This window comes from Bariatricus sp. SGI.154 (assembly GCF_050313795.1).
In the GTDB taxonomy this organism is placed as follows: domain Bacteria; phylum Bacillota; class Clostridia; order Lachnospirales; family Lachnospiraceae; genus CAMBRQ01.
Map to the genome: position 1 here is coordinate 1 of NZ_JBNPMC010000014.1, position 57,671 is coordinate 57,671.

Consider the following 57,671-nt stretch of genomic DNA (forward strand, 5'->3'; position numbering starts at 1 on the left):
CTAATATTCTCCCCATCACTTACCGCTATTATCGTCCCCATCTCATCCGTCCGATACACCTGCACATCATCATTCCTAAGTTTTTCCAGAACCTCCAGGTGGGGATGCCCATACTGATTATCCTGTCCGCAACTGATCAATGCCCAGGTAGGGTTCGTGGCTTTAAGGAATTCGTCACAGGTTGCCGTACTGCTTCCGTGATGACCGCATTTTAACACATCACATTCCAGATCGCTGCCAAAACGTTTCACCATAGCCAGTTCAGACTTCTCTTCGGCATCTCCGCACATCACGAAAGAATTCTTGCCATGCACCAGTTTGATTCCGACAGAAGAACCATTCAGATCACTTTGGTCGACCAACTCCTCTTCCGGACAGAGAATGGTAAACTCGGCATCACCCAAAGTAAAGATATCTCCTACATTGGGATATACGACTTCCACCTGATACCGATCAATATCTTCAATTACTTCTTTATAAGTCATCGTATCATTCGCAACATCCGGCATAATCACTGTCTCTACGTCAATATTCTCCAGGACATTATCTGCGCCCCCAATATGGTCAGCATCCGGATGCGTAAGAATCAGATAATCCAGATCCGTAATTCCATTCTCCTTTAGATAGTTGACAACATAATCCCCCTGATCGTTATTGCCGGTATCAATCACCATATTACGCCCCTCCGTCCGGATGATCGTACAATCTCCCTGACCAACATCCAAAAACGTTGTCCGCATATCGCCTGTTGCAACCGTCTCTGCGATCCCTTGTGTCGGACTCTCACCCAGTTCAAGAATATCAATAATATCATCGTAATTCACATAACCGGCTGCCGCCAGCACTGCTGCTATGACAAGTGCTGCCACATTCTTTCCCTTTTTCCCGCTTTTCATTATTATGTACACCCCTTTATTCTATGTCTTTTAAGTAGTTACAGTATGCTCCCTCTTTGCATATTCATTTATTATAGGTTTGCTCTTATAAAAAATCAACCATTTTAGGCGCCATTTCGAACCTTTTCTTGCCATTTGTACCCTGGTGTGGTATATTATTTAATTGGATATCATGGGTGTATTATACCCAAAATATAATACATAAAATGGAGGTACTTATGGTATATACATGGGACATTACAATTCCGGAATTGACAGATACAGAAACCCGAAGAGCCTATGTCTACCTTCCGGAATCTTATGACTATGATCCGAGTAAACGTTATCCTGTTCTTTACATGTTTGACGGACACAACGTGTTCTTTGATTCACATGCTACCTATGGCAAGAGTTGGGGCATGAAAGAATATATGGATTACACCGAAACTCCGCTGATTATTGCCGCTGTAGAATGCAACCACAGCCCGAACAATGGGCGCCTGGAGGAATATTCTCCCTATAGTTTCAGGGATTCCCGATTTGGCAAGGTGATCGGACGCGGCAGGACAACGATGGAATGGCTAGTCCATACATTCAAAAAGGAGATTGATAAGCGTTTTCTTACATTGCCAGACCGCGAACACACTTATATCGCTGGCAGTTCTATGGGAGGCCTTATGAGTCTTTACGCTGTACTGGAGTATAATCACATCTTCTCACGGGCGGCTGCTCTGTCACCTTCCCTATGGGTAGACACAATTAAAATCACACGTCTGATCCAGCATGCAAAGATCCGCCCGGACACAGTTGTCTATATGGACTACGGTTCCCGCGAAATGAATTTCCATTCAAATATGCGGCAGCAGTTTGAGAAGGTGGCATCTCTTCTTCTGAGGCGGCGCGTAATGCTTGATTGCCGGATTGTGCCAGGCGGCGATCACAGCGAAGCCAGCTGGGAGAAACAGATTTCATTTTTCATGCACACGCTGCTCTACCAATACTAATGGAGGAAGTCTATGAAAATACAATATTACAAACAATACAGCCCGGCACTTAACAGAGATATGGAATGGAAAGTCTATGGCCATGCAGGCCGTCCGGTACTCTATATCCCTTGCCAGAATGGACGCTTCTTTGATTTTGAGAATTTCAACATGACAGACACTTGGGCTCCCTGGATCGATTCAGGAGAGGTGATGGTATTTTCCATTGATACGATCGATCAGGAGACCTGGTCTAACAAAGAAGGAGATCCCAGATGGCGCATCTGCCGCTATGAAGACTGGATTCGTTATATTACGGACGAGATGGTACCATTCATGCAGCAGATGGCGAATGAGTGTAATGGCTGGGACGGCTATCCTGGCATTCTTGTTTTCGGCTGCAGTCTTGGGGCAACGCATGCAGCGAACTTGTATTTCCGCCGTCCGGATCTTTTTGACCGGCTGCTGGCATTAAGCGGCATCTATACTGCAGAATATGGATTTGATTCCTATATGGATGATCTGGTTTACAACAATTCACCAGTCCATTATCTTGCAAATATGCCGACAGACCATCCTTATATAGAGATGTATAACCAGTGCAAAGCCGCTATCTGTGTAGGTCTTGGAGCCTGGGAACTTCCGGATTCTACCAGACACTTACAATCAATCTTACAGAACAAGGGAATCAATGCATGGGTAGACTATTGGGGAATGGATTGTTACCATGATTGGATCTGGTGGTACAAACAGGTCACCTATTTTGTTCCTTATCTGCTAAGTTAGGATCTACTTGATCCTATCATTAATTATTACAGTTATCAAATAAGCAAAAGAGAAAGAGAGTATGCACAGATTATGAAGAATTTTATTTTTATTTCCCCGAATTTTCCAACGAACTATTGGCAATTTTGCAGTGAACTGAAGAAGAACGGACTGAATGTCCTGGGAATTGGCGACCAGCCTTATGATGAACTGAGCCAGGAACTCCGCGACAGCCTGAATGAATACTATAAGGTAAATAGTCTGGAAAACTACGATGAAGTATATCGTGCCGTTGCATTCCTTACATACAAGCATGGCCGCATCGACTGGCTGGAATCTAATAATGAATATTGGTTAGAGCGTGATGCCAGTCTCCGTACTGATTTTCACATCACTACTGGTTTCCAGATCTCAGATATGCCACGCATTAAGTACAAATCAAAAATGAAAGAATATTATACCCAGGCTGGAATTCCGGTGGCCCGCTATCATCTGGTAGATACTCCGGACAACTGCAAGAGTTTTATCAAAACCGTGAATTATCCTGTCATTGTAAAACCCGATAACGGTGTTGGAGCCTCCCATACATACAAACTTGAAAACGATGAGCAGCTTGCACAGTTCTTTGAAGAAAAGACGGAAGGCACACAGTACATTATGGAAGAATTCATTGATGCAGAAGTGAATTCTTACGATGCTATTATTGACTCCAATGGCGAGCCTATGTTTGAGACCGGTAATGTTACACCGAATTCAATTATGGATATCGTAAATAATGAAGACAATTCTATCTACCATATTGTAAAGAACCTGCCGGCAGATGTGCGCAAGGCCGGACGTGCTACCGTGAAGAGTTTCGGTGTTAAGAGCCGTTTCGTCCACTTCGAGTTCTTCCGCCTGCTGAAAGACCATGAAGGTATGGGCAAGAAAGGTGATGTAGTGGCTTTGGAAGTTAATATGCGTCCTTGTGGCGGATTCTCACCAGATATGATGAATTACGCTAACAGCACCAATGTCTATAAAATCTGGGCTGATATGATCGCTTACGACCACTCTACTCTTCCGGAAGGCAAACATGCTTACTGTGCATATGCAGGACGTCGGGATGGCAAGAACTTCGTCTTAAGCCATGAACAAATCGTGGAAAAATACAGTGAGGGCATGAAGATGATGGGACGTATTCCGGATGTTCTTTCCGGTGCAATGGGCAACCAGATGTACATCGCAATCTTCGATACCAAAAGAGAGATGGACTCCTTCTATAAGAATGTGTTAAAGTGCAATAAATAAATGATGCTAAAAAAGAATGTACAAAGCGGATCTGCTCATTACGAGTGATCCGCTTTTGATATCCTACGCTTCATGCTCTATGCGCGTTCTGATATAATATTCCACCATATCTATGGTCTTATCAATTCCCAGCCTGCTGCTATTGATTGAAAGATCGTAATTCCGGGAATCTCCCCATTTTCCCTTACAGTGGGAGTTGTGATAAGATTTGCGCTTTAAGTCCTCCTTTTCCATCATGCGTCTGGCTTCATCTTCTGTAATGCCATATTTCTCCATGATACGCGCTCTCTTTGCCATCTTATCCCCCAATACAAAGATTGAGATCAGCCCGGCATTTCCTTTCAATACCGTCTCAGCACAGCGTCCTACGATTACAAAAGATTTACCGGCATCTGCCTCTCTTTTCAGAAAATCAAACTGCATATTCGCAACATGCTCGTGAGGAGAATTAGAATGACCGCGCACGGTTCTGTAGAACAGTTTCACTTTGGGTTTCTCGTCATACTTTTGCAGACCTTCATGCGCAACATTCTTCTCCAAAGCGACATTCTCCAACAGATTACTGTCATACAGCGGAAGTTCAAACCTTCTGGCAAGTTCCTCCGCAATGACGTGTCCGCCACTGCCAAACTCACGCCCAACAGAAATAATTAATTGCCTCTCCATATTATTCCCTCCTCGTATTTAAAAATATCTGACATAGATGCTGACCATCGATATCAATACCACAAGTATGGTTGCCGGCGCTGCGTATTTACAATATTTTCCCCAGCCAATCATATGTCCGTCCCTTGCTGCTACGGAGATTCCTACTACATTAGCAGATGCGCCAATCGGAGTCGCACTTCCACCTATGTCCGTTCCCATCGCCAGCGTCCATGCAAGCACCGATAAATCCAGCCCCTGCGCCTGTGCCAATGTCCTGATTACAGGAATCATCGTAGCCGCAAATGGAATGTTGTCCACAAATGCACTGGCAACCGCAGACACCCATAGTACAATCGCAATCATTAACATCGTATTATCTCCACTTGCTTTCGAGATAGCACCCGCAATCAATTCCAGGATTCTTGTCTCTTCCAGACCACCCACTACCACAAAAAGACCGATAAAAAACAGAATTGTCTTGTAATCCACCTTCTTAATGATTGTCATTGCCGCGCTTCCTGCCGTGAGTAATGTAACAACCCCGATAAATAATCCAATGGTCGCCACAGTAAGCCCTGTCTGCGCGTGTGTAACCAGCATGATAATTGCACATGCAAATATCAGACAACTGATGACAAAATCCTTCTTACTCTCAATCGCGTCTTTCGGATTCGGATAATATAGTTCTCCGCCATCCTGTGTCTTTTTCCTGAGATCATTGCGAAAGCAAAAGTAAAAATATACGATAACAATGATAAGGGAAACTCCTGCTATCACTCCTGTATTCGTAATAAAATCACCAAAAGAATATCCTAAGGATGTTCCAATAATAATATTCGGCGGGTCTCCGCACATTGTCGCCGATCCTCCCAAATTCGCGCAGAATATCTCCGCAATGATCATTGGCACCGGATCGAACTTCAGAAGTCTTGATAATTCCACTGTCACAGCGGCCAGAAAAAGAATAACTGTAATACTGTCAATAAACATTGCCAACACGGATGACATCACCATGAAAGTGATAAAAATCGGTATGGTCTGATATCTTACTGCTTTCGCAATGCCAAGGCAAAGCCAGCGGAAGAATCCCGCACGTCCCATTCCTTCTACCATCAACATCATACCTGCTATGAAAATAATCGTTGCCCAATTAATTCCAGTCGATGATTCCGCTGATTCATTTACCTGATACCAAAAGTTAGTCGTCATGAAACTCTTCAGACTTAATGTTTCCATAATTGCATCCGGACTGTGCATACAGATTCCAAAAACCAACACGATCATCAATCCCCCGCACATCAATGATACGATATGCCGTTCAATCTTCTCAGATACAATTAAGACAAACATTATAACAAATATTACTCCTGCTAATATTTGTGCCATCATATCCTATTCCTCCTCAATCACTACTTTTAGGCACAACTTTTTTGCACCCATAGTAGTTATTATATAAAATATCTTTTATAAAAGGAATAGAAAAAATGAATTTTTTAGCAATTTCTGTACCCTGCAATCCCGAATGCCCCAGAACCACTGTGAGTAGAAATCACGCCTCCCGTCCCGATCCACATAACTTTTTTTGCACCCAGATTATGTACCATATCTTCAAGGCTATGGCGCAGTTCATTCGAAAGACCTTCAGAATAGATCAGGTATATCTCTTCTGTGCTTAATTCGCCTTTTCCCAAAGAGTCTGTCACTAATTTCTTACTAACCTTTTCCATGGGGCCTCTGTATTTTTTACCTGCAACCAGATATCCATTATCTATCTTAATCAGCGGCTTAATCGATAACAATGTTGCTCCCAGATAAGCGGCATTGGATACTCTGCCTCCCGCTCTCAGATACTCCAGATCTCCCGGGAAGAAATACATCCGTATATCCTTAATCCATTCCTCCAGTTTCTGACAGATCTCGTCAATCCCTGTCTGGGGATGCTCTTCCAAATACTTTGCCGTACGCAGGATAATCGCCGTCTGTCCAGCCGATACGGATTTGGTATCTATATGTCTGACATAATCCATATCCTCACTTGCAATAAGTGCATTCTGCCACGTACACGTAGTAACTGCTGAATAACACAGATGCAGGATAACTGCCTGTGGATTCTCCTCATGGATCTTCCGGAATATTTCCATATATGCTTCAGGGCTTACAGCACTTGTAGACGGCAGTTTCCGGGTTTCCTTATGATATCGGAATATCTTCTCTACCGGAAATGATCCATCTTCCAGCGATTCTCCTTCAAAATTCACATACATTGGAAGAATATGAAGACCATATCTCTCAACGTACTCTTTCGGTATATCACTTCCACTTTCTGCTACAATTATTATCTTTTTCATCTATTCATCCTCCGGGATTTCCTTTTCTTCTATCATACCCGAAGTATCTCAAGCCACTTTCAAGTGAACCTCAATTTTTCCTCAACTTTCCATGCATCTCCTATGATCTATGCATCTGGCAAAACCACGGTAAAGCAACTGCCCTTCCCGGGACTGCTCTCCACATCAATACTTCCTTTGCTTAATTCCAGTATTCCTTTCACCAGAGCCAGCCCCAATCCATTGCCTTCTGTCCCATGTGACGCATCTGCCTGATAGAACTTGTCATAGATATGCTTCTTAACCTCTTCATCCATACCTATTCCGTTATCAATTACCTGCACTGCAATTCCTTCCCTGACATAACGGCAGGTAATCTTAAGTTCTCCGCCCTCTCGCGAGAACTTGATCGCATTCTGGATCAGATTACTCCAAAGATGCGGCAGCAATTCCTTATAGCCATAACAGGTTACTTCTTCCAGTTCCAGATTCACTTCCAGTTCTTTTTCTTCCCACGCACTTTCAAACTCTACCATCACATTGCAGATTTGCTCATCCAGCCGGAACTTCTCCTTCTGTCCCATTATCTCCTGATTCTGAAGCCTGGAAAGCATCAAGATGCTTCCGGTCAGAGAAGAAAGACGCCTTGTGTTGTACAGGATAGACTGGATATACTCTGCCTTCTCCTCCTCTGTAATCTGCCCCTGCATCAAAGTTGCGTATCCTTCTATCGCAGTAAGCGGCGTCTTGAATTCATGAGATACGTTAGCAATAAAGTCTTCTCTAAGCATCTCTGTATTCCCAAGTTCCCTCACCATCATATTAAAACTATGGGTGATCTCACTGATCTCCGCAATCCCGCTGGTCTCCGGAAGCTGTGTCTTATAATCCCCTTCCGTCACCGCCTTCGTCGCATTCTTAATACTCATTACAGGCTTCAGTATCTTTTTACCAAGTCTGGCACTCAAAAAAATACCGATTATGGTAATAATAAGAAATATGAACGAAGTTGCAGACAGATACAAAGCGTCAAAATTAATATCAAACAAACTGATAATATAGTAAAGCGCAAAAACAACCAAAGTCACCAGCAGTTCCGCAATCGTTCCAAATATAATAAAGATATGTAACATCTTGACCTTGCGTTCTGTTCTATTCTTCTCTTGTCTCAACTTTATACCCCAATCCACGAATTGTTATAATCTTAAAATCCTGATTCTCCTTAAACCGTTCTCTCAACTTCGCAATATGTACCTCTAATGTATGCGGATTGCTCTCAGAGTTAATTCCCCATATCTCATCCATCAGTTGAAATCTTGTAAAAATATGATTCGGATATGACATCAACTTATAGAACAGGTAAAATTCTTTCTGAGGAAGAATATGCTCCACATCCCCTACCATCACTTTCAACTGTTCATACTCCAGTACCGTGCTGCCTGTAATAATCTTTTTCTCACTGATATTCTGCGATCTTCGAAGCAATGCTTTTACCCTCAGGATCATCTCATTGACATCAATCGGCTTGACAAGATAATCGTCAATACCAATTCCGAATCCTTTTTCCTTATATTGATAATCCCCCAGCACCGTTACCATCATAATCGGAATCATTTTGTTAAATTCTCTTACACTCTTTGCCAGTTCATATCCATCGATCTCCGGCATCATGGCGTCGCAGATCAGCATGTCTATATGTTCTTCCTCCAGAACCAGAAGCGCCTGCCTGCCATTATCTGCTTCAGCAACATTGTAGCCGTGCTTTACCAAGACTGATCGATAGAGTCTGCGCAATTCCCTGTCATCTTCTGCTAACAGAATGTGAAACATGTCTCCCACCTACCTACAATTAAAATAGGAGTGGTTTACATTTGCATGTAATCAACCACTCCCACTTACTTCTAAAAGTTGAAATACGCTATATATTAGAACTTGCCAGCCTTTGCTGCTTCCTCTACGGAAACTGCAACTGCAACAGTCATACCAACCATCGGGTTGTTACCTGCACCGATCAGACCCATCATCTCAACGTGAGCCGGTACAGAAGAAGAACCTGCAAACTGAGCATCAGAGTGCATACGTCCTAATGTATCTGTCATACCATAAGAAGCTGGACCTGCAGCCATGTTGTCTGGGTGAAGTGTACGTCCTGTACCACCGCCTGATGCCACTGAGAAGTACTTCTTGCCCTGCTCAACACACTCTTTCTTGTATGTACCTGCAACTGGGTGCTGGAAACGTGTCGGGTTTGTAGAGTTACCTGTGATAGATACGTCTACGCCTTCTTTGTGCATGATAGCAACACCTTCACGTACATCATTAGCACCATAGCAGTTAACTTTAGAACGAAGTCCATCAGAGTAAGCGATTCTCTGAACTTCTTTTAACTCGCCTGTGAAGTAATCATATTCTGTCTGTACATATGTGAAACCATTAATTCTGGAAATGATCTTTGCAGCATCTTTTCCAAGTCCGTTCAGGATAACACGAAGTGGTTTCTTACGAACTTTGTTAGCCTTCTCTGCGATACCGATCGCACCTTCTGCCGCTGCGAATGACTCATGACCTGCAAGGAATGCGAAGCAGTCTGTATCTTCTTCCAGAAGCATCTTTCCTAAGTTACCATGTCCAAGACCTACTTTACGCTGATCTGCTACAGAACCTGGGATACAGAAAGCCTGAAGCCCTTCACCGATTGCTGCTGCAGCTTCAGCTGCTGTCTTACAGCCTTTCTTGATTGCAATTGCTGCACCTACTGTGTATGCCCAGCATGCATTCTCAAAACAGATTGGCTGAATTCCTTTTACCTGATTGTATACATCAAGTCCGGCATCCTTTGTAATCTTCTCTGCTTCTTCGATAGAAGCAATGCCGTAACTTCCTAATACTTCATTGATTTTATCAATTCTTCTTTCATATGATTCAAATAAAGCCATTTACTTGTCCTCCTGATTTATTTACCTAAACTATGTATCATATTCACTTGCGGACACGACATGAACTTCGTTCACGTCGGCGCGTTGCGCCTTCACTGTCTGTTACAGCCTGCCGATCTCCATGCAAGCATGAATCGTCCGCCTGCAACATCCATCTCAGTCCGCTTATTCCGGCTATTCTTTTCTTGGATCGATAATCTTTGCTGCGTCTGCAACGCGTCCGTACTGTCCTTTTGCTTTCTCCCAAGCATCGTTTGGTGTATCACCTGCTTTGATGAAGTCAGTGAATTTTCCAAGGCTTACGAACTGATATCCGATAATCTCGCCATTATCATCCAGAGCAATACCGGTTACATAACCTTCAGCCATCTCAAGGTAACGAGGACCCTTTGCTAATGTTCCGTACATTGTACCAACCTGAGAACGAAGTCCCTTTCCAAGGTCTTCCAGACCGGCACCGATTGCAAGTCCGTCTTCAGAGAATGCACTCTGTGTTCTACCATATACAATCTGTAAGAACAGTTCTCTCATTGCTGTGTTGATTGCATCACAGACAAGGTCTGTATTCAATGCTTCTAAGATAGTTTTTCCTGGAAGAATCTCAGATGCCATAGCAGCAGAATGAGTCATTCCTGAGCATCCGATTGTCTCAACTAATGCTTCCTGGATAATTCCGTCTTTTACATTCAGAGTCAGCTTACATGCACCCTGCTGTGGAGCACACCAGCCAATACCATGTGTAAAACCAGAAATATCCTTTACTTCTTTAGCCTGTACCCATTTTGCTTCTTCCGGAATCGGAGCTGGTCCGTGGTTTGCACCCTGAGCTACCGGACACATCATTTCTACTTCGTGTGAATAAATCATTTTAAAACTCCTTTCAACTATACATGATTTTTCTATCGTAGGTCTTGTTATAAGTTTAACACCATACTTGTAATTATTTTCGCATATTATTCGACATTCGTCAATGATTTTTCATAAGGGAAACTTGTCTGTTTTAAATTCTTCTATCTCATTATAACTGAATGGTGCTGTCACCCACACATATCCAAGATCATGATTATCATCTTCCGGATAGTTAAGATCATATCCAATCTCAATCCCATCTGCATCTAAAAAGAAATTCACAACATAGACTCCATCCAGGCTGTCGCCTTCCAGCGTCTTCTTCATCTCTTCTTTTGTCAGTTCTTCCAGGAATGCATCGTTACCGACTTCTCCCTGCATCGTATCCAGCCATTCATCTATGAATTCATCATTCAGCTCTACGATATCCTTTACTTCATAGATTTTCCCGTCCTTCAGGCTGATATTACAGGTTCTAAGATGCTGTGCAAAGTAATTCCGGCCTCCCTGATAACCGTAGTCTTCATAGACAACACTGAGCAAATCTTCCGACGCATAGCACACCTTATATTCCACATCATCGACAAGTACCGGCTGATCTTCTCTTAGAACTCTTTCTTTGATCTCATCCGAAGGATTCTGATAGATCTCATCCACTGTCTTCATGGCATATTCCTTCAGTGTCTCATTCACCTGTTTTTCAGTCTTTTCATCTGCCAAACCGGTAATCTTTGGGTACATGACATGGAATTCAATCACAGCCGACTTTTTCTCCTTATCCGAGAATGAATATGTCTCTTCCTCAATCTCATAAGACAGATCCTCTGCAATGCTTTCCGGGATTGCCTGAATTCCACTTAACTCTTCTTTATTATCATCCGAATCCCAATCGCCATCATCTCCCGAGCCATCTCTATGCTCCTCAAATGGTTCCATATATTCCTGCCGCTGCCGAATACTCTGCCTGACATTCTTCGCCAGCAATATCCCGCCAGCCAGCAAGGCAATCATCAGGATCACACCAATGACAATTGCAATAATCACCGGGGTCTTTGACTTCTGCTGTACCGGAGTCACCAGTCCCTGGGTCACGTACATTTCCATAGGAACATAACGTATGCCATTCTTCTCCTGTTCCTCCGAAATAGGACGCATTCCCATATGTATATAATGATTTACCGCTCCCGGTGCCGAATTAACGGTCAATTTATTCACCCGAAGCCGCAATGCACAATCGTTATATGCTGCCTGGAACAGCATTCGCCCGATGCCTCTGCCCTGATATTGCTTTTTTACAAAGAACAGCAGTATGTGGCCATCTGGCCCGAAAGCCAGCGTACCACACAATTCTGTATCATCATACGCACCAAAGAAGATGATGTCTCCTCTCTGCCACATCTGATGAATATTCTCGTATTTAATGAACTTCTGAAACTCAGCCACACCTTCAGGCGTATAGCCTGGCGCAACCTCTGTGACAAATACATCCCATACCAGATGGAGGGCAGGCAATACCTCATGTTGCTGCAACAATCTTACTTCCATACCTAAGCCTCCCGCTTCTTATTAATCCCTATACTTATCCCTGATACTTTAACAGTTCCTCCCGCAAAAGCGTCAATGCTCTTGCGACTGCATACTCACGGTTCTTATCTCTATTGCCTGTAAAATGGAACTCTTCCACACGGACACATCCCTTCACATAGCATCCCACATACACAAGCCCCACCGGCTTCTCCTTCGTTCCGCCTCCAGGTCCTGCAATTCCCGTAACACCCACAGCCGCATCTGCCCCTGCTGCTTTCGCTGCGCCTTCTGCCATCTCATAAGCAGTCTGCGGACTAACCGCACCATACTGCTTAAGCGTCTCATGTTTCACATGAAGGAGATGTTCTTTTGCCTCGTTGGAATACGTAATATAGCCTTCCTGATATACGCCAGATGCCCCCGGAACATTCATAATCCTTCCTGCCAGCAATCCTCCTGTACAGGATTCTGCTGTGGTCACCGTCAATTTCTTCTCCTCCAGAAGATGCACGATTGCCTCCTCCAAAGTCACATTCTCCTCTGTTGTATAGATCTTATCGCCAAATCGCCTGAAAAGTTCCTCCATCACCGGTTCAATCAGGCGTTCTGCCACTTCTTCATTCTCTGCCTTCGCAGTTACGCGTAAGTGTACCTCGCCCGTCTTCGCATACGGCGCAATCGTCGGATTCGTCTGCGCGTCCATCAGATCCGCGATCATAGTCTCCGCCTTACTCTCTCCGATGGAACAGATCTTCGCCATCTTGGAATAGATGCCCTCCGGCTGCAGCCGATTCAGATACGGTGCAATATCCCGCTCGAACATCGGCTTGATCTCATTGGGCGGTCCGGGAAGCAAGATTGCAATCTTCCCATTCTCCTCCAAGATCAATCCAGGTGCCGTTCCATTATGATTATCAATCACCTTCGCACCTTCCGGAACCAATGCCTGTTTCCAGTTATTCGCAGTTACCTGGTTGCTGTGAACCCGGCGGAAATACTCCTGAATCCGCTCTTTCGTATGTGCATCCTCATACAATTCTCTGCCGAATACTTTCGCCGTAACTTCTTTCGTCAGATCATCCTTCGTGGGTCCAAGCCCTCCGCTTAAGATTACAATATCCGACCTTGAAAGTGCCAGACGGATCGCGTCCTCCATCCGCTCCTCATTATCCCCCACTACGCTCTGATGAAAACAAGACAATCCAAGCAGAGCACATTTCTCAGATAAATACGCAGCATTGGTATTCACGATATTGCCCAACAGAATCTCCGTTCCTACAGATATGAATTCTACCGTCATCTATTACATGCCTCCCTGTGTTAATACCTGCACGTTCTTTGCCACATAATCAATCAAAGATACGACAGTCAATATTAAGGATACCCAGATTAAGACTGTTCCAATCATATCAAATACGCCGCCGAAATCAGCAATCAGCACAATAATCATAGCCATCTGGGATACAGTCTTGAACTTGCCCCAGTAACTTGCTGCAATGACGATTCCGTTATCAGAAGCCACCAGACGAAATCCACTGATAATAAATTCTCTCGCAATAATTACGATAACGAACCATGCTTTCAGTTTTCCGGAAGGAATCATACAGATCATAGCAGAACATACCAGCAGTTTATCCGCCAGCGGATCCATAAACTTTCCGAAATTCGTCACCAAATTCCTTGCACGCGCAATCTTTCCATCGAGCATATCAGTAAGGCTTGCCACACAGAAGATCACCAGCGCAATCCATTTATTTGCAGCACCACCCACATCTGTCAACATAAAAAATACAAAAAACGGCACCATAATCACTCTTAATACTGTTAACTTATTTGGTAAATTCATTACATCAACTCTCCTATCAAATCATATTCTAATGCTCCGGTCACTTTCACTTTCGCGAAATCCCCTGACATCAGTTCTTCTTCTGTATTAATGAAAATCAGACCATCCACATTCGGCGCATCCTTATAGGTTCTGCCTACATATGCATTCTCATCAGCAACTTTTCCTTCAATCATCACCAGCACTTCCCTGCCAATCATAGACTCTGCCTGATCAAATACAATTTCCTGCTGTAATTCCATCAGTTCTGCCTGACGGTCTTCTTTTACTTCCTCCGGTATCTGCTCCGGCATCGCGGCAGCCGGCGTATCTTCTTCCGGTGAATAAGTAAATACTCCTAGCCGGTCGAATTCCATCTCATCAACGAATTCCATCAGTTCCTCATGCTGCTCCTTTGTCTCTCCCGGGAAACCTGTGATCAATGTTGTACGAAGTGTAATATCCGGTATCTCCTCACGAAGCCGTCCAATAATCTCTATCAACTGTTGTTTTGATGTCCGTCTTCCCATCCGCTTCAAAATCTCATCATTCGCATGCTGAATCGGAAGATCCAGATAATTGCAGATCTTTGACTCCTCTTTCATCACTTGAATCAAGGAATCATCAATCTCCTCAGGGTAACAGTAGAGAATTCGAATCCAGCGGATTCCGCTAATCTTGCATAACTCCCTTAACAGTTTATGAAGAGATTTCTCGCCGTAGAGATCCTTTCCATACAGTGTTGTCTCCTGTGCAACCAGAATCAATTCCTTAACACCTTGCTCCGCCAGTTCTTCCGCTTCTTTCACCAGTCGTCCCATAGGCACGCTTCGATAATTGCCTCGTATCTTAGGAATAATGCAATACGTACAATGCTTGTCGCATCCTTCTGCAATCTTCAGATACGCATAATGCCCGCCAGTCGTGACTAACCGCTTCGAATCCACAAGCGGAAGTTCATCGATATCTGCCAGTTCTACATGTCCATTTCCCGCCAAAGCCTCTTCTACAGCCTGAACAATCTTATCATAAGATGTCGTTCCCAGGACAGCGTCCACTTCCGGAATCTCATCCAATATCTCCTGCTGATATCTCTGGGCGAGGCAGCCGGTTACGATCAACGCTTTCAATCTTCCGTCCGTCTTATACTCTGCCATCTCCAGTATGGTCTGAATGCTCTCCTCCTTCGCATCATGGATGAAGCAGCAGGTATTCACTACAATTACATCTGCCATCGTCTCATCATCCACGATCTGATAGCCTTTTGCATCTAATAGCCCCAGCATGACTTCCGAATCTACCAGATTCTTATCACATCCAAGGGATATAAATAATATATTCATTCGTTCCTCCTTCTGTTGCATTTCTCCGAATTACTATGACCTGAATACTGTGAAGAAAGGCAGATACCTCACGGCATCTGCCTTATATCCCATAATATTCTGCTATTCTTCCTCACCGACAACTTTAATCTTCGCCTGGTTCAGTTCATCAATGGCAACAGACAATGGCTTCTCGCCATCCTTTACTGCCACCAGCGGCATAGATCCGTCAATGATCTCTCTTGCTCTCTTAGCGGTAGCCATAACGATAGAATAACGGCTGTTAACAACCTTTGTTGCACCTTCTTCTACGTCTTTGTTCACTACCTTCATTAAATCTGTGTAAGATGGATGTAACATACACTATTCTCCTTTCAATTCTGCTTTCATATGCTCTATAAATTCTGTATTACGGTAACTTCTTCTGTGCTCTCCCTGAATAATCCGATGCATCTCCTCCACACAATCCTGGAGCACATCATTGATAATCAGATAATCATACTTATCCATGCCTTCGGCTTCTTCCTTGGCACGATTCATGCGGAAATCGATCACTTCCATGGTCTCTGTTCCGCGTCCCACCAGACGATCTCTTAATTCTTTCGCACTCGGCGGAGTTACGAACAGAAGCAATGTCTCCGGGAACTTCTCTTTTACCTTCAATGCACCCTGGATCTCAATCTCCAGGATTACATCTTTCCCGGCTTCAAGCTGCTCCTCTACATATGCACGCGGCGTTCCATAGTAATTATCCACGTATCTAGCATACTCTATCAATTCGTCTTTCGCAATCATTTTTTCAAATTCTTCTACAGTTTTAAAGAAATATTCCCTACCATCTTCTTCTCCCGGACGGGGTCCTCGGGTCGTTGCAGAGATGGATAATGCATAATTATCATACTGGCTCATGATTTCTTTCATGATCGTCCCCTTGCCGGCTCCCGAGAATCCGGATACAACGATAAGAATTCCTCTTTCCTTCATGGACTTGTCCTCTCTATCCTTACAATATTCACTCACTATTATCAGATCATCCTCTGTCATTCTACTCAATATTCTGAATCTGCTCTCTAACCTTCTCAATCTCCGTCTTCAGATCGATTCCGATATTCGATATCTCCAGATCATTGGCTTTTGAAAGAATCGTGTTCGCCTCACGGTTCATCTCCTGAGCGATAAAGTCAAGTTTGCGTCCAATACCGCTTTCTTCTGACTGAAGCGTCTCCTTCATATGTACGATGTGGCTGCGCAGCCTTACTACTTCTTCATCCGTACAGATCTTATCAGCAAATATCACTACCTCTGCTGCGATTCTTCCTTCTTCAATCTTGGTATCTTCCAGAAGTTCCCGAACCTTCGCCTCCAGTTTTTCCCTGTATTCCGCAATAATCTTCGGAGAACGTTCTTCGATATAGCCCACCAGCGTCAGCATACCATCCAACTTGTTGATGATATCCTTCTTCAGATTCTCTCCCTCCAGGGTTCTGGTCTCAACAAACTGTCTGATAGCGCCGTCCAAAGCCTTCTTAAGACCATGCCACAATTCCTCTTCATCGACTACCTGTTCTTCCATTGTCAGTACTTCAGGATAACGCGACAATGCAGATACCCGAATATCATTTTCCAAAGCAAAGGTGTCTGACATCTGTTTAAAATAAGTCAGATATTCGCCTGCCAGCTTCTCATTATATTTCAACGACACCTGGCTCTCTGACATATCTTCATAGGTAATGAAGATATCAACCTTTCCTCTCTGAACACTCTGTTTTAACAAATTACGAATTGCACTCTCGAAAAAATTCAGTTTCTTCGGCATACGGATATTCGCATCCAGGTAACGATGATTCACACCTTTCATCTCAACTGTGAATTTCCGTTCCCCATCAGATACTTCGCAGCGTCCAAATCCTGTCATACTTTTTATCATGATATGAACCTCTTTTTATAATGTATTTTGTGTAAATGGCGTTGATTGCCACTGTTTATTATAAGACATTTGGCAAATTGCGTCAACCATGTTATACTGGTTAGCAATATGAAAGGAAGGGATTTTAGTTATGGCTTTTGATGGAATTACTGTGGCAGCTATGGTGGCGGAATTGAAGGAGAATCTGGCAGGAGGAAGAATCGCTAAGATTGCGCAGCCAGAGGCAGATGAGTTGTTACTAACGGTCAAGACGCCGCAGGGACAGAAGAGGCTTTATATATCGGCGAGTGCTTCGCTTCCATTGGTTTATCTGACAGATGAGAATAAACCAAGCCCTATGACGGCGCCGAATTTTTGCATGCTGCTTCGGAAGCATATCGGAAACGGAAGGATTACAGGTATCTCGCAGCCAGGGCTTGAGAGGATCATTCATCTGGAGATTGAGCATCTGGACGAACTGGGTGATCTATGCAAGAAGCAATTGATCATTGAGATTATGGGAAAGCACAGCAATATTATCTTCTGTGATGATAAGGGGATGATCATTGACAGTATCAAGCATGTATCGGCGCAAATGAGTTCTGTGCGGGAAGTATTGCCCGGACGGGAATATTTTATACCGGATACAATGTCGAAACTTAATCCACTGACCGTGGAAGTCGAAGAATTCTCCCAGGTATTGCTAAGTAAGCCTATGGCCGTCGGAAAAGCCATTTATACCAGTTTTACCGGAATCAGCCCTGTTGTCTCGGAAGAGATCTGCTACCGGGCTGGGATTGAATCTGGTATGCCCGCGGGGGATTTGTCTTTGGACATACTAACACATTTATATCGGCAATTTACTTATTATATGGACGACGTAAAATCTGATGCCTACCGACCTGTTATCTATTATGACGGCAATGCTCCAAAAGAATTCAGCGCTCTTTTACTGTCGCATTATAGCCAGTATGCTCCGAAGGAATTCGATTCTATTTCTCAGGTGCTTGACACTTATTATTCGACCAAGAATATGCTGACAAGAATCCGTCAAAAAAGCGCGGATCTGCGCCATGTGGTGCAGACTTCACTGGAACGGAACCGTAAGAAATACGACTTACAGTCCAAACAGTTAAAAGATACAGAAAATCGAGAAAAATATAAGGTATATGGTGAATTGATCAATGCCTATGGATATAATCTGCCATCCGGATCTAAAGAATTGACCGCCCTGAATTATTATACGAATCAGGAGATCACGATTCCGTTAGATCCGACTATGACACCACAAGAAAACTCACAGAAGTACTTTAGCAAGTACAATAAGCAGAAACGTACCTACGAAGCACTGACCGAGTTGATCCAGGAAACCGCAGATGATATTCAGTATCTGGAATCTATTAGCAATGCGCTGGATATTGCCATGAGCGAAGCTGACCTGGCACAGATCAAGGAAGAACTGATGCAGAGCGGCTACATCCGCAGGAAATTTACGAAGAAAAAAGCGAAGATTACCAGCAAGCCGATGCATTATATCTCCAGTGACGGATACCATATATATGTCGGCAAGAATAACCTTCAGAATGATGAACTGACTTTTTCTTTTGCTGCCGGAAATGACTGGTGGTTTCATGCAAAAGGCGCTCCGGGTTCGCATGTAATTGTCAAGACCAATGGAGATGAATTGCCTGACCGTACTTTCGAAGAAGCAGGCAAACTAGCTGCGTACTATTCTAAAAATCGCGGAAGCGATAAGGTTGAGATTGATTATGTGGAGAAGAAGCATGTGAAGAAGCCGAATGGAGCGAAGCCGGGATTCGTCGTGTATTATACGAATTATTCGCTTATGATTGATTCTGATATCTCTAATATAGAAGCCGTGCAGGATTAACCCGCACGGCTTATGATTTAATCATTGTTTTCTTATTATTTTCTTTTCTTCTTCATGACTACCAGCCCAGTCACATCTGCCAGCAGCCACCCAATCGGTATCGCCCACCAGATTCCCCATACGCCGATCTTCGGCATCGGAGCCAGCACATAAGCCAGAAGCACTCTGGTCCCAAGCGATATCACCGTAAGCACTACAGACATCTCCGGCCAGCCAATCCCACGGTAATACCCATATAACAGAAACAGGATTCCAATTCCGCAGTAGAAACTGCCTTCTACCCGCAGATATCCCACGCCAACGCGTATGATCTCGGTTTCCCCCGGATTCACGAATATCATCATCAGATACGGTGCTGCCAAGAATACGAACACCGATACAATCACGCAGAACTCAACCGAAATCTTAACTGCCGCCCTTACTCCCTCACCCACACGCTCGCGCTTTCCTGCACCATGATTCTGAGAGATGAAGATAGAAAATGAATTTCCGAACTCCTGTGCCGGCATATAGGCAAATGAATCAATTTTCACTGCTGCTGCATATGCTGCCATGACCGCTGTTCCAAAACTATTGACCAATCCCTGAATCATCAGTATTCCAAAATTCATTACTGACTGCTGGATGCTTGCCGCCAGAGAGAATCTTACAATCTCCTTCATCTGTCCCATAGCCTGCCTTGCTCTTCCAAAATCTGGCCGAAGTCCCGGCTCTTTCCACCAGGTATAGATTCCGATTCCAACCCCAGAGACAATCTGGGCAATGACCGTAGCGATTGCCGCTCCGCCAATCCCCCAGTGCAGCCCCATAACAAACCACAGATCCAAGATAATATTCAACACGGATGCTATCCCCAGGAACCAAAGAGGTGTCACAGAATCTCCTACAGCCCGCAGAAGGAATGCGTAATAATTATACAAAAACACGAAGAATATTTCCCAAAATATAAGCCATACATATTCCCGCATCAGTCCCTCCAGCGAGGCAGGCGTCTGAAGCAGCCGCAATATCCCGTCCAAGCCTGCAAAAACCAGGATATTCATAAGAATCGAGATGCCTCCAATGAACAGGAAAGACGCCAGAATCCCGTCCTTCATTCTTAGATTATCTCGTCTTCCATAATAATAGGAGAAAACAGATCCGCTTCCCATGCAAAGCCCTATTAATATAGAAGTCAAAAAAGTCATCAAAGTATAAGCAGATCCCACTGCCGCCAAAGCCTCGGCACCTAAGACCTGCCCTACAATTAGTGTGTCAGCAATATTATAACACTGCTGTAACAGATTCCCCAATATCATCGGTCCCGCGAACTTAATCATTGTCCGCGAGACATTTCCACTCGTTAATTCCTTACTCATAACTCTGTTTTCTTAATCTTAACCTCTTACCTTATACCTAATACACCGTCCCCGCCAAATAGTCAATAAACTGCTGTGCCGTTCTTCCCGACAATCCGCCATGACTCAGTTCCCATTTATTCGCCTCCAGAAGCAGTTCATCCTCCGGCATCTCAATTCCATTCTTAGCCGCAAGCTGCCGCACGATCTCCTGGAATTCTTTCTTATCCGGCTTACCGAAATAAATCGTGACTCCGAATCTTGCCACCAGTGACAGTTTCTCCTGTACCGTATCATTCGTATGCAGTTCCTCATCCCGGTCTTCCTTATCCCGGAATGTCTCCCGGATCAGATGTCTCCTATTAGAAGTTGCATAGATCAGCACATTCTCCGGCTTTCTTTCAAGCCCGCCTTCAATCACTGCTTTCAGATATTTATACTCAATCTCGAATTCCTCGAATGACAGATCATCCATATAGATAATGAACTTATAATTTCGATTCTTAATCTGCGCAATAATGTCGTTCAGATCCTGGAATTGATGCTTGTACACCTCAATCATCCGAAGCCCCTGGTCATAATACTGGTTCAATATCGCCTTAATAGAAGAAGACTTACCCGTCCCGGCATCTCCGAATAACAGACAGTTATTCGCCCTCCTGCCTTCCACGAATGCCTTCGTATTATCAATCAGTTTCTTCTTCGCAATCTCGTATCCGACCAGATCATCCAGATGCACATGTGCAATATTGGTGATTGGAACAATCTTAGCCCCTTCTTCCCGATGCTCAACGCGGAATGCCTTATGAAGCCCTAATTTGCCCACGCCAAATTCTTTATAGAACTGTGTCAGGGTCGCCTTGAACTCTTCTGCATCCTTCGTAGCCGCAAGGTTTTCGCTCAGATCACAGATTCTGTCGCGGATTCTCCGGTTGAATACCTTTCCATATCCGCTTGCCCCCTGATATTCCATCAGAATAGACAGGCATCCGGCATCTAATGCATCCTCCAGTTCTTTGAAATTATAATCAAACAACTCCTTAAATATAGTGAAATCATGCAATGCCACATCATTGATACTGCCCTGTACTTCTCCCACGATCTCGCAAGAAGTACTGTATGCATTCTCATGGCTTGCCAGCAAGTATGTCAGATAATTATGCCAGAGATTCCCCTCGAAGCCGTGACTTACTGCCATCTCCAGGATCTCATTCACCGTTTCAAACAGAAGTCCCTTCAGATCTTCCTGGTTATAATAATCATTGTCATAATTCTCCATAAGAAACGTCATATCCTGAAGAATCTGACCCTCTTCCATATGTTTATACAACATTAACTCATTGGTTCTCATTCTTTACACCCCTGATCATTGATATTCTTTATACACTGTCATAACCGTATTTAATAATTTCCTAATATCCTGAGGCTGCGGCTCTCTTCCCGCAATCCACGTATCGCATTCTTCACGGCCGGATCAGCAAGATTCCCCTCAAAATCAACGAAGAAACGATACTCCCAGTTCCGCCCCTCAATCGGTCTTGATTCAATCTTGCTCATATTCAAGTCATTATAGATAAAATGCGACAGCAGATGATACAGCGAGCCACTTTCATGAGGCACTTCAAAACAGATACTGATCTTCTTCGCATCCTTCAGGAATATCTTCTGGTTCGTAACCACAATGAATCTTGTCGAGTTATTTGGATCATCGTTGATGTTATCTTCCAACACTTCCAAACCATGAACTTTCGCCGCATAAGCGCTGCAGACTGCCGCCTGAGTCTTATCCTGTTCCTCAATAATCTTCTTCGCAGCAATGGCAGTATTCGCCACACTGATTTGCTGCCAATCGCTATGTTCATTCAGGAATCGTGATGCCTGCATAAGAGCCACTCCCTTGGAATATACCCGCTCAATATCATCCATCTTCGTTCCCGGCAGTCCCGACAGCGTATGCGTGATCGGGATAATCGTCTCTCCCACGATAAAGTTCTCGAACTCCACCAGAAGATCGTACATCTCATCCACAGCCCCTGCCGTGGAATTCTCAATCGGAAGTACGGCATAGTCTGCAGCCCCTTCCTCAATCGCCTCCATAGCATCGCGGAATGTGCGCACATAGAAACTATTACAGTTTTCTCCAAAATAATATTCCATAGCAGCCTGACTATAAGCGCCTTCCGTTCCCGGGAATACAATTCTGGCATGCTCTGCATCCAGAGAAGGAACTTCAATAAAAGGAAGCCTTCCTAATGCCCCCGCCTTCACCAGCTGTTGATACTGCATCTTCCGGCTCATGGACATCAACTGTTCAAAGAGTTCTTGAACCCCTTTCTTATTAAAATCCGTAGAGACCTGACTTGCCATTTCCTGCAATTTATTATGTTCTCTCTGCCGGTCGAATACTTTGATTCCATTACTGATCTTGCACTCTCCCAGTTTCTCACTGCAATTCATTCTCTGCTCATATAATCTAACAATCTGATTGTCAATCTTATCCAATTCTGCTCTTAATTCCTCTAGTGTTGACATGCATCTATCTCCTTCTACCCAAACTAATGTGTATTATAATACATTTTCTGCATAAAATCCACCTTCCTTTGCCATACTTATTAGCATGAAGCATAATTTTTTAACCTGCGGAACTACCGGATGGTGTATGGAGATTCTGTTCACCGGTCTCCACTCTCTTCACGATGAAGACCCCAGGCTCACTGGCAATACTTCTATCTGGATGTTTCCCATCTATGGCATGGCAAGTTTCCTGTCACCCTTGTGCAGACTTCTGAAAGGAAAGAGCCTCTTACTGCGGGGAGGTGTCTATACGTGCTGTATTTTTATCGGAGAATATGTAACCGGCTCTTTTTTGCGAAAGTATGAAGCATGCCCCTGGGACTACAGCGAAGCCCCTCTCAATATCAATGGATTGATCCGTCTGGACTATGCCCCTCTATGGTTCGGAGCCGGACTGTTGTTTGAAAAAATTCTAATCAAACATTGAAAATCTTTCATATTTAGTATATGATATATGAAAGATTTTCACATGGGAGGATAACGACATGAAGACCAACGAATGCATCACAACCAGAAGAAGTATCCGTAAGTTTAAGCCAGACTCTATTGACCATTCTCTATTAGAGTCTCTGATTTCCATTACTTCGTATTCCCCTTCTTGGAAAAACAGTCAGATCACTCGTTACATAGCTATTGAAGATTCTTCCATTCTCGACAAGATCATTCATGATTATACCCCAGAATTCAATTCCAATATTATCAAACAGGCACCAATGCTTATTGCCCTCACTTTTGTGAAAGGACGATGTGGTTTTGAACGCGACGGTTCATTTACTACCAAAAAAGGGGATCGCTGGCAGATGTTTGATGCCGGAATTGCATGCCAGACCTTCTGTCTTGCTGCTCACGAAGCCGGGCTTGGTACTGTCATTATGGGGATCTGGGATGAGGATGGCATTACAGAACTTCTGAACATTCCTGAAGATCAGGAACTTGCTGCATTAATAGCAATCGGCTATCCGGACATTGATCCGGCTGCACCGAAACGCAAATCTGTTGAAGAATTACTAACATTTATTTCATGAAATGATAAGAGGAGGTTTTTTATGAGACACTTAATGAGTCCACTTGATTTTACAGTAGAAGAATTAGACAAACTGATGGACCTGGCTGTTGACATTGAAGCCAACCCATCCAAATATGCGCATGCCTGCGAGGGGAAGAAACTGGCAACACTCTTCTACGAACCAAGTACCAGAACAAGATTAAGCCATGAGGCGGCCATGTTTAACTTAGGCGGCAATGTCATGGGATTCTCTTCCGCGGATTCCAGTTCTGCTGCAAAAGGCGAGAGTGTATCAGATACGATCCGTATGATCTCATGCTATGCGGACATCTGTGCAATGCGCCATCCAAAAGAAGGCGCACCTATGGTAGCATGCCAACATTCTTCTATTCCGGTCATTAATGCCGGAGATGGCGGACATCAGCATCCAACTCAGACTTTAACAGACCTTTTAACGATCCGTTCATTAAAAGGACATTTAGACAATATGACTATCGGTTTATGTGGTGATCTGAAATTCGGACGTACCGTCCACTCTCTAATCCATGCATTGGTCAGATATCCGGGAATCAAGTTCATACTCATTTCCCCGGAAGAATTAAGACTTCCAAGTTATATCCGTTCCGATGTTCTAGATAGCGGCAATATCCCGTATGAAGAGGTAGTCCGCTTAGAAGAGGCACTTCCACATCTGGATCTGCTCTACATGACCCGCGTTCAGAAAGAACGTTTCTTCAACGAGGAAGATTATGTACGTATGAAAGATTTCTATATCTTAGATGCCAAGAAGATGGAACTGGCATCAAAGGATATGTATGTACTGCATCCATTGCCAAGAGTAAATGAGATATCTGTCGAAGTAGACAAAGACCCAAGAGCCGCTTATTTCAAACAGTCGCAATATGGCGTCTACATCCGTATGGCACTCATCCTGACACTATTGGAAATCGAAGTATAGGAGGGAACGAATTATGGTAAAAAACACATTGAATGTCGGACGTATCGAAGAAGGCTTCGTATTAGACCACATCCAGGCAGGACGCAGCATGGATATCTACAAATATCTGCACTTAGACAAATTAGACTGCTGCGTTGCCATCATTAAGAATGCCAAAAGCAGCAAGATGGGCAAAAAAGACATCATGAAGATCGAATGCCCGATTGATTTCATTGACCTGGACATCCTCGGCTTCATCGACCACAACATCACCATCAACATCATCAAAGATGCAGAGATCGTAGAAAAGAAATGCCTGCACCTCCCAAAGAAGATTACCAACGTAATCAAATGCAAAAACCCAAGATGCATCACATCCATCGAACAGGAACTGGACCACGTATTCGTCCTGACCAACCCGGAAAAAGAGATCTATCGCTGCCAGTACTGCGAAGAAAAATACGACGGACGGCGCAAATAAATCGCAAGAACCATGAAGGAAGTAAGAAAATTGCTCCCTTCACTAATACAACTTCAATACCCGCGCCTCCCCTTAGAAAAATATTATGTTTATGTGAGCATCAGGCACCGAGTGTGCGCAGGGGCTTTTGGGGTTTTCTTAGTTCAAGTTTTAGAAGCCGTTGCTGTAAAAATAGCCAGAATTTAGTATTCATATTTTGCCACCAGCAAAATATGAAAGAGCATCTGAAGTGAGAAATCATCAAGATTTCTCGCTGAATATGCTCGGTTACTAAATTCTGGCTATTTTTACAGTTACGGATTCAAAACGAGGAACTCCGAAGCCCAAAAAGCCCCTGCACACACTCGGTGCCGTCCCTCACACAAAACATTTTTCTAAAAAGCAAGCAAAACGATAAGCCGGGTTATGTCATTGAGTAATCATCTATCTACACCCACCGTCGCCAGTGGGTTCCAGCGACCTACCTAAGACGTGACGGGCCGCCACATTGTCTTTATCCGGTCTTGCTTCGGATGGGGTTTACATATGCCCCCGCTGTTACCAGCAAGGCGGTAGTCTCTTACACTGCCCTTCCACCCTTACCTGCCCAATGCAACATCCGTTGCACTTAGCGCAGGCGGTTCATTTCTGTTGCACTTTCCTTGGAGTCGCCTCCACCGGACGTTATCCGGCATCCTGCCCTGTGAAGCCCGGACTTTCCTCACCTGCTGCCTTTCGGCACTCGCAGCTGCGATTACTTGTCTTACTTGCCTTGGTTACTATAGCACAGATCGCCTAAAAAAACAATGAAACTTTTGCCAATTTATGAATATCTATTTCCCGCAATCCCTGCCCAAGTCTTCTCTTAATTTGCCACACCTTCATCTACAATCAGATCATTACCATCTGCCGCTGTAGTTGCCAATGTGTCACATCTTTCATTCTGAGGATGTCCATCGTGGCCTTTCACCCAATGAAAAGTTACTTGATGAGGCTCTTTTGCCTTCAAAAGACGTTTCCAGAGATCCACGTTCTTCACTTGCTCATTCTTGCCTCTTTTCCATCCTTTTTTTATCCATCCCTCAATCCAGTGCTGATTAAACGCATTGACCAGATACTGAGAATCCGAGTATAATTCCACTTCACACGGACGATTCAGCGCTTCCAATCCAACAATAGCTGCCATCAGTTCCATGCGATTATTCGTTGTCCTCTTATATCCCTGGGATATCTCCTTCGTATGCAGTTCTCCCTTTGTGTCTATGTATTCCAGCACCGTCCCATATCCGCCGGGACCATCTGGATTCCCTCTTGCAGAACCATCTGTATATATTTTTACTTGCATATATCTGCTCCTTTCTGAAGAACTTCACATTTCTTATATACTTATACCTCAAATGTCTGTCCCGGTTTTGTAACCTTCATCACTCTATCCTTATACTCCACTGCATCTGACTCTTTCATTAACTTTTCATAGACATCGTACTCTCCACACATATGCATAGGGAATACGCATCTTGTATCCGTATGTTTCACGAAGTAATCCATGCCCCAATAATACTGCTCCCCAAGTCTAGGGTCCAATGGCACAAATGCCACGTCAATTCTCTCGCCTTCTATCTTCCCGATCTCATGCTGATACACACGGCGCATCATCTTATTATAGATCTCCCCTTCTTCTTCCCAATGCCACCAATTCAGATCCCCCGCATGATAGATCAACTTCCCATTCAGGCGTACAAAAAACGCCACACCCTCATCCGTCGAGCGAAGCGTTCTTATCTTAAGTTCATCCACCTGTATTGCCTGGCGCGCACCTATATAGAATATCTTTCCTTCTGGTCCTCGCGCCTTAATATCATCGGATAATATATACTGTAATCTTGGATATCTATCCGCCCACTCAAATATGCATTGATCAAAATGATCATAATGTGCATGGCTTGCGAATACATAGATCCTTTTCTCTTTTGGCATATCCGGAAGCCTGCCCTTGTAATAATCGAAGATTAATATAATATCTTCCTCTTCCAAAAAATAACCACTATGCTCCAGATACGTTATTCTCATTCTCTATGCCTCTCCTTGAATCACTTTCACTGCATGCATAATCTCAGGCAGCAGATATCTCAGGCTTTCCTTTACTGCCTGTGCCTTGCCTGGAAGATTGACGATCAATACATCTTTACGGATTCCTGCCGCACTCCTATTCAGCATGGAACGCTTGGTAAGCTGCATGGTGTGAGCACGCATCGCTTCCGGAATTCCAAGAACAGGACGCTCTACCACATCCATCGTTGCCTCCGGTGTGCAATCCTGTGGTCCGCATCCCGCACCTCCGGTAGTCAGCACCAGATCTGTCAGATGATTGTCTGCCAGCCTCTCCATGACTGTTGATAACACTTCTCTATCCAACGGAAGGGCTCTCATGAAAACGATCTCGAGTCCTGCTTCTTCCACGATTTTCTGAATCACTTCGCCACTGGCATTCTCTTCGTTACCTCTATATATATCCGTATTAGCTGTGATAATTGCTACTCTCATAATTGTACCTCCATGATCTCTTGTCATCTGTAACCATATATTATCTATTATACCTTTTTACAAAAATAATGCAATGATAACCGTGCAGATTCCTGCAACTCCCATAGCAACTCCACTGACAGCACCTTCTACTTCGCCCATCTCCAGTGCCTTAGAAGTACCGATTGCATGACTGGCCGTTCCAAATGCCACTCCAATCGCTACAGGATCCTTTAGTCTCAGCAATTTTATAATCAGCGGATGGATAATCGCACCACCCGTCCCACAGATAATCACCGCCATCATCGTAATCGACCGAAGTCCTCCCAACTGTTCTGATACATCCAGCGCAATTGCTGTTGTCACAGACTTCGGAAGCAGGGAATACAAGATATCACTATGTAAAGCCAGCATCCTACACAACACCACCGTACTTCCCATAGACAGAAGACTTCCCGCCAGACATCCTATCACAATCGGAAAGAACTGTTCCTTCAATATTCTTCTCTGCCGATAGATTGACAATCCAAGCACAGCTGTTACCGGAACCAGGAACATCGATATAAATTGTGCCCCTTCCATATAATCTTCATACGAAATATTCAGCCCCTTAAGTACCAGCACACAGAGTATCATAGCAATCAGCAACGGATTCGCCAATGGCGATTTTACCCGTTTTGCAATCTGCGTTCCTATATAAAACGACAGAACTGTCAGCAACACGCCAAACAATGGATTTGACCATAGCGCACTCCACATACTACTCATGCTGCTCTCCTCCTTTTAAAGCCAGATTCTTCATACACTTCTGCACAATCCGCACAGTAGCGTATGTTCCAAGGAATGTCAGGATCAATGAGATTGCCACCACAATCAAGAATCCCGCAACCTGTCCCTTCAAAAGTCCCAGGTCTTCCACCATCCCAATCGACAGCGGAACAAAGACCAGCGCCATATTCGACAGCATAAAATCCGCCGTCTCCTTAATCTGCTCCTCTTTTAATATCTTTGTTCCCAAAAGCAGCGCCAGAATCAATATTGCCATCACGCTGCTTGGAAAAGTAACCGGAAGCAGCCCCACAACAAACTCTGCCACCAGACAAAGTACCAGAATCACACTCAATTGCTTCAATATCTTCTTATCCATAACTTCAAGTATCTCCTATCACTCTTCACGTTTTTTCATTATAGCAAAAAAAGGCGCTAGGTTCTACCCCTAACGCCATTTCCTTTTCATTTTAAAATCTACATCGCTTTATGATACAGCATCTCGATATCTTTTAATGTGGACTGTCTTGGATTCGCCGCAATATTACCGCTCTTCATGGCATCTGCTGCCATCTGTGGAATCTTATCTTCCGTCACGCCGACTTCAGACAGCGTTTTCGGGATTCCCAGATCTGCATTCAGTTTCTTAATCTCTCTTACCAGCATCTCCGGCTTAAAATCTTTCACTGGCTCTTTATCTTCGCTGATATAGTTATAGATTTTCTCATAACGTCCGTGGTCTGCAAGTGCATTATATTCTACAATTACCGGCAATAATATAGAATTTGCCACACCATGCTGTACACCGAAGAACGCACTGACCGGATGGGACATAGCATGCACATTACCAAGTCTTGCCCATGCAAATGCAATTCCCGCGAACATGCTTCCCGACATCATCGCACAGGCCGCCTCTTCATCCTTACGATTTGCTACAAAACGGCGGATATTTCCTCCAATCAGTTCCATCGCCTTCTCTGCCATAGCATCGGAAAATGGAGATGCACCCAGAGAAGTATATGCTTCCCATGCGTGAATCAACGCATCAATACCGCAAGATGCTGCAATTGAAGGCGGCACAGACATGATCATCTCCGGATCAAGTACCGCATACTTCGGCAGTAATTCATAACTGAAAACTGTTAATTTATAGTTTCTGGATGTGTCTGTGATTACGGAGAATGCCGTAACCTCGCTTCCGGTTCCAGCTGTTGTCGGAATCGCGATAATTGGCTCAATCGGTCCCGGTACCAGGTGTGCGCCTTCATATTCTACGATAGATCCGCCGTATCTTGCCAGTACGCCGACTGCTTTCGCCACATCCATAGGGCTTCCGCCACCCAGGGCTACGATGCTTGTCGCTCCGGATTCTTTGTACATCTTCGTTGCGGCATCTACCATATCCACCGTTGGGTTCGGCAAAATGTCAAGGAATGTACAAGTGTCAATTCCTGCTGCCTCTACCACATCCTGAATCTTCTTAACCACGCCCAGTTTCTCCAATCCGTGGTCAGAGACAATCATCATCTTCTTAGATCCACATTTCTCCAGTAATTCCGGCAATTTTTTCAAAGAACCCATTCCAAATACAATCTCCTGAGGTACTTTAAACATATAATCCTTCATCTTACAATCTCTCCTTTTTATTCCAGACTAATCTGACTGCATCCGAATTGTAATATTATCAGCCTGAAAGACCGGCTACTGGAAGTTCCCTTAGGATGTTCTGACAATCCACAACGCCTGTCACCGATAGTTTCTTTCGGATACATGTAACGAAAAAGGGAGTCACACCTATCTTGTGTGACTCCCTTGTCATTGACTATTATACTACTTTTTATTCTAGATTCAAGCCCTTTTTCCACAGATGCATTCAAAAGTTTTCCGACATGCATTCTTACACCTGCTGCCAATCCCATGCTTCATCACCCTGAAGATTCCCCACATACCGGATTCCACATCCCACTTCAGACTTCCGGAACGGTACAGGTAATCTCCCGGACATGAGGCACCTTCCTTCAGTTCCATATTGAAGACATTGCCAATGCTAATTGCCCCTTGCATCGGCGTGATCTTAGAGCATAGATCTCCAGGCTGTTCTCTCCACTCATGGCCATGGATACAGAATCCTACATTTCTCGGCTTATCTGCCGGCATCATGGTACGGAATATCACCCGGTCTCCGGCATATGCCTTGAATAAAGGCGTCGATGGATCGCCGTGTACTCTGCTGCTGAAGATTTTGGAGATTCTTGAATCCCTTTTAAGCCGATTGGCGAATCTTTCCGAACGATAATTATAGCCCTTCTCTCCCGTATCCTCTGCATCTACCGGTTCGCCATCATCTCCTGATGCGGTCTGGATCAGCATATCCTCACGATCCAGCATACGGATACCATTCTGAATCATGACAACACACTCCCGGAACCTTTCTCTTCCTGGGGACACAATCACTGCCTGCTCATCGAACACGGTTCTTGCCAGAGAAGTAGTTCGATACCAGACTGCCCCCGGCGGCTCGATCAGAACCGCTCCGAACAATCCATGATACCTATGATTCCTCATATCGCCAAATGACTGAATGATACACGCACCATATTCTTGATCCGCATACCAGAGATATTTCTTGCTCTCCCCGACTCCTACCGTCTGCTCCCGGTTATTATATCCCACATTGATTCCGGAATCGCACACAGGATCATACTGTAAAAACTGCGGATTCAACGATACACGCATAGAAGGCTTATGCCTATAGTCTAACGGAACTATAGGATAATCATAATATGGCACCGGATTTGCCGGGTCAAACAGATTGTGAAGCGTTACCTCAATCCAGTCTCCTGCATTGGCTCTTAGAATCAACGGCTTTGGTTTTCGTTTTCCACATAATACCAGTTCCAGATCTTCCATTGGTACGAACAAGAGTCCATCCGGGTCATGATCCCCGTAGCCATTATATATGATATCTTTCTGAATCGCCGCCACTTCATACCGTCGTATTACCGCATCTTTTCCCGGACACGGTGGCAGCGGAAGGATTCGGTCCTTTCCTTTACACAGAGGTTTCAGACAATCTTTTACATGGTCATAAGCCCGGATAATCCCCCATAATCCCAGCCATGCATCATCAATACCACCCGAATAGTACAGATAGTCACCTGGTCCATATGGTTTCGTAATTCGGATATTGAATGCCTCTGATATTCCGATAGACTGTGACGCCACATCCGGCGACAACACATCTTCAATCTCTTTCTTCCAGGACATTCCGGTAATATTCAGCACATGCTGCTCTTCATGCGCCCCATCAAGGAGACGAATCAGCATCTCATCACCCGGATAGGTCTCAAGGATCGGAGTTGCCGGATCACCATGGACATGAGAACTGAATATATAGGCCGGATCTGCTACAGAACCTTCCTCTGGAAGTTCCCTCCGGATGCTTTGGCAACTAGGATCTCTAAGCCGCTCTCTCATGGGTTCTGAACGATAATTAATTCCCATGACTCCGGGATCATCATGAGACCCCGGAACCTCAGGAGGATTCAGCGGATTCCCATCCCGGTCAAAGAGCAAGGCAAAATCATGCAGGAATAAGGCAAACTCACGAAATGACGTCCCGTCACGCCTCTTTATGACCGCTTTCGTCCCATAACGCAGTTCTTTTCCTGTCCTGATATCGTGGAAGGTAGCACCCGCTTCCTCAATAATGAGTGCACCAAACACACCATGCTGCTGATGGGAATTCGCAAACAGATGGTCATGGAAGAAGACCGTCTTTAGTTCTGTATTGGCATAGAAGCGTTCGATCAATGTCTCATACTTCCTTGCACCTGCAATGTTATTCCAGCCATTGGCTGCCCCATCTGATACGATGGTGTCGAATTTGACCAGGTGTATATGATATCCTACAATATCCGTTATGGTTTCCATCTGAAATGGGCTCTCCTCAAGAAATTCCGGAAGCAGGTTCGTCGTTCTCACTTCAATACAATCCCCTGCATTGGCACGAATAACAAGAGGTTCTGCCTGTATCTTCCCACACTCAATCTTTCGTATATATGCTTCTAACCCCCCATGCTTTTCCAGTTCTTCTTTCATAACGAAGAATCTTCCCTGGGGATCATTCCAGCCATACCGATTATAGATTACCTTTGCCTGAACCAGCGCAACCTCGAAAACTTTCACATTCTCTTCTGCTTTTTCACAGCAGCATTCCTCATCCGCGTCATCTTTTCTGGCATCTGTATGACAAGGACATGTATCCGTATACAACGCTCCCGGCTCATAATCCTCTACGAAATTCGCCCGCTCCAGATCTGTCGGCTCTATCAGGTTCTCTCCATCTGCATCCAGTATTCCAAGCGGCGGCTGTAACGGACGTTCGCCATATTCTCCATTAATAAAATTCGGATAACCGGGATGCTTCTTATCTTTCTTTGGCGGTCTCTTTCTGTCTTTTAGCGGTATCAGCGGAGGAATGATTGTTCCATCAGGCAGCCTTCCGGTACCATCCTCCAGTTTGTCGTAGACTCTCCACAAGGTCCACATCCCTTCATGAAAATGCGGATACAGATGACAGTGAAAGATCGCATCTCCAATCATCCCGTTCAAACTTCCCGCACCATGAAGAATCTCCAGCGTGTAGCATTCCTGAGGACTGATTGAAATAGAATCAATAATCGTAGAATTCGAATTCTCTCCCTCTAACTTCCACTGGTGATTGTGCAGATGGAATACATGCGTCTCTTTTACTCCGCCATGAACCAGGCGGATCTTCGCCGGGTCTCCCACGTACGCCTTCAGTATAGGCGGAGCAGGATCTCCGTATACCCAGGAACTCATAGAGATATCTTCTCCCGAGTCCGCATGATTGTTCGTCAGTGGTTCCCTGTTTCTCATCGGCTCTGAGCGATAACTGATTGCCGTCGTAGAGTCAGGTAGTCCTGTATGCGGATTGATCGGCTGTTCTCCGTTCTTATCCTTCATCTCCAGTTCATCGTGGAAGAATACGGCATATTCTCGGAAAGCAGGTCTGTGCGGATGATAGATATCTGCGAATAACCCACTCTCTAATTCTTCTCCTGTCTCTGGATCCAGCCATCTGGACTCTGCTGCTTCCACGATAATCGCACCAAATAATCCGTGTACATTCGTTCCCTCTTCACTGCTTCTCATATCTCCCATATCGTGAAACAGATAGACACCTTCGCGCTCAGCGTACCACGTATAGGTAATCTGATGATTCGTTGTAGTATCTCTGTTAAAGCCTACACTGGAACCATCGGAAGTCTGTACATCATAAGCAAGCCCCTGCACATGGATTGAAAGTGTACGATTCAGGGAATGAGTGAATCTTATCATCACTTTATCTCCAAGATTCGCCCGGATTACCAGTGGTCTTACTTCTTCATATGGCTGTGGTATCTCTTTTTCATAGTTTCTTATTGCCTCTTCACGTATTCGGTCTGCATCCTTTTTTAATACATATAAGAGACCATTTGGGTCATGATCTCCATATTTGTTATATACAATTGGGATCTCAATTGCTTCTATCTCATAGTATCGAGCCTTCTCTAGTACCGGATATTCACATAATTCCCGCATTAGCGTTTATGCTCCCCGCATTCTAAGATCCTGATATAATGGTTCGCTTCCCGCAGTACATGATCCGCAAGCAATGGCAATATGAGGGATGCAATCTCACATTCCAGAATTCCTTCTGCTCCTGCCGCTTTAAACTCCCGGTATCTTAATGTCTCATCCAGAGATTTTCTCGTCACTTCGTCCATGGTCTTGCAATCCTGCTCCCTTGCCATCCCAAGTAATTTATCGTATTCCATTGCGAAATTATCCGCAGTTTCTATCAATTCTACCTCCGTAGGATCAAGAAGTCCACGAATAAATAAAGCATGCTCCATCATAATCTGATTCCAGAATTGTTCCTGAGACCTTAGTTTCTCGTATGATATCTTCTTATTCTTCAGTAATTCTGCAATGATGGAACGATACAATCTCGCCTCCCGAAGAATATGCTCAATTAACAATGGATAATTCGCCGTAAAAAGACGGCAACGATCCACTTCTCTTAAAATATTTTCCTTGAATCTGATAAGTTCATCCAGCATCCGGATCGCTCTTTGGTTCAACTGATTGATCCTGCGAACCGTCGTCGTATTCACATTCTTAACGCATCCTGACCGTAAGTTTTCTTCTGCCGCTGCAATTCTGCTGTTAATTGGAATCCCTGTCAACTGGCTGGTTCTCTTCTCAGCCGGGATTGTAAATTCCGTCACCAGTTCCTGGGACTTTAGAATCTCTTTACCAATCATGCTGTCACTGATTCTGACCGTCTGCAGGAGTAATTCTTCGAATTCCTGCCGAAGCCTATCAGCTCTCTGAATCCACGGTTTATCCTTACATGTGAAACCTGCCTCCAGGAACAATGCATGTTCTTTCATGATTCTGGCAAAAAACAGATGTGTTTCTATTGACAGTGTTACATAATTCTCCATAGTCTTGAGTGTCCTTATATTCTTTATTTCTCTATAGTATATGCGAAACAATGCAGATTCGTCAGATAATAATGCATACCAATCCGCCGTTACTGTCATTTACAATCTTCTGCATGGTATCCTGTAGTTTCTCCTGGCTTTCATCATTAATCATTGCCATCTTATTCTGCATACCATCCATCACCAGATCTTCAATGGATTTCCCGAAGATATTAGTTCCCCAGATGCCTTCTTCGCTTTCCTTTGCATCCTTGATGTAACGAATCAGATCCTCTGCCTGCTGCTCATTGCCTACGATTGGCGCAATCTCCGTCTCAATATTTGCCCGGATCAGATGGATGGATGGTGCCTGCGAATGAATCTTAACTCCATATTTATTTCCCTGCTTAATGATCTCTGGCTCTTCCAACGTAATCTCATCCTTCGTCGGACTGACAACGCCATACCCTTTCATTCTTACAGCCGCAAATGCATCCCTTACTCCTTCATACTCTTCTTTGAGTTCAGATAGCTTCTTCATAGCGGCAACCAGTTCATACTGGCCGGCAATATGAGTTCCCGTAAGTTCACTCAGCATCTCATAGTAGAACTTATCCGCAACACCGATCCTTACTTTCACACATCCTGTATCCATCTCGATATGATCTACCTTCATTTCCTCAATATACTGGCTATCCGGCATCTCGATCCCCGCTGCGGCATCCTTAATCTCTCCAAAACGATTCAGAACATCTTTAATATGTACCAGCATATCCTGCTTGATCTTGTGATCCCGTGACAGCATCTCCACCCATTTCGGAATAAAGAACTGTACCTCTGACACTGGGAATTCATAGAGAACAGCCTCCATAATCCGAGTAATATCTTCTTCTTTTAACTGCTCGCAATTCACTGGCATTGCCTGCACACCATACTGCTGTTCACACTCTTTGGCCATCTGTCTTGCCTCCTCGGAAAATGGCTTCTTGGAATTCACCAATACTACAAAAGGCTTGCCAATACTCTGAAGTTCCCGGATGGTTTTCTCTGTCCCCTCACGGTAATTCTCTTTTGGAATATCCGTAATACTTCCGTCCGTTGTAATAACCACCCCTATAGTTGCATGATCGTGAATCACCTTCCTGGTTCCGATACTTGCTGCCTTCGTAAATGGAATCTCATGATCGAACCAAGGTGTCTTCACCTGCCGTTCTTCATTCCCCTCCACATGTCCGGAAGCGCCGTCTACCATGTACCCCACACAATCGATCAGCCTTACCTTCACCGCCACATCATCCGATAATTTGATCTCGGCGGCTTCTTTTGGCACGAATTTGGGTTCCGTAGTCATAATCGTGCGCCCGGACGCAGACTGAGGGAGTTCGTCTTTCGTTCTTGATTTGCCATGTTCATCCTCCATATGCGGCAGCACCAGCACATCCATGAAACGTTTGATGAAGGTTGATTTGCCTGTTCTTACCGGTCCCACGACTCCTATGTATATCTCACCGTTGGTTCTTGCCTGTATATCTCTGTATAAATGATAATTGTCCATGCCCTATAGCCCCTTTTCGTTTATGCTGTTAGAATATATGCAGAGTGGGAAATATTTAGAATCTATATGAGGGAATATATTTCAAATTCGTTTTGCTATCATTCTTTATAGTTTTGTCTGTGGATTGCACAATTTAATAGATTTTGTTTGTGGTTCATGTTAAAATGTGTTCAAACAAATGACGAAAGGGGGAATACTATGAATCTTTATCATTTAAGATACTTCGTAACATTGGCTCATTTAGAGCACTACACAAAAGCTGCTGAGATACTTGCCATCACCCAGCCCAGTCTAAGTCACGCCATTGCTTCCCTCGAAAAAGAACTGGGCATCAAACTCTTCGAGAAAGATGGCCGCAATGTCGTCCTAACCAAATGTGGACAGGCATTTTTAAAGGATGTAGAACAATCGCTTGATATGTTGGACTCCAGCATTAACAGAATACGGATGACCGCAAGCGGCGAAGGCCGTATAGATATCGCAATGCTTCGTACTCTCGACGTTGTTGTTCCGAATTTTGTAAAAAATTTTCTAAATTCCAAACCACATAAGAACATTAACTTTTATTTTCACACTTCAACCGAACTGACTCCCGATATTATCCAAGGGCTGAAAGACCGCAAATATGATGTCGCCTTCTGCTCCAAGATGGAGAACGAACCACTCATCGACTTCGTTCCCATCACCCGCCAGGAACTAGTACTCATCGTTCCCAAAGGACATCCTCTGGAAAACAGAGATTCTATTGACTTAAAAGAGACACTGTCTTATCCTCAGATCGTTTTCTCGAAACAAAGCGGATTAAGACCGATCATTGACAAACTCTTTGAAAAATGCGGCGGACAGCCTAAGATTGAATATTCTTTAGAAGAAGACCAAGCTGTTGCCGGACTCGTAAGCGCAGGCTTTGGAATCGCTGTGATTCCAAAGATGCAGGTCTTGAACTACATGCCAGTGAAAATCATCAAGATTGAGAAGCCTACTTGGGAGAGAATCTTCTATATGGCAAGTTTAAAGAATGTATATCAAGCGCCAGTGATCAATGAGTTTAAGAATTTTGTGATTGAGAATGTGGATGTATAGGAAATACGTTGCATCAAAATAATCGCTCATTTTGATGCAACGTATTCTTTCCAAAGGACTTCGATTGCAGACCACCCAAGGCTCACCCTCGTGCCGTCCACTCCACCAACAAATTACTCAAAAAAATTCTACTCCTTCCAAGGCAATGCCGTATGCTCCGCCTTACTATCCCTCAGCATCAGTTCATTCACTGCCTCTCTCGGATCTTTTCCTTCGAACAGCACCTCATTCACCTTTCCAATAATCGGTAATGACACTCCGTACTTCTCGCCTAATTTTACCGCAGCCTTGGTAGAGTATACGCCTTCTACCACCATCTTAACCTCATCCATGGCTTCCTGCATACTCTTTCCCTGACCCATGAGATAACCTGCCTTACGGTTACGGCTATGAACACTGGCACACGTTACGATCAGATCTCCGATACCAGTAAGACCCGTGAAACTCTCAATTGCTCCGCCCATCTTAACACCGAGTCTTGCAATCTCTGCAATCCCTCTGGTGATCAGGGCTGCTTTCGTATTGTCGCCATATCCCATTCCATCTGCGATTCCGGCTGCAAGCGCGATGACATTCTTAAGAGAACCGCCAAGTTCCATACCTAACATATCCGGGCTTGTATATACACGGAATACTTCATTCATGAACATTTCCTGCAGATATTCTGCTGTCTGCTTAGTCTTTGCACCGATAACCACAATCGTAGGAAGGCCTCTTCCCACCTCTTCTGCATGGCTTGGTCCTGAGAGGACTGCCACATCTGCCTGCGGGATCTCCTGCTCAATCTGCTGAGACAGAGTCATAAGCGTGCTTTCCTCAATACCTTTTGCCACATCCACGATAATCTGTCCTTCTGCAATATATGGGCTCATATTACGTGCAGTGCTTCTTGTATATGGAGACGGTACCGCCAGAACGATAAAGTCTTTCTCCTGAACGGTACTCTCAATATCCGTTGTGAACACCATATCATCCGGAATCTTTACGCCTGGAAGTTTGCTCTCATGTTCTCTCTTTTCTGAGAGCATCTTCACTTCCTCCTCGCTGATAGACCAGACTGTCACCTGATGACCATTCTTGTGGAGTAGTAATGCCAGAGCGGTTCCCCAACTTCCTGCCCCCATAATTCCTACATTTGCCATATTACTATGCTCCTTTCTTCATTCACGCTTTTTGCGTGTACTTTACTTAACCTGCAGATTACTGCCTGCTATTTACTCTTTCCAACACTTAACTTATTCTCCGTGCCGGATAATAACCTCTTAATGTTCGCTCTGTGCTTGAAAAATGCTGACAGCATCAAAAATGCTGCAATTGCATACATCTCATACAGATAATTCTGCGCAATGCCGAATCCACCCATCTGTCCGTACACTACAACTTCCACAAGATAGATGATCACTACAACCAACGATCCCAGTGACACATATCTTGTCACCCCGACAATTGCCAGGAATGCAAACAGACAGATCAGCACCATCCATACATTCGTGGTACTTAAGAGAAGCCCCGCTGTGGCAGCAATCCCCTTTCCTCCTTTGAACTTCAGGTAAAACGGATAATTATGCCCAAGAACCGCCCCCATACCTGCATACATGGCAAGCATCGGAATCATGTCTGCATGGGTCTTTCCATAGATCAGATGCACGACAACCACTGCAAACACACATTTGAAACAATCACCAAGCAACGTAATCAATCCTGCTTTCCATCCCATAGTACGCAGTGCATTAGTAGTACCGGCATTGCCGCTTCCCTGCTTACGGATGTCTACATTGTGCATCTTTCCATATAGATAGCCTGTCTGCAATAATCCGAATACATATCCGATGATCACACATATGATACGTTCCATAACTACTGATCCTTTTCCTTTCTTTCCCTGATGAAGAACTTCAGAGAAGTTCCTCTGAATCCAAATGCCTCACGAATCTTATTTTCCAGATATCTGGTATAAGAAAAATGCATCAATTCTTTATCATTTACGAATATTACGAATGTCGGCGGTTTTACCGATACCTGAGTGATGTAATAGAGTTTCAGCCTCTTGCCCTTATCAGACGGTGGCTGCTGCATTGCAACTGCTTCTGCCATGATCTCGTTCAATACACCCGTTGCCACACGCATACTCTGATTCTCAATTACCATATCAATCATATCATATAACTTCGGCAGACGCTGCCCCGTCTCTGCGGATACATACATAATCTCAGCATACGGCATAAAAGAAAGGACACGGCGGACTTCATTCTCGTACTCCCGCATGGTTCTGTCATTCTTCTCAATGGCATCCCACTTGTTCACCACAATAATAATTCCTTTACCTCTCTCATGGGCAATTCCCGCAATCTTAGCATCCTGTTCTGTAACACCTTCTACGGCATCGATCACCACCAACACCACATCTGCACGCTCTACAGCCGTTACCGTACGGATGATACTGTAGCGTTCCAGTTCTTCCTTGATCTTATTCTTTCTTCGAAGACCTGCCGTATCGATAAATACATACTCCCTGCCATTATGAACAATATCCGTATCAATCGCATCCCTGGTTGTACCTGCAATATCAGACACGATTACTCGCTGCTCACCCAACAATTTGTTAATAATGGAGGACTTTCCTACATTCGGCTTTCCTACAATTGCAATACGTGGACGTTCATCCTCTTCCTCTTCTCCTGAATTCTCAGAAAAATGCTTTACAACCTCCTCCAGCATATCTCCAAGCCCCAATCTGGAGGCTGCAGATATCGGCATCGGATCACCGATTCCCAGATTATAGAACTCATACACATCCGGCATGAACTTATCAAAATTATCTACTTTATTCACAACCAAGACTACCGGCTTTCCGGAACGCCTGAGCATATCCGCCACTTTAGAATCGGAATCCACCAGCCCCTGACGCACATCCGTCAGAAAGATGATCACATCCGCCGTATCAATGGCAATCTGCGCCTGTTCTCTCATCTGAGACAATATAATATCATTACTCTCCGGCTCGATTCCTCCGGTATCAATCATTGTAAATTCTTTATCCAGCCATGAGACGTCCGCATAGATACGATCTCTGGTTACCCCAGGCGTATCTTTTACAATGGATATCATCTCACCCGCCAGTACATTAAAAAGGGTTGATTTTCCCACATTGGGTCTTCCCACAATCGCTACTACTGGTTTACTCATATTATTTCTCCTTCAATATAATCGCATCAATAAAATCTTGTCCGCTTGATTTTACAATATCTGCCCGCACTTGTAAAGCATCTTCCACCTGAGAAAGAGTAATATCATCTAAGAATACCTCCTCCTGGCTGCGGAACATATTGCAAGGCAGCAAAAGCCTGTCGCCAAGTTCCTTCCCGGTAAGCTGTGCGATCAGATCCTGTCCGGTAATCAGTCCGGATACCGTAATCAGTTCTCCGAAGAAATCATTGCGGATCGGATAGACATGCACTTTCGTGTTCGGATATTTCCCCACAAGGCGGTCAGCCATCTTCTGAATATAAGGATATGCCAGAAGACCGGTTGCCATGGATACTTCTCTTGGAAGTTCATCTCCAACAGCACTCTGATATCCTTCTTCGAATTCATTCTCCAAAAGCCGAAGCATTCCCACTCCATTTTCCAACTGAAGATAACCGTCATACCGCTCTTCCTCCGGCACTTCCTGCCCTGCCAGGATATACCATTCATCACCGGCATGGATAAAATGCATTCCGTATTCTTCATAAAACCGCTCCTGCCACTTATGGATAATAGACAGCACTTCTATGGCATCCTCCCGGTCAAAAGGCTCCAGTGGGTACAATCCGTCACGATATCTGGTAAGTCCTACCGGCACGATGGATACGCTCTGAAGGCACGGGAAATACTTCGACATATCCCGGATGCTGCGGTCTAACTCCTCGCCGTCATTCACGCCTTTACACAGCACGATCTGCCCATTCATCTGAATGCCGCCCTCATACAGACGGTCAACCTTCTTAAGCGCCTCTCCCGCAAAACGGTTATGAAGCATCTTACACCTGAGTTCCGGATTCGTGGTCTGAAAAGAGATGTTGATCGGTTCCAGATGATATCGTACGATCCGGTCAATATCATGATCGCTCATATTCGTCAGCGTAACATAATTCCCCTGCAGGAAAGAAAGCCTAGAATCATCATCCTTAAAATACAGCGTCTCCCGCATCCCCTTCGGCATCTGGTCGATAAAGCAGAACATGCACTTATTCCGACAGGACCGATATTCATCCATCAATCCCTGTTCGAATTCAATGCCAAGATCTTCCTCATAATCTTTTTCAATCTCCAGTTCCCACTCTTCGCCATCGGGCTTCTCAATCAACAGCACTAATTCTTCATCATTTACATAGAAATGATAATCAAATACATCTTCAATCATATTATCATTAATGGAAAGCAGCTTGTCCCCGGCCTCGATTCCCAGTTCATCGGCAATACTTCCCGGCAGAACCGCTTTCACAATGTGTTCATGTCTCATATATCTACCCCAAAATTAGTATTTAACTCTCTTATTATACCCCACCTTTCCCAAATAGTCCAATCTGTAGTTGACCTTTTTATAGGAAAAGTGATATAAATATCTTAGAGATTAGTATAAATCAATGAATACAGGAGACTCGAAAATGACGAATATCAAATTAATGGAAACAGCGCTTCCTAGAGCGCCTCTTAAAATTGCGGTCCTTGATTCCTGCAAAGAACTGGGACAGAAGGTGAATGACTATATTGTTCAGTTCAGACAGCAGGCTCTGAAGGAATCTCTGGATTCAACACTTTTTTCCAGTTATCAGCAGAACAACTATCTGGTAGACTGCCATTGCCCACGTTTTGGATCAGGTGAGGCAAAAGGGCTTCTGGGAGAATCTATCCGCGGCACAGATCTGTTCGTAATGGTTGATGTATGTAATTACAGCCTGACCTATACGGTGAATGGTCATCCCAACCATATGTCCCCGGATGATCATTACCAGGATCTGAAGCGTATCATCTCAGCTGCGAACGGCAAGTCACATCGTCTGAATGTCATTATGCCATTCTTATATGAGAGCCGCCAGCACAAACGCACGAAGAGAGAGTCGCTGGATTGTGCTCTGGCACTTCAGGAACTGGTGGATATGGGTGTGGATAACATTATTACGTTTGATGCACATGATCCGAGAGTACAGAATTCCATGCCTCTTCACGGATTCGATAACTTTAACCCGCCATACCAGTTCATAAAAGCTCTGTTGCGGGCAGAGCCGGAACTAATCGTAGATAAGGATCACTTAATGATCATAAGCCCTGATGAAGGCGCTATGCACCGTGCAGTATATTTTTCCAACGTACTTGGCGTGGATATGGGTATGTTCTACAAGCGCCGTGACTATTCAACAGTTGTGAACGGCAAGAACCCGATTGTTGCCCATGAATTCCTTGGAGACGATATCAAGGGTAAGAACGTCATTATCATTGATGATATGATCTCTTCCGGTGAAAGTATGCTGGATGTTGCCAGACAGATCAAAGAACGCGGTGCCAATCGTGTATTCGTCTGCACTACGTTTGGTCTCTTCACAGAAGGGTTTGATAAATTTGATGACTATTATGAGAAGGGATTCATCGATCGCGTTATCACAACGAATCTGACATACCTGCCACCAGTTGCATATGAGAAGCCTTATTTCGTTGTGGCTGACATGAGCAAGTTTATCGCATTAATTATTGATTCTCTGAATCACGATATCTCAATCGGCACCGTATTGAATCCTACCGATAAGATTCATGCATTATTAAAAAAACATAACGATGCTCTGGGAATCTGATTGTTTCAGCATCAGAGTATCTCCTGATAAGAAAAATCCTGTGGAATGGAACGGACGATATTTCGTACCGCTTTCCACAGGATTTTCTTAATTATTATTTAATAATACGAACGCGGAGAACGTCTTTAACTTTTACCAGGTCTTCTACTACACCATCCGGTACCGGGCTATCAATATCAATCATGGTATATGCATATTCACCCTTGCTCTTGTTCGTCAGATCGGCAATATTCATATTATCTTTTGCCAGAATGCCGGTAAATTGTCCGATCATATTCGGAACATTGTGATGCAGCAGAAGAATACGGGTATTATCTCCCTTCATCCCCATATCGCAGTCCGGATAATTCACGGAATTCTTAATATTTCCATTTTCCAGATAATTTCTCAGTTCTTTTACTGCCATCTTCGCACAGTTATCTTCAGATTCTTCTGTAGAAGCGCCAAGATGTGGAATTACAATGGCTCCCTTAACTCCGGCAGTGATCGGTGTCGGAAAGTCTGATACATAGTGCTTCACATGACCAGATACCAGCGCATCCACCATTGCCTCTTCATCCACAAGTACATTTCTTGCAAAGTTCAGTACAACAACACCTTTTTTCATCAGGTTGATTGCATCTTTATCGATCATTCCCTTGGTACTGTCCATTGCAGGAACATGGATCGTGATATAATCGCAATCTCTGTAAAGTTCATCTACCGTTTTTGCATGATGGATACTTCTGGAAAGCCTCCATGCAGATTCTACAGATACGTATGGATCATAACCATATACATCCATACCAAGATGTGTCGCTGCATTCGCCACCATAACACCTATCGCACCAAGACCGATGACACCCAGTTTCTTTCCTTCCAATTCACATCCTGCGAATGCCTTCTTCGCTTTTTCGGCATCTTTGGCGATGTTGCCATCTTCTTCATTTTCCTGTACCCAGTTAATGCCTCCGATGATATCACGGGACGCAAGAAGCATACCTGCAATTACCAGTTCTTTCACACCGTTTGCATTAGCACCCGGAGTATTGAATACTACGATTCCTTCCTCCGCACATCGGTCCAGCGGAATATTGTTCACACCTGCGCCAGCTCTTGCAATGGCTTTCAGATTAGGTGAGAATTCCATATCGTGCATCACTGCACTTCTCACAAGGATCGCATCCGCATTGTCCGCAGTGCTTACCGGGACATACTCTTCTGTAAACTGTTCCATTCCAACCTCAGAGATTGGATTTAAGCAATGATATTTGTACATGATTATAGATTCTCCTCTTCAAACTTCTTCATAAATGCTACTAATGCTTCTACGCCTTCGATTGGCATTGCGTTGTATATACTTGCACGCATACCGCCCACGGAACGATGTCCTTTCAGATTCTCGAAACCTGCCTCTTTCGCTTCTTTTACGAATTTGGCATCCAGTTCATCGCTGCCGGTTACGAACGGAACATTCATAAGCGAACGATCTTTTGGCACTACGGTTCCCTTGAACAATTTGCTCTGATCCAGATAATCATACAGAATCTTTGCTTTCTTCTCATTCAGTTCTTTCATTGCTGCGAGACCACCCTGTTTCTTCAGCCATTTAAAGACTTTGCCACAGATGTAGATGCCGTATGCCGGTGGTGTATTATAGAGAGATCCTGCATCTGCATGCGTCTTATACTGCAGCATGGTTGGTGTTCCCGGAAGTACATCTTCGGTGATCAGATCTTCTCTGATAATTACGATCACCGTTCCTGCAGGTCCCACATTCTTCTGAACACCGCCGTATAACAGACCATACTTCCTAACATCTACTGGTTCAGACAGGAAGCAGGAAGAGATATCTGCTACCAGTGTCTTTCCTTTTGTATTCGGTAATTCTTTGTATTTTGTACCATAGATGGTATTATTCTCACATATGTATACATAATCTGCATCTTCAGAGATAGGCAGATCTGAACAATCCGGGATGTAAGAGAATGTCTTGTCTGCGGAAGAAGCAAGGATATTCACCTTGCCGTATTTGCCCGCTTCCGCAGCCGCTTTTTTCGCCCACTGCCCGGTCACGATATAATCAACCACGCCATTCTTCATCAGATTCATCGGAATCATAGCGAACTGCTGAGATGCTCCGCCTTGCAGAAATAGCACCTTGTAATTATCCGGAATATTCATCAGTTCACGGATATCAGCCTCTGCCGTATCGATAATCTCCTGAAACGCCTTCGAGCGGTGACTCATTTCCATTACGGACATTCCGGTTCCTTTGTAGTCTAACATCTCTTCTGCTGCTTCTTTTAATACTTCTTCCGGTAATACTGCCGGTCCTGCTGAAAAATTGTACACTCTGCTCATGATTATTCCTCTTCTTTCCTTTTATGATTATTTCTTTTCTTTTAGATCTTTCTCGTCAAATGCTTCATCAATTGCTTTTCCCGGTGCAACCATTGGCCATACTTTATCATCTGCACCGATCTGGCAGTCGATGACAACCGGTTTTCCAAGAGTTAACGCCTTCGCAAATGCATCCTTAAATTCTTCCTGTGTTGTTGCACGGATTCCTTCTGCTCCCATGGCCTCTGCAAGTTTTACAAAGTCCACTGCATCATTGAGTACCGTTGCAGAATAGCGCTGTCCATAGAACAGATTCTGCCACTGGCGCACCATTCCCAACACATGGTTATTGATTACAACCTGGATGACCGGAATATTATGACGCACAGCCGCTGCAATCTCATTCATATTCATACGGAAGCATCCGTCACCTGCAATATTGACAACCGTTTTTTCCGGCATACCCGTCTTAGCCCCCAAAGATGCGCCCAGACCATATCCCATAGTTCCAAGACCTCCGGAAGTCAATAACGTTCTTGGTTTGGTATATTTATAGAACTGTGCCGCCCACATCTGATGCTGTCCAACTTCGGTGACAATGATAGCATCTCCTTCTGTCTGGCGGTAGATCTCTTCTACCACGTAAGGTCCAGTCAGTTCATCCGGATGATAAGACAATGGATACCGTTCTTTGTATTCCATAATCTTATTCAGCCATTCCGTATGGCTCTGCTGCGTAAGCCTTTCATTCAAGACACCAAGTACAACCTTAATGTCTCCTACCACGCCTTCCGTGATCAATACGTTCTTATTCATCTCTGCCGGATCAACATCAATCTGAAGAATCTTCGCATTCTTAGCAAATTTCTTCGCATTGCCCGTTACACGGTCACTGAATCTTGCACCGATTACGATCAACAGATCACATTCACTAACACCGTAGTTAGATGTCTTCGTTCCATGCATACCTAACATTCCGGTATACAACGGATCTGTTCCAGGAAATGCGCCTTTTCCCATCAAAGAATCTGTAACTGGCGCATCTACCTTCTTGGCAAATGTATATAACTCTTCATTGGCACCGGATAATACTGCTCCGCCGCCTACAAAGATATATGGCTTCTTGGACTTTGCAATCATCTTAAGTGCTGTCTCTATATCCTCTTCACAGACATCAATAGGCGGAACCACTGGCCCAATCACAGTCTTCTTATACTCTGCCTTGTTCGCTGTTACATCCTTCGGAATATCGATCAATACCGGACCAGGTCTTCCCTTCTGCGCAATCACGAATGCTTTTCTGATCGTGTCGGCAAGGTCATTCACGTCTTTGACAATATAATTGTGCTTAGTAATCGGCATGGTAATTCCCGCAATATCAATCTCCTGGAAACTGTCCTTTCCAAGAAGGGCTACTCCTACATTACATGTGATTGCTACGATCGGAATAGAATCCATGTAGGCAGTAGCAATACCTGTTACAAGATTGGTTGCACCAGGGCCGCTGGTTGCAAAGCACACACCGACTTTCCCGGTTGCTCTTGCATATCCGTCAGCCGCATGGGCTGCTCCCTGTTCGTGGGAAGTCAGGATATGCGTGATCTCATCACTGTGTTTATATAATTCATCGTATACGTTCAAAATCGCTCCGCCTGGATAACCAAACACGGTATCCACACCCTGCTCTTTCAAACATTCAATTACGATCTCTGATCCTGTCAACTGCATACCTAATATTCTCCTGTTCTATCTAGAGTACTTCTGTAATTCATATTACATCATAGCCGCAAGCGGCTGCGATGCCTTCATACTTCTTAATTAATTCTTCGGAACTTCCAGTATCGCCCCACGATTTCCGGAAGTTACCATAGATGCGTATCTCGCAAGATATCCGGTTGTTACCTTCGGCTCTCTTTCTGTCCATGCTTCTCTTCTCTTTGCAAGTTCTTCCTCAGATACGTCTAACTCTAATTTCAGGTTCGGGATGTCAATCTTAATGATATCTCCCTCTTCAACCAATGCAATCGGTCCGCCAACTGCTGCTTCCGGTGATACGTGACCGATCGAAGCACCTCTGGATGCTCCGCTGAAACGACCATCTGTAATCAGAGCAACACTGGAGCCAAGTCCCATTCCCGCAATCGCGGAAGTTGGATTCAGCATCTCTCTCATACCTGGACCACCCTTTGGTCCCTCATAGCGGATGACTACAACATCACCTGCTACAATCTTACCGCCTTTGATTGCATCAATGGCATCCTCTTCACAGTCGAACACTCTTGCAGGTCCTTCATGTACCAGCATCTCTTCTACGACTGCGGAACGTTTTACAACACTTCCGTCCGGTGCAAGGTTGCCTTTTAATACAGCAAGGCCACCGGTTGGTGTATATGGATTCTCGATTGGACGAATCACCTCAGGATCTTTATTCACTGCATTCTTGATATTCTCTCCAACCGTCTTACCAGTTACCGTCATACACTCTGTATGAATCAGACCCTTCTTATTCAACTCAGCCATAACCGCATATACACCGCCTGCTTCGTTCAAGTCTTCCATGTAAGTTGGACCTGCCGGGGCAAGATGGCAGAGATTCGGAGTCTTCTCACTGATTCCATTTGCAAAATCAATCTCAAAATCCATGCCTACTTCATGCGCGATTGCCGGAAGATGCAGCATACTGTTGGTAGAGCATCCAAGCGCCATATCAACGGTTAATGCGTTCAGGATTGCATTCTCAGTCATAATATCTCTTGGACGAATATTCTTCTCCCATAATTCCATAACCTTCATACCAGCATGTTTTGCCAGACGGATTCTCTCAGAATATACTGCCGGAATCGTTCCGTTGCCGCCAAGCCCCATGCCTAATACTTCTGTCAGACAGTTCATGCTGTTAGCGGTATACATACCAGAGCAGGAACCACAAGTTGGACATGTCTTGTTCTCGAATTCACATAAGTCATCATCCGTAATCAATCCTGCCGCATTCGCACCTACTGCCTCGAACATACTGGAAAGGCTGGTCTTCTTGCCTTTCACATGACCTGCAAGCATCGGACCGCCGCTGACGAAAATGGTCGGAACATTGATTCTTGCTGCCGCCATCAAAAGTCCCGGAACGTTCTTATCACAGTTCGGCACCATAACCAGCGCATCGAACTGATGAGCCATAGCCATAGCCTCTGTAGAATCTGCAATCAGGTCTCTGGTCACCAGAGAGTATTTCATACCAATGTGTCCCATGGCAATACCGTCACAGACTGCGATTGCCGGAAATACGATTGGAGTTCCACCTGCCATGGCAACCCCCTGTTTTACTGCATTTACAATCTTATCCAGGTTCATATGTCCTGGAACAATCTCATTATAAGAGCTGACAATACCTACGAGAGGTCTCTCCATCTCTTCTGGTGTAAGCCCCAGCGCGTTGAATAACGAACGGTGAGGAGCCTGCTGTTTTCCTTTTGTAACTGTATCACTTCTCATATTTTACCTCCTGGGGACGTAGTAAAAGTGCATTTTACTACGTCCCAAATTGACATTTGTGGTGTACCTTTTTGACATATGCCCTGTACCCTTTTAGCATATGTCCTGTACCCGATTATTTTTAATCAAGAAACTAGATGAAACTTGCAATCAGATCTCCCATCTCACAAGTACCAATCTGCTTCTTTCCTTCTGACATAATATCGATGGTCCGATAGCCTTCTTCCAGTACTTTTGCTACCGCTGCCTCAATAGCATCAGCTTCTTTATCCAAATCAAAACTGAATCTTAACATCATAGCCGCCGAAAGAATGGTTGCAATCGGATTCGCAATACCTTTTCCTGCGATATCCGGCGCAGAACCGCCGCTTGGCTCGTAGAGACCGAACTTGGTCTCGTTAAGGCTTGCACTTGCCAGCATTCCTATCGAGCCGGTTACCATGCTTGCCTCGTCAGACAGAATATCACCGAACATATTCTCTGTCAGGATGACATCGAACTGCTTGGGATCTTTTACCAACTGCATTGCACAGTTATCAACCAGCATATGTTCCAGTGTTACTTCCGGATACTCTGCTGCGACTTCTTCTACAACTTTTCTCCAAAGTCTGGAGGAATCTAATACATTCGCCTTATCAACGCTCGTTACTTTCTTTCTGCGCTTCATAGCGATATCGAATCCGCGCTTTGCAATTCTGCGGATCTCATTCTCATTGTATGTAAGAGAATCATAGGCTGTCATAACGCCATCTTCTTCTATGGTCTTTCTCTCCCCGAAATACAGACCACCCGTCAGTTCTCTCATGATCATCATATCAAAGCCGCCCTCTGTAATCTCTTCTTTCAGCGGACATGCCCCTTTTAATTCGTCATATAGAATCGCCGGACGCAAATTGGCAAAAAGATTCAGTTCCTTACGAATCCTAAGCAGCCCTGCCTCTGGTCTCTTAGATGGCTCTAACTGATACCACGGAGATGTCTTGGCATCTCCTCCAATTGATCCCATCAGAACCGCATCACACGCTTTTGCCTCTGCCACCGTCTCATCGGTAAGCGGAACTCCGTGTACGTCAATAGACGCGCCACCCATCAAAAGCTGCGTATAATCACAGGTATGTCCGTAAGTTTCTGCGACCTTATCCAGTACCTTCATAGCCTCTGTTACGATCTCCGGACCGATTCCATCCCCTTTAATCACTCCAATTTTCAGATTCATAATCCTCTTCCTTCCTAATAAGACAATAAGATAAAAAATCTTTAACACCTATAATATCCTATTTTAATGTATGTTTCAAGACTTTAATTTGCTAAATTGTATATTCTATGTCAAACAATGTAGAATTTATGCAAAAATTGCTACTTTTTTCCCTTCAGATTCCCTGGTCCAAATCCCATGGGAAGAAGTTCCCCAAGTGTATGAATCTCATAACACGATTCACTTTTCGCCAATATAATCAGGAATTCCTCCGGAACACAGAATTCCATCATTACCTGCCGGCACATACCGCAAGGCGGACAGATATCGTGCTGTCCATCTGTATTCTCATTTACAATACAGATTGCCGCAAAATCCCTCTCTCCTTCACTGACCGCTTTGAATATGGCAGTTCTCTCCGCACAATTCCCCGGGCTGTAAGCCGCATTCTCTATATTGCACCCTGTATATAGTTTGCCGTTCGCAGTCAGCAGCGATGCCGCCACTCTAAATCCGGAATACGGAACATAAGAGAATTGAAGCGTATCCATTGCCAAACGGATCATACTTCTTATCATATTTTCTTCCATACTTTTCCTCCATTTAAGCAGACATACTATTCAAATAAACATGCCATCCATCTTCAACACGATCTCTGTTTCGCTATCTTGACAATCCGGCTGGTTCCAAGGCGTGAAGCCCCTAATTCCAGAAAATTCTCTGCGTCCTCAAGCGAACTGATGCCTCCTGCCGCTTTCATCTGCACACCTTCGCCTACATACTTTGCAAAAAGTTCCACATCCTCGAAGGTTGCTCCTCCTTTCGAGAATCCCGTAGAGGTCTTGATAAAGTCAGCCTGCGCCGCCGTCACCACCTCGCACATACGGATCTTCTCCTCCTCCGTCAGAAGGCAAGTCTCGATAATCACCTTCAGGATCTTATCTCCTGCCACTTCTTTTACAGACCTGATCTCCTGCTCCACCAGGTCATATCTTCCATCCTTAACCCATCCGATATTAATCACCATGTCAATCTCATCCGCACCGCTATCTATAGCATCTGCCGCTTCGAATACCTTCGCTGCCGTTGTATGATATCCATTGGGAAATCCTATCACCGTACAGACTGCCATCTTATCTCCCACATATTCTTTTGCCTGCTTCACATAAGACGGCGGAATGCATACAGATGCAGTATGATATGCAACTGCATCATCACATAACGTCTTAATCTCTTCCCATGTTGCCGTCTGTGCAAGCAGGGTATGGTCTACCCGTTTTAATATCTCCTGTAACTCCATATTTCTAACTCCTTTTCCATATCCCATCTATCTTGATCATCCTGTTATTCTCTGCCCAATCCCTATCGATTCTTGCGGTCCTCCCGAATTAAAATCCGCAATGCTTCTATCGCCGTCTCAATCGGCGCTTCCACATTATGCACCACCGGATTCGGCAGATTCTGTTTCGCCCGCTCTTGATTCGCCATCACCAGAAGCACTGTGCCAACTCTCACCCGCAGGCAACTGCCTACGATATAAAGTGCCGCTGATTCCATCTCTGATGCAAGACAGCCGCATTTGACCCATGCATCCCATTTATTCATCAGTTCATACCCTACCGGCTTCGTCTCCGGCGAATGCTGCCCGTAAAAAGCATCCTTGCACTGCACCACTCCCACATGGTAGTCCTGACCTAATTTTCTTGCTGCCTGTATCAGTGCATTGGTCACCCAGATATCCGCTACAGCCGGATACTCAATCGGCGCATACTCTTTGCTGGTACCTTCCATACGGATTGCTCCTGAAGCAATCACCACATCTCCACTCTTGACATCCAGCGCCATACCTCCGCTCGTTCCGACCCGGATAAATGTATCCGCACCGACTCTTACCAGTTCTTCCATGGCAATGGATGCGGAAGGTCCTCCAATCCCCGTAGAAGTGACACTTACCATCTCTCCGTCAAGATACCCCGTATAAGTCACATATTCCCGGCTGTCCGCAACCAGTCTCGGCTCATCAAAATGCGCCGCAATCTTCTCACATCGCTTAGGATCTCCCGGCAAGAGTACATATCTTCCAATCTCTCCTCGTGCCACTTGAATATGATACTGTCTGTCCTTGTCCTCAGAATAATTAATCATACAATCCCTTCTTTCTCTTATATATTGTCATTTACCATTCTTTTAGTAGTTTTGCCGTCACCTGGGCGCTGATTGGAATAATAAGCACACATCCAATCGCACTTACCATGATACATGTGAATTCCTGTAGAAATGCCTTGGAATTCAGAATAGACACCAGTGAATACTGATATTCTCTCAGATATAAAAGAAGCATCAGTGCCTCTCCAATATACGCAAAATATAATGTATTTAAAGTTGTGGCAAGCACATCCTTTCCTACCGTAATGCCGGAATGGAACAATTCTGATACCGTTAATTCCGGCTTATGTTCATATACTTCATAAAGCGACGAAGAGATTGCCACTGCAGTATCCATAACCGCACCTAACAGTCCGATCATAATCATAGCAATGCATACCTTGCGCATATTCACACGAATAGCAAATGAATAATATAATGACAGATCACTATTCAGTTCAATCTCATTCAATCCGCCAATATGCATCCGTCCCCCGATCCAGATCACCAGACACATCAAAAGCGCCATCACGATTCCCACAGAGATTAAAGCCGCCGCGGATTTTTTATTCGTTCCGTTCTGATAGAGAATCGTAATACTATTCACTCCTATACTCGCAAGGATTGTGATGAGAATTACGGGCAGTCCTATAGACATGGCAATCACTGCCGCTATAAATACCAGGATATTTCCCATCAAGGCGATCAGAGACACTGCTCCCCTCTCTCCTCCAACCAGCAATAATAGGAGGAAAAATACAACCGCTAATATGAATATCATGCCCTTCTCCTCCCCATCTTCATTACAATCGACGCAATCCCTATACTGACCGGAATTGCCATCACGATACCAATACTGCCAATTAAGAATCTGCATATCTCAAAAGGAATCTGAAGGCGTATGATTGTAATCAGGCTGATTTCATTCTTCATCTTAATCAGCATAAGTGGAATCAATCCGCAGATATATGTGAACAGCAGAACATTCATCATAGTACCCATGATATCATATCCAATCTCCCGTCCGGAATGCACAAGTGCCCGAAACGTAATATCCGGCTTCCTCATTATCAGTTCCTGCAGTGCAGCCGCAATGGATACCGACACATCCATAATCGCTCCAAGTCCTGCAATCGCAATGCTGGCAATAAATATTGTCTCCAGTTCCTGATTTCCCACAATATAATCAAGCGCCGCATAATCAATCTCTTCCCCATAATTCATTGCCAGCAGGAAGATGCTCATTGTAATCACCACCGTAACAAGTGCTGATATAATTGCAACTAATGAACGCTTATTCACTCCATTTACCAGGAACAAAGTACCGACCGTGAAAATCACAATCATAACCGCACAGATCTTCAACAAGTCATCCCCTTCTTCATAGCGGACCAGACCATATACGAACACCACAATATTCACACCAATCGAACAAAGTGACAGAACTCCCCTGCCTTTTCCAAGAATAATCACAAGGAATATAAGGATTACAGCAAGCAAAATCGCATACTGATCCCGTTTCACCCCAGTAATACTAACAGATGATATCTGCTCCTCCCCGCTAATTCGGAGGAATACTCTGTCTCCTTTTTGATACCGCTCCGTATCTACCTCGGAATATCCGAATTCATTAGATACCGTTACCTTCTTTCCTTTATATTGCCCATTCAGAATCTTGATTGTCAACTTCTGTACATAATACGGCTCGGAAATATTCTCCATCTCCGAATTGTAGTTGACCATATCCCCACTTTGCTCCGTCTGCACTTTTACCACCTTGCCAATCTCCGAAGGATAGAGGCTGGCATTGCAAAAAGTGACGATAACAACAATCGCCATTACTATGAACAGACAAGTCTGCCATTGATATGTTTTCACAAAATCTCGTAACTTCTTTTGTAGTTTTGCTCCATCAAGTCTCATCTCTTGTAACACCACTCATTTTCTCTCTTATGTATCTATCATTGTATCATACTTCATATCTTAACATTATATGACCAAATAAACTAGCCCTTCCCGCACACATAGTTATTCTATTTATTGCTTTTTATTATATTTTCTGATTTTATTGTATACAAATCCATCATTTAGCACACAATATCTCCGAGGTGATAATGTCATGACGTTTCAAGATGAATTTCCAATCGGCTTTACTATGTCTCTTGCACAGCATACCGATATCCTCACACAATTCGCTTCTCTCTCTCCTGAAGAACAGCAGAGAATCGTAGATGGTTCCCGCCAGATGAAAAGCCGTAAAGAAATGCAGAATTATGTAGAAAATATGTTTCAGGGATAGATTGCTCTATCCCTGATTCTCTCTGCCTCTAAGCCTATCTGTCTCTAATATTCATTTTGTCTTGCCTTCTTCTTCCTCAGATGTGTCTATGGTCTTATGTGTTTTTGCATACTCATTCACAAATGGATCTTTAATCTGGTAGATCCGTGTCCACTCCTTGGTATCATCATTACGTTCCACCTCCGACTGATGCTGATATAAGAACTTCACCAGTTCATACCCACTCACCCAGATCTCATTATTACCATCCCTCTGTGATTCATCAAAGATCAACTGCAATCCAAAATGCAGATGATATTCATCAATATTATTGACATTCTCTTCTGTACTATAACCGGTTCTTCCTATATACCCAATCACATCTCCCGCCTGAATGATATCCCCTTTTTCCAGTCCTTCCGCATAGGGACGGTTCTGCCTGAGATGTGCATAGTAGTAATAACGCTTCCCGTCAAAACTATTGATTCCGATACGCCATCCTCCATACTGATTCCAGCCAAGTTCTGCCACATATCCCGACTCAACCGCAATCACCGGTGTTCCTACCTGCCCCATCATATCATGTCCCAGATGATTCCTCTTATACCCGTAACTTCTGGATACGCCAAAATCATCATAATCCGAATAGGGAAATCCTTTCGCAATTGGATGAAACGCTTTCAAACCATATACATTCTTCCATACGGTCTGTGTTCCCGTCTGTTTTGCCTCCTTTGAAGCTTTTCCTGCTTCGTCATCATTTTCACCTACGGGCTGCGTAACTGTTTCAACTGCGAACTCACCGACCATACCATCTAATACCGCACCATAGGCTTCCCGGTAATAGGCATAATACTGCATATCCTTCGTCAATTCTTCCATTGCCTTCTCCCCCTCTGACAGCGTCCCGGCAAGTTCCTCCATATCTGCCTCCTGATACTGTGTAAAATCCCCGCCGTATTTCGCCCCAAGATATGCCAGAAGATCAACCCAGTTCAGATGAACCTCGTTATGATATGTATCCAGATCATATTGATAAGCCTTCTTCATTGCATCACACGTCACTTTGAATTCCACCCACTTAATATAATCTTGCGATTCCTCCCCTTCCTCTGTCTCTTCAACTGCCATGCTATTCGTTGGAACTGTATTCCCTCCGTAGTTCAAGATTCCAAGTCCTGCAATTATGACACATAAAAATAGTACGATTGTATGCCTTTTCATTCGATATTCCCCGAATCATCATATTTACTCTCGTAATTAACTTATGCTGGTTGGGAGGGATGCATGCCTTGGAAGGGGGAATTTTGTTTGTGAAGAGTTGTTTGTAAGGTGTACGGCAGAGAGGGGCAGTATGGGCGTTCACATCCGACTCCAATCGCCTACAATCCGTAAGTTCAAAAGAGGGCTGAAATTAGGCATCGACTATAGCGGACGCAAAATCTTGATGATTTTCCGCCCACGATAGTCTGGACTTCTGTACTGGTAGTACAGAAGCCCTCCTGATTTCAGCCCTCTTTTTCACTAACGGCTTGTGCGGCTCTTCTACGGATGTGAACGCCCATACTGTCCCTCTCTGCCTGACATTCTTATGTGTGACTCTTCACGAACGTGGAGGATTCCTGGCGGGGTGCATGGGAGCGGCATTGGATGAATAACAGATTGAGAGTGGAACGAATTAGTATTCATGAAGTAAACAGGAATTTTGTGATTAAGACACAGATTAATGAAAGTAATATGCTTTGTCTGCAATTTTTTGTCATTGTATATAGCAGATGCATTTTTCTAAATTAGTTAACAGGTATGCGCATAGACCGGCTTGTGATCTGCACTGTATTACATACCGTAGAACAAGTTTTCCTGCGCTAAGGTATGTAAAATCACAGGAAAAAGAGCAATGTAAATCCGCTTCCCTTAATAGATAACCCCAAACAGATACCAGCCAACACCACCCACACCCACCTTCACCAGGAATCCCCCCCAGTTTAGAAAGAGTTACCTCCAAAGAATGTCAGGCATAGAGGGCAGATGGGGCGATTCCATGCCGTAAAAGAGCCGTACAAGCCGTTAGTGAAAGAGAGGCAGAAAACCAGGATGAATTCTGTGCCACCAGCACAGAATTCAAGAATGTTTGAGCCTGAAAAATCTTCAGATTTTCTCCGGTGAATACATTCGGTTCCTGATTTTCTGCCTCTCTTGAACTTACGGATTGTAGGCGACTGGCCCCGGTATGGAACCGCCCCATCTGTCCTCTATGCCGTACACCTTTACCTAACTCTTAATAAACTAAATTCCCCTCTACCTCTCCAGAATCCTCTTCGCATTCCCCACCCGTTCTTTCGTTGGCGGTTCAATCCCTTCAAGCGGATATTCCATCCCCAATTCTTTCCATTTGTATACACCCAGAGTATGATACGGCAGTACTTCCACCTTCTCCACATTATCAAGTGTAGAGATGAATTCATGAAGTTTTTCAAGATATTCATCCTTATCACTTCGCTCTGGCACCAGGACATGGCGAATCCATACC

General features: G+C 44.3%; 54 protein-coding genes and 1 other RNA gene (1 of these 55 running past the window's edge). 11 read left to right on the top strand and 44 right to left on the bottom strand.

Annotated elements, in window-relative coordinates:
• Positions 1-896: ComEC/Rec2 family competence protein (locus ACQRBN_RS08155; RefSeq protein WP_427738506.1), on the bottom strand; the 896-nt coding region annotated here is incomplete at its 3' end.
• Positions 897-1,114: 218 nt separating this feature from the next.
• Between ACQRBN_RS08155 and ACQRBN_RS08160 the strand changes: the two genes are divergently transcribed.
• From ACQRBN_RS08160 to ACQRBN_RS08170, 3 genes are all read left to right on the top strand, one after another.
• Positions 1,115-1,879 carry an alpha/beta hydrolase gene (locus ACQRBN_RS08160; protein WP_427738507.1) on the top strand — a complete coding sequence of 255 codons (765 nt, stop codon included), beginning with the start codon at positions 1,115-1,117 and terminating at the stop codon, positions 1,877-1,879.
• Positions 1,880-1,891: 12 nt separating this feature from the next.
• Entirely contained in the window at positions 1,892-2,644 is a 753-nt protein-coding gene (locus ACQRBN_RS08165) for an esterase family protein (protein WP_427738508.1), read from the top strand.
• Positions 2,645-2,716: 72 nt separating this feature from the next.
• Entirely contained in the window at positions 2,717-3,913 is a 1,197-nt protein-coding gene (locus ACQRBN_RS08170) for an ATP-grasp domain-containing protein (RefSeq protein ID WP_427738509.1), read from the top strand.
• 63 nt (positions 3,914-3,976) lie between these two features.
• Here ACQRBN_RS08170 and ACQRBN_RS08175 read toward each other — a convergent pair whose 3' ends face one another.
• The 14 genes from ACQRBN_RS08175 to ACQRBN_RS08240 all read right to left on the bottom strand — a co-directional run bounded on the left by ACQRBN_RS08175 (position 3,977) and on the right by ACQRBN_RS08240 (position 17,274).
• On the bottom strand, positions 3,977-4,579 hold the full coding sequence (locus ACQRBN_RS08175) for an AAA family ATPase (RefSeq protein WP_427738510.1): 603 nt from the start codon (positions 4,577-4,579) through the stop codon (positions 3,977-3,979).
• Between the two features lie 18 nt (positions 4,580-4,597).
• On the bottom strand, positions 4,598-5,950 hold the full coding sequence (locus ACQRBN_RS08180; protein ID WP_427738511.1) for an SLC13 family permease: 1,353 nt from the start codon (positions 5,948-5,950) through the stop codon (positions 4,598-4,600).
• A 104-nt stretch (positions 5,951-6,054) separates the two neighbouring features.
• A complete protein-coding gene (locus ACQRBN_RS08185) occupies positions 6,055-6,909 on the bottom strand; it encodes a DegV family protein (RefSeq protein ID WP_427738512.1) in 855 nt (284 codons plus the stop codon).
• Positions 6,910-7,016: 107 nt separating this feature from the next.
• On the bottom strand, positions 7,017-8,060 hold the full coding sequence (locus ACQRBN_RS08190; protein ID WP_427738513.1) for a HAMP domain-containing sensor histidine kinase: 1,044 nt from the start codon (positions 8,058-8,060) through the stop codon (positions 7,017-7,019).
• Positions 8,041-8,718 carry a response regulator transcription factor gene (locus tag ACQRBN_RS08195; RefSeq protein WP_427738514.1) on the bottom strand — a complete coding sequence of 226 codons (678 nt, stop codon included), beginning with the start codon at positions 8,716-8,718 and terminating at the stop codon, positions 8,041-8,043. The genes ACQRBN_RS08190 and ACQRBN_RS08195 overlap by 20 nt, the downstream gene beginning before the upstream one ends.
• Before the next feature lie 95 nt (positions 8,719-8,813).
• Positions 8,814-9,824, bottom strand: coding sequence for a GGGtGRT protein (locus ACQRBN_RS08200; protein WP_427738515.1), 1,011 nt, complete (start codon positions 9,822-9,824; stop codon positions 8,814-8,816).
• 174 nt (positions 9,825-9,998) lie between these two features.
• Positions 9,999-10,691 (bottom strand): iron-sulfur cluster assembly scaffold protein, encoded by a 693-nt coding sequence (locus ACQRBN_RS08205; protein WP_427738516.1) that lies wholly within the window; start codon positions 10,689-10,691, stop codon positions 9,999-10,001.
• 111 nt (positions 10,692-10,802) lie between these two features.
• Positions 10,803-12,218: a GNAT family N-acetyltransferase gene (locus ACQRBN_RS08210; RefSeq protein ID WP_427738518.1), complete on the bottom strand. Its 1,416-nt coding sequence runs from the start codon at positions 12,216-12,218 to the stop codon at positions 10,803-10,805.
• A 34-nt stretch (positions 12,219-12,252) separates the two neighbouring features.
• Positions 12,253-13,500, bottom strand: a complete 1,248-nt coding sequence (locus ACQRBN_RS08215; protein WP_427738519.1) for a competence/damage-inducible protein A — start codon at positions 13,498-13,500, stop codon at positions 12,253-12,255.
• Positions 13,501-13,503: 3 nt separating this feature from the next.
• Positions 13,504-14,046: a CDP-diacylglycerol--glycerol-3-phosphate 3-phosphatidyltransferase gene (pgsA, locus tag ACQRBN_RS08220; protein ID WP_427738520.1), complete on the bottom strand. Its 543-nt coding sequence runs from the start codon at positions 14,044-14,046 to the stop codon at positions 13,504-13,506.
• Positions 14,046-15,368 carry a 30S ribosomal protein S12 methylthiotransferase RimO gene (gene rimO, locus ACQRBN_RS08225; protein ID WP_427738521.1) on the bottom strand — a complete coding sequence of 441 codons (1,323 nt, stop codon included), beginning with the start codon at positions 15,366-15,368 and terminating at the stop codon, positions 14,046-14,048. Before rimO ends, pgsA begins: the two co-directional genes overlap by 1 nt.
• 102 nt (positions 15,369-15,470) lie before the next feature.
• A complete protein-coding gene (gene rpoZ / locus ACQRBN_RS08230) occupies positions 15,471-15,707 on the bottom strand; it encodes a DNA-directed RNA polymerase subunit omega (RefSeq protein WP_427738522.1) in 237 nt (78 codons plus the stop codon).
• 3 nt (positions 15,708-15,710) lie between these two features.
• Positions 15,711-16,331, bottom strand: a complete 621-nt coding sequence (gmk, locus tag ACQRBN_RS08235) for a guanylate kinase (protein ID WP_427738523.1) — start codon at positions 16,329-16,331, stop codon at positions 15,711-15,713.
• 61 nt (positions 16,332-16,392) lie between these two features.
• Positions 16,393-17,274: a YicC/YloC family endoribonuclease gene (locus ACQRBN_RS08240; RefSeq protein WP_427738524.1), complete on the bottom strand. Its 882-nt coding sequence runs from the start codon at positions 17,272-17,274 to the stop codon at positions 16,393-16,395.
• Positions 17,275-17,404: 130 nt separating this feature from the next.
• Between ACQRBN_RS08240 and ACQRBN_RS08245 the strand changes: the two genes are divergently transcribed.
• The gene (locus ACQRBN_RS08245) at positions 17,405-19,144 is read left to right on the top strand and encodes an Rqc2 family fibronectin-binding protein (RefSeq protein ID WP_427738525.1); all 1,740 of its coding nucleotides are present in this window, start codon (positions 17,405-17,407) and stop codon (positions 19,142-19,144) included.
• A 35-nt stretch (positions 19,145-19,179) separates the two neighbouring features.
• Here ACQRBN_RS08245 and ACQRBN_RS08250 read toward each other — a convergent pair whose 3' ends face one another.
• The 3 genes from ACQRBN_RS08250 to pheA are packed head-to-tail and all read right to left on the bottom strand — an operon-like array spanning position 19,180 to position 23,013.
• Complete coding sequence (locus ACQRBN_RS08250; protein ID WP_427738526.1) at positions 19,180-20,502, bottom strand: MATE family efflux transporter; 1,323 nt, start codon at positions 20,500-20,502, stop codon at positions 19,180-19,182.
• Positions 20,503-20,539: 37 nt separating this feature from the next.
• Positions 20,540-21,832: an ATP-binding protein gene (locus ACQRBN_RS08255; protein WP_427738527.1), complete on the bottom strand. Its 1,293-nt coding sequence runs from the start codon at positions 21,830-21,832 to the stop codon at positions 20,540-20,542.
• 50 nt (positions 21,833-21,882) lie between these two features.
• Complete coding sequence (gene pheA, locus ACQRBN_RS08260; protein ID WP_427738528.1) at positions 21,883-23,013, bottom strand: prephenate dehydratase; 1,131 nt, start codon at positions 23,011-23,013, stop codon at positions 21,883-21,885.
• An 85-nt stretch (positions 23,014-23,098) separates the two neighbouring features.
• On the opposite strand from pheA, the gene ACQRBN_RS08265 reads away from it, so the two are divergent.
• The 4 genes from ACQRBN_RS08265 to ACQRBN_RS08280 are packed head-to-tail and all read left to right on the top strand — an operon-like array spanning position 23,099 to position 25,479.
• Positions 23,099-23,482: a putative ABC transporter permease gene (locus ACQRBN_RS08265; protein WP_427738529.1), complete on the top strand. Its 384-nt coding sequence runs from the start codon at positions 23,099-23,101 to the stop codon at positions 23,480-23,482.
• 58 nt (positions 23,483-23,540) lie between these two features.
• Positions 23,541-24,080 (top strand): nitroreductase family protein, encoded by a 540-nt coding sequence (locus ACQRBN_RS08270; protein ID WP_427738530.1) that lies wholly within the window; start codon positions 23,541-23,543, stop codon positions 24,078-24,080.
• Positions 24,081-24,101: 21 nt separating this feature from the next.
• The gene (gene pyrB, locus ACQRBN_RS08275) at positions 24,102-25,019 is read left to right on the top strand and encodes an aspartate carbamoyltransferase (protein WP_427738531.1); all 918 of its coding nucleotides are present in this window, start codon (positions 24,102-24,104) and stop codon (positions 25,017-25,019) included.
• Positions 25,020-25,032: 13 nt separating this feature from the next.
• The gene (locus tag ACQRBN_RS08280; RefSeq protein WP_427738532.1) at positions 25,033-25,479 is read left to right on the top strand and encodes an aspartate carbamoyltransferase regulatory subunit; all 447 of its coding nucleotides are present in this window, start codon (positions 25,033-25,035) and stop codon (positions 25,477-25,479) included.
• A gap of 378 nt (positions 25,480-25,857) precedes the next feature.
• On the opposite strand, the gene rnpB is transcribed toward ACQRBN_RS08280, so the two are convergent.
• The 10 genes from rnpB to spoIVA all read right to left on the bottom strand — a co-directional run bounded on the left by rnpB (position 25,858) and on the right by spoIVA (position 36,798).
• Positions 25,858-26,228: RNase P RNA component class A (gene rnpB, locus ACQRBN_RS08285), an RNA gene on the bottom strand.
• A 95-nt stretch (positions 26,229-26,323) separates the two neighbouring features.
• Positions 26,324-26,803: a ribonuclease HI gene (rnhA, locus tag ACQRBN_RS08290; RefSeq protein ID WP_427738533.1), complete on the bottom strand. Its 480-nt coding sequence runs from the start codon at positions 26,801-26,803 to the stop codon at positions 26,324-26,326.
• Positions 26,804-26,844: 41 nt separating this feature from the next.
• Complete coding sequence (locus ACQRBN_RS08295; protein WP_427738534.1) at positions 26,845-27,528, bottom strand: MBL fold metallo-hydrolase; 684 nt, start codon at positions 27,526-27,528, stop codon at positions 26,845-26,847.
• Between the two features lie 3 nt (positions 27,529-27,531).
• Positions 27,532-28,002, bottom strand: a complete 471-nt coding sequence (locus ACQRBN_RS08300; protein ID WP_427738535.1) for a MogA/MoaB family molybdenum cofactor biosynthesis protein — start codon at positions 28,000-28,002, stop codon at positions 27,532-27,534.
• A gap of 57 nt (positions 28,003-28,059) precedes the next feature.
• Positions 28,060-28,749 carry an LrgB family protein gene (locus tag ACQRBN_RS08305; RefSeq protein ID WP_427738536.1) on the bottom strand — a complete coding sequence of 230 codons (690 nt, stop codon included), beginning with the start codon at positions 28,747-28,749 and terminating at the stop codon, positions 28,060-28,062.
• On the bottom strand, positions 28,742-29,128 hold the full coding sequence (locus tag ACQRBN_RS08310) for a CidA/LrgA family protein (RefSeq protein ID WP_427738537.1): 387 nt from the start codon (positions 29,126-29,128) through the stop codon (positions 28,742-28,744). The genes ACQRBN_RS08305 and ACQRBN_RS08310 overlap by 8 nt, the downstream gene beginning before the upstream one ends.
• A gap of 98 nt (positions 29,129-29,226) precedes the next feature.
• Positions 29,227-30,375, bottom strand: coding sequence for an iron-containing alcohol dehydrogenase (locus tag ACQRBN_RS08315; protein ID WP_427738538.1), 1,149 nt, complete (start codon positions 30,373-30,375; stop codon positions 29,227-29,229).
• 222 nt (positions 30,376-30,597) lie between these two features.
• Positions 30,598-34,356, bottom strand: coding sequence for a multicopper oxidase domain-containing protein (locus ACQRBN_RS08320; RefSeq protein ID WP_427738539.1), 3,759 nt, complete (start codon positions 34,354-34,356; stop codon positions 30,598-30,600).
• Positions 34,356-35,264: a DUF2935 domain-containing protein gene (locus ACQRBN_RS08325; RefSeq protein ID WP_427738540.1), complete on the bottom strand. Its 909-nt coding sequence runs from the start codon at positions 35,262-35,264 to the stop codon at positions 34,356-34,358. Before ACQRBN_RS08325 ends, ACQRBN_RS08320 begins: the two co-directional genes overlap by 1 nt.
• Positions 35,265-35,325: 61 nt before the next feature.
• On the bottom strand, positions 35,326-36,798 hold the full coding sequence (spoIVA, locus tag ACQRBN_RS08330) for a stage IV sporulation protein A (protein WP_427738541.1): 1,473 nt from the start codon (positions 36,796-36,798) through the stop codon (positions 35,326-35,328).
• A gap of 198 nt (positions 36,799-36,996) precedes the next feature.
• Here spoIVA and ACQRBN_RS08335 point away from each other — a divergent pair, with 198 nt between their 5' ends.
• On the top strand, positions 36,997-37,881 hold the full coding sequence (locus ACQRBN_RS08335) for a LysR family transcriptional regulator (RefSeq protein ID WP_427738542.1): 885 nt from the start codon (positions 36,997-36,999) through the stop codon (positions 37,879-37,881).
• Positions 37,882-38,009: 128 nt separating this feature from the next.
• Here ACQRBN_RS08335 and ACQRBN_RS08340 read toward each other — a convergent pair whose 3' ends face one another.
• The 4 genes from ACQRBN_RS08340 to ACQRBN_RS08355 all read right to left on the bottom strand — a co-directional run bounded on the left by ACQRBN_RS08340 (position 38,010) and on the right by ACQRBN_RS08355 (position 42,385).
• A complete protein-coding gene (locus ACQRBN_RS08340; protein ID WP_427738543.1) occupies positions 38,010-39,023 on the bottom strand; it encodes an NAD(P)H-dependent glycerol-3-phosphate dehydrogenase in 1,014 nt (337 codons plus the stop codon).
• 68 nt (positions 39,024-39,091) lie between these two features.
• The gene (gene plsY, locus ACQRBN_RS08345; RefSeq protein ID WP_427738544.1) at positions 39,092-39,736 is read right to left on the bottom strand and encodes a glycerol-3-phosphate 1-O-acyltransferase PlsY; all 645 of its coding nucleotides are present in this window, start codon (positions 39,734-39,736) and stop codon (positions 39,092-39,094) included.
• 2 nt (positions 39,737-39,738) lie between these two features.
• The gene (der, locus tag ACQRBN_RS08350; protein WP_427738545.1) at positions 39,739-41,067 is read right to left on the bottom strand and encodes a ribosome biogenesis GTPase Der; all 1,329 of its coding nucleotides are present in this window, start codon (positions 41,065-41,067) and stop codon (positions 39,739-39,741) included.
• Position 41,068: 1 nt separating this feature from the next.
• The gene (locus tag ACQRBN_RS08355) at positions 41,069-42,385 is read right to left on the bottom strand and encodes a DUF512 domain-containing protein (RefSeq protein ID WP_427738546.1); all 1,317 of its coding nucleotides are present in this window, start codon (positions 42,383-42,385) and stop codon (positions 41,069-41,071) included.
• Between the two features lie 145 nt (positions 42,386-42,530).
• Here ACQRBN_RS08355 and ACQRBN_RS08360 point away from each other — a divergent pair, with 145 nt between their 5' ends.
• A complete protein-coding gene (locus ACQRBN_RS08360) occupies positions 42,531-43,712 on the top strand; it encodes a ribose-phosphate pyrophosphokinase (RefSeq protein WP_427738547.1) in 1,182 nt (393 codons plus the stop codon).
• Between the two features lie 94 nt (positions 43,713-43,806).
• Here ACQRBN_RS08360 and ACQRBN_RS08365 read toward each other — a convergent pair whose 3' ends face one another.
• The 10 genes from ACQRBN_RS08365 to ACQRBN_RS08410 all read right to left on the bottom strand — a co-directional run bounded on the left by ACQRBN_RS08365 (position 43,807) and on the right by ACQRBN_RS08410 (position 54,801).
• On the bottom strand, positions 43,807-44,970 hold the full coding sequence (locus tag ACQRBN_RS08365; protein ID WP_427738548.1) for a phosphoglycerate dehydrogenase: 1,164 nt from the start codon (positions 44,968-44,970) through the stop codon (positions 43,807-43,809).
• A gap of 2 nt (positions 44,971-44,972) precedes the next feature.
• Complete coding sequence (serC, locus tag ACQRBN_RS08370; RefSeq protein WP_427738549.1) at positions 44,973-46,055, bottom strand: 3-phosphoserine/phosphohydroxythreonine transaminase; 1,083 nt, start codon at positions 46,053-46,055, stop codon at positions 44,973-44,975.
• A 27-nt stretch (positions 46,056-46,082) separates the two neighbouring features.
• On the bottom strand, positions 46,083-47,762 hold the full coding sequence (gene ilvB, locus ACQRBN_RS08375) for a biosynthetic-type acetolactate synthase large subunit (protein WP_427738550.1): 1,680 nt from the start codon (positions 47,760-47,762) through the stop codon (positions 46,083-46,085).
• Positions 47,763-47,852: 90 nt separating this feature from the next.
• The gene (ilvD, locus tag ACQRBN_RS08380; RefSeq protein WP_427738551.1) at positions 47,853-49,523 is read right to left on the bottom strand and encodes a dihydroxy-acid dehydratase; all 1,671 of its coding nucleotides are present in this window, start codon (positions 49,521-49,523) and stop codon (positions 47,853-47,855) included.
• Positions 49,524-49,656: 133 nt separating this feature from the next.
• Entirely contained in the window at positions 49,657-50,739 is a 1,083-nt protein-coding gene (leuB, locus tag ACQRBN_RS08385) for a 3-isopropylmalate dehydrogenase (protein WP_427738552.1), read from the bottom strand.
• A gap of 140 nt (positions 50,740-50,879) precedes the next feature.
• On the bottom strand, positions 50,880-51,308 hold the full coding sequence (gene cdd / locus ACQRBN_RS08390; protein WP_427738553.1) for a cytidine deaminase: 429 nt from the start codon (positions 51,306-51,308) through the stop codon (positions 50,880-50,882).
• A gap of 53 nt (positions 51,309-51,361) precedes the next feature.
• Positions 51,362-52,018 (bottom strand): deoxyribose-phosphate aldolase, encoded by a 657-nt coding sequence (gene deoC, locus ACQRBN_RS08395; RefSeq protein ID WP_427738573.1) that lies wholly within the window; start codon positions 52,016-52,018, stop codon positions 51,362-51,364.
• 62 nt (positions 52,019-52,080) lie between these two features.
• The gene (gene udp, locus ACQRBN_RS08400; RefSeq protein WP_427738554.1) at positions 52,081-52,863 is read right to left on the bottom strand and encodes a uridine phosphorylase; all 783 of its coding nucleotides are present in this window, start codon (positions 52,861-52,863) and stop codon (positions 52,081-52,083) included.
• Positions 52,864-52,894: 31 nt separating this feature from the next.
• Positions 52,895-53,644: a YibE/F family protein gene (locus ACQRBN_RS08405; protein ID WP_427738555.1), complete on the bottom strand. Its 750-nt coding sequence runs from the start codon at positions 53,642-53,644 to the stop codon at positions 52,895-52,897.
• The gene (locus ACQRBN_RS08410) at positions 53,641-54,801 is read right to left on the bottom strand and encodes a YibE/F family protein (RefSeq protein ID WP_427738556.1); all 1,161 of its coding nucleotides are present in this window, start codon (positions 54,799-54,801) and stop codon (positions 53,641-53,643) included. The genes ACQRBN_RS08405 and ACQRBN_RS08410 overlap by 4 nt, the downstream gene beginning before the upstream one ends.
• Before the next feature lie 181 nt (positions 54,802-54,982).
• Between ACQRBN_RS08410 and ACQRBN_RS08415 the strand changes: the two genes are divergently transcribed.
• The gene (locus ACQRBN_RS08415; protein ID WP_427738557.1) at positions 54,983-55,162 is read left to right on the top strand and encodes a hypothetical protein; all 180 of its coding nucleotides are present in this window, start codon (positions 54,983-54,985) and stop codon (positions 55,160-55,162) included.
• Positions 55,163-55,213: 51 nt separating this feature from the next.
• On the opposite strand, the gene ACQRBN_RS08420 is transcribed toward ACQRBN_RS08415, so the two are convergent.
• Together ACQRBN_RS08420 and pflA are read right to left on the bottom strand one after the other, a co-directional pair.
• Positions 55,214-56,365, bottom strand: a complete 1,152-nt coding sequence (locus tag ACQRBN_RS08420) for a M23 family metallopeptidase (RefSeq protein WP_427738558.1) — start codon at positions 56,363-56,365, stop codon at positions 55,214-55,216.
• 1,074 nt (positions 56,366-57,439) lie between these two features.
• Positions 57,440-57,671, bottom strand: partial view of a pyruvate formate-lyase-activating protein gene (pflA, locus tag ACQRBN_RS08425; RefSeq protein ID WP_427738559.1) — the end only. Its footprint extends 494 nt past the window's final position; only the last 232 of its 726 coding nucleotides appear in the window; the start codon falls outside the window, past its right edge; its stop codon occupies positions 57,440-57,442.

Coding starts and splice junctions, on each gene's coding strand:
- ACQRBN_RS08160 (WP_427738507.1), top strand. CDS start 1,115: ATGGTATATACATGGGACATTACAATTCCGGAATTGACAGATACAGAA.
- ACQRBN_RS08165 (WP_427738508.1), top strand. CDS start 1,892: ATGAAAATACAATATTACAAACAATACAGCCCGGCACTTAACAGAGAT.
- ACQRBN_RS08170 (WP_427738509.1), top strand. CDS start 2,717: ATGAAGAATTTTATTTTTATTTCCCCGAATTTTCCAACGAACTATTGG.
- ACQRBN_RS08175 (WP_427738510.1), bottom strand. CDS start 4,579: ATGGAGAGGCAATTAATTATTTCTGTTGGGCGTGAGTTTGGCAGTGGC.
- ACQRBN_RS08180 (WP_427738511.1), bottom strand. CDS start 5,950: ATGATGGCACAAATATTAGCAGGAGTAATATTTGTTATAATGTTTGTC.
- ACQRBN_RS08185 (WP_427738512.1), bottom strand. CDS start 6,909: ATGAAAAAGATAATAATTGTAGCAGAAAGTGGAAGTGATATACCGAAA.
- ACQRBN_RS08195 (WP_427738514.1), bottom strand. CDS start 8,718: ATGTTTCACATTCTGTTAGCAGAAGATGACAGGGAATTGCGCAGACTC.
- ACQRBN_RS08200 (WP_427738515.1), bottom strand. CDS start 9,824: ATGGCTTTATTTGAATCATATGAAAGAAGAATTGATAAAATCAATGAA.
- ACQRBN_RS08205 (WP_427738516.1), bottom strand. CDS start 10,691: ATGATTTATTCACACGAAGTAGAAATGATGTGTCCGGTAGCTCAGGGT.
- ACQRBN_RS08210 (WP_427738518.1), bottom strand. CDS start 12,218: ATGGAAGTAAGATTGTTGCAGCAACATGAGGTATTGCCTGCCCTCCAT.
- ACQRBN_RS08215 (WP_427738519.1), bottom strand. CDS start 13,500: ATGACGGTAGAATTCATATCTGTAGGAACGGAGATTCTGTTGGGCAAT.
- pgsA (WP_427738520.1), bottom strand. CDS start 14,046: ATGAATTTACCAAATAAGTTAACAGTATTAAGAGTGATTATGGTGCCG.
- rimO (WP_427738521.1), bottom strand. CDS start 15,368: ATGAATATATTATTTATATCCCTTGGATGTGATAAGAATCTGGTAGAT.
- rpoZ (WP_427738522.1), bottom strand. CDS start 15,707: ATGTTACATCCATCTTACACAGATTTAATGAAGGTAGTGAACAAAGAC.
- gmk (WP_427738523.1), bottom strand. CDS start 16,331: ATGAAGGAAAGAGGAATTCTTATCGTTGTATCCGGATTCTCGGGAGCC.
- ACQRBN_RS08240 (WP_427738524.1), bottom strand. CDS start 17,274: ATGATAAAAAGTATGACAGGATTTGGACGCTGCGAAGTATCTGATGGG.
- ACQRBN_RS08245 (WP_427738525.1), top strand. CDS start 17,405: ATGGCTTTTGATGGAATTACTGTGGCAGCTATGGTGGCGGAATTGAAG.
- ACQRBN_RS08250 (WP_427738526.1), bottom strand. CDS start 20,502: ATGAGTAAGGAATTAACGAGTGGAAATGTCTCGCGGACAATGATTAAG.
- ACQRBN_RS08255 (WP_427738527.1), bottom strand. CDS start 21,832: ATGAGAACCAATGAGTTAATGTTGTATAAACATATGGAAGAGGGTCAG.
- pheA (WP_427738528.1), bottom strand. CDS start 23,013: ATGTCAACACTAGAGGAATTAAGAGCAGAATTGGATAAGATTGACAAT.
- ACQRBN_RS08265 (WP_427738529.1), top strand. CDS start 23,099: ATGAAGCATAATTTTTTAACCTGCGGAACTACCGGATGGTGTATGGAG.
- ACQRBN_RS08270 (WP_427738530.1), top strand. CDS start 23,541: ATGAAGACCAACGAATGCATCACAACCAGAAGAAGTATCCGTAAGTTT.
- pyrB (WP_427738531.1), top strand. CDS start 24,102: ATGAGACACTTAATGAGTCCACTTGATTTTACAGTAGAAGAATTAGAC.
- ACQRBN_RS08280 (WP_427738532.1), top strand. CDS start 25,033: ATGGTAAAAAACACATTGAATGTCGGACGTATCGAAGAAGGCTTCGTA.
- rnhA (WP_427738533.1), bottom strand. CDS start 26,803: ATGCAAGTAAAAATATATACAGATGGTTCTGCAAGAGGGAATCCAGAT.
- ACQRBN_RS08295 (WP_427738534.1), bottom strand. CDS start 27,528: ATGAGAATAACGTATCTGGAGCATAGTGGTTATTTTTTGGAAGAGGAA.
- ACQRBN_RS08300 (WP_427738535.1), bottom strand. CDS start 28,002: ATGAGAGTAGCAATTATCACAGCTAATACGGATATATATAGAGGTAAC.
- ACQRBN_RS08305 (WP_427738536.1), bottom strand. CDS start 28,749: ATGAGTAGTATGTGGAGTGCGCTATGGTCAAATCCATTGTTTGGCGTG.
- ACQRBN_RS08310 (WP_427738537.1), bottom strand. CDS start 29,128: ATGGATAAGAAGATATTGAAGCAATTGAGTGTGATTCTGGTACTTTGT.
- ACQRBN_RS08315 (WP_427738538.1), bottom strand. CDS start 30,375: ATGAAGGATTATATGTTTAAAGTACCTCAGGAGATTGTATTTGGAATG.
- ACQRBN_RS08320 (WP_427738539.1), bottom strand. CDS start 34,356: ATGCGGGAATTATGTGAATATCCGGTACTAGAGAAGGCTCGATACTAT.
- ACQRBN_RS08325 (WP_427738540.1), bottom strand. CDS start 35,264: ATGGAGAATTATGTAACACTGTCAATAGAAACACATCTGTTTTTTGCC.
- spoIVA (WP_427738541.1), bottom strand. CDS start 36,798: ATGGACAATTATCATTTATACAGAGATATACAGGCAAGAACCAACGGT.
- ACQRBN_RS08335 (WP_427738542.1), top strand. CDS start 36,997: ATGAATCTTTATCATTTAAGATACTTCGTAACATTGGCTCATTTAGAG.
- ACQRBN_RS08340 (WP_427738543.1), bottom strand. CDS start 39,023: ATGGCAAATGTAGGAATTATGGGGGCAGGAAGTTGGGGAACCGCTCTG.
- plsY (WP_427738544.1), bottom strand. CDS start 39,736: ATGGAACGTATCATATGTGTGATCATCGGATATGTATTCGGATTATTG.
- der (WP_427738545.1), bottom strand. CDS start 41,067: ATGAGTAAACCAGTAGTAGCGATTGTGGGAAGACCCAATGTGGGAAAA.
- ACQRBN_RS08355 (WP_427738546.1), bottom strand. CDS start 42,385: ATGAGACATGAACACATTGTGAAAGCGGTTCTGCCGGGAAGTATTGCC.
- ACQRBN_RS08360 (WP_427738547.1), top strand. CDS start 42,531: ATGACGAATATCAAATTAATGGAAACAGCGCTTCCTAGAGCGCCTCTT.
- ACQRBN_RS08365 (WP_427738548.1), bottom strand. CDS start 44,970: ATGTACAAATATCATTGCTTAAATCCAATCTCTGAGGTTGGAATGGAA.
- serC (WP_427738549.1), bottom strand. CDS start 46,055: ATGAGCAGAGTGTACAATTTTTCAGCAGGACCGGCAGTATTACCGGAA.
- ilvB (WP_427738550.1), bottom strand. CDS start 47,762: ATGCAGTTGACAGGATCAGAGATCGTAATTGAATGTTTGAAAGAGCAG.
- ilvD (WP_427738551.1), bottom strand. CDS start 49,523: ATGAGAAGTGATACAGTTACAAAAGGAAAACAGCAGGCTCCTCACCGT.
- leuB (WP_427738552.1), bottom strand. CDS start 50,739: ATGAATCTGAAAATTGGAGTGATTAAAGGGGATGGAATCGGTCCGGAG.
- cdd (WP_427738553.1), bottom strand. CDS start 51,308: ATGGAAGAAAATATGATAAGAAGTATGATCCGTTTGGCAATGGATACG.
- deoC (WP_427738573.1), bottom strand. CDS start 52,018: ATGGAGTTACAGGAGATATTAAAACGGGTAGACCATACCCTGCTTGCA.
- udp (WP_427738554.1), bottom strand. CDS start 52,863: ATGATTAATTATTCTGAGGACAAGGACAGACAGTATCATATTCAAGTG.
- ACQRBN_RS08405 (WP_427738555.1), bottom strand. CDS start 53,644: ATGATATTCATATTAGCGGTTGTATTTTTCCTCCTATTATTGCTGGTT.
- ACQRBN_RS08415 (WP_427738557.1), top strand. CDS start 54,983: ATGACGTTTCAAGATGAATTTCCAATCGGCTTTACTATGTCTCTTGCA.
- ACQRBN_RS08420 (WP_427738558.1), bottom strand. CDS start 56,365: ATGAAAAGGCATACAATCGTACTATTTTTATGTGTCATAATTGCAGGA.